At 42.0% G+C, this 54888-nt stretch carries 46 protein-coding genes and 1 tRNA gene; 22 read left to right on the top strand and 25 right to left on the bottom strand.

Annotation, left to right across the window (positions count from 1 at the left end; genetic code table 11):
- From K245_RS0110150 to K245_RS0110125, 4 genes are all read right to left on the bottom strand, one after another.
- On the bottom strand, positions 1 to 205 hold a 205-nt coding region (locus K245_RS0110150; RefSeq protein WP_027359204.1), incomplete at its 3' end, for a helix-turn-helix domain-containing protein.
- Between the two features lie 501 nt (positions 206 to 706).
- The gene (locus tag K245_RS0110140; RefSeq protein WP_156906765.1) at positions 707 to 1432 is read right to left on the bottom strand and encodes a substrate-binding periplasmic protein; all 726 of its coding nucleotides are present in this window, start codon (positions 1430 to 1432) and stop codon (positions 707 to 709) included.
- Positions 1433 to 1530: 98 nt separating this feature from the next.
- Complete coding sequence (locus K245_RS0110130) at positions 1531 to 2262, bottom strand: substrate-binding periplasmic protein (RefSeq protein ID WP_027359202.1); 732 nt, start codon at positions 2260 to 2262, stop codon at positions 1531 to 1533.
- Between the two features lie 291 nt (positions 2263 to 2553).
- Positions 2554 to 3225 (bottom strand): type 2 periplasmic-binding domain-containing protein, encoded by a 672-nt coding sequence (locus K245_RS0110125; RefSeq protein ID WP_027359201.1) that lies wholly within the window; start codon positions 3223 to 3225, stop codon positions 2554 to 2556.
- A 483-nt stretch (positions 3226 to 3708) separates the two neighbouring features.
- Between K245_RS0110125 and K245_RS0110120 the strand changes: the two genes are divergently transcribed.
- The gene (locus K245_RS0110120) at positions 3709 to 3996 is read left to right on the top strand and encodes a DUF503 domain-containing protein (RefSeq protein WP_027359200.1); all 288 of its coding nucleotides are present in this window, start codon (positions 3709 to 3711) and stop codon (positions 3994 to 3996) included.
- Between the two features lie 81 nt (positions 3997 to 4077).
- Here K245_RS0110120 and metK read toward each other — a convergent pair whose 3' ends face one another.
- The 7 genes from metK to K245_RS23880 all read right to left on the bottom strand — a co-directional run bounded on the left by metK (position 4078) and on the right by K245_RS23880 (position 12423).
- Positions 4078 to 5241, bottom strand: coding sequence for a methionine adenosyltransferase (metK, locus tag K245_RS0110115; protein ID WP_027359199.1), 1164 nt, complete (start codon positions 5239 to 5241; stop codon positions 4078 to 4080).
- 47 nt (positions 5242 to 5288) lie between these two features.
- Positions 5289 to 6140: a pantoate--beta-alanine ligase gene (panC, locus tag K245_RS0110110; RefSeq protein WP_456297551.1), complete on the bottom strand. Its 852-nt coding sequence runs from the start codon at positions 6138 to 6140 to the stop codon at positions 5289 to 5291.
- Between the two features lie 280 nt (positions 6141 to 6420).
- Positions 6421 to 7311, bottom strand: coding sequence for a M48 family metalloprotease (locus K245_RS26555; protein WP_051284023.1), 891 nt, complete (start codon positions 7309 to 7311; stop codon positions 6421 to 6423).
- Complete coding sequence (locus K245_RS0110100) at positions 7308 to 7802, bottom strand: SH3 domain-containing protein (RefSeq protein ID WP_027359197.1); 495 nt, start codon at positions 7800 to 7802, stop codon at positions 7308 to 7310. Before K245_RS0110100 ends, K245_RS26555 begins: the two co-directional genes overlap by 4 nt.
- Positions 7803 to 7918: 116 nt before the next feature.
- On the bottom strand, positions 7919 to 10147 hold the full coding sequence (locus tag K245_RS0110095; RefSeq protein WP_051284022.1) for a sensor histidine kinase: 2229 nt from the start codon (positions 10145 to 10147) through the stop codon (positions 7919 to 7921).
- A gap of 444 nt (positions 10148 to 10591) precedes the next feature.
- Positions 10592 to 11272 carry an acyltransferase gene (locus tag K245_RS28485; protein WP_156906764.1) on the bottom strand — a complete coding sequence of 227 codons (681 nt, stop codon included), beginning with the start codon at positions 11270 to 11272 and terminating at the stop codon, positions 10592 to 10594.
- A gap of 110 nt (positions 11273 to 11382) precedes the next feature.
- The gene (locus tag K245_RS23880) at positions 11383 to 12423 is read right to left on the bottom strand and encodes a prenyltransferase/squalene oxidase repeat-containing protein (RefSeq protein ID WP_035276939.1); all 1041 of its coding nucleotides are present in this window, start codon (positions 12421 to 12423) and stop codon (positions 11383 to 11385) included.
- A 329-nt stretch (positions 12424 to 12752) separates the two neighbouring features.
- On the opposite strand from K245_RS23880, the gene K245_RS0110075 reads away from it, so the two are divergent.
- The 4 genes from K245_RS0110075 (at position 12753) to K245_RS0110060 (ending at position 16170) form a co-directional block, all read left to right on the top strand.
- On the top strand, positions 12753 to 14135 hold the full coding sequence (locus tag K245_RS0110075; RefSeq protein ID WP_332248661.1) for a sigma-54-dependent transcriptional regulator: 1383 nt from the start codon (positions 12753 to 12755) through the stop codon (positions 14133 to 14135).
- On the top strand, positions 14136 to 14702 hold the full coding sequence (gene rsmD, locus K245_RS0110070) for a 16S rRNA (guanine(966)-N(2))-methyltransferase RsmD (RefSeq protein WP_027359192.1): 567 nt from the start codon (positions 14136 to 14138) through the stop codon (positions 14700 to 14702).
- A 66-nt stretch (positions 14703 to 14768) separates the two neighbouring features.
- Positions 14769 to 15266 carry a pantetheine-phosphate adenylyltransferase gene (gene coaD / locus K245_RS0110065; RefSeq protein WP_027359191.1) on the top strand — a complete coding sequence of 166 codons (498 nt, stop codon included), beginning with the start codon at positions 14769 to 14771 and terminating at the stop codon, positions 15264 to 15266.
- A 1-nt stretch (position 15267) separates the two neighbouring features.
- A complete protein-coding gene (locus tag K245_RS0110060; protein ID WP_027359190.1) occupies positions 15268 to 16170 on the top strand; it encodes a selenium metabolism-associated LysR family transcriptional regulator in 903 nt (300 codons plus the stop codon).
- A 50-nt stretch (positions 16171 to 16220) separates the two neighbouring features.
- Here the strand turns inward: K245_RS0110060 and K245_RS0110055 are convergent, their stop codons facing one another.
- Positions 16221 to 16877 carry a protein-L-isoaspartate(D-aspartate) O-methyltransferase gene (locus K245_RS0110055; RefSeq protein WP_027359189.1) on the bottom strand — a complete coding sequence of 219 codons (657 nt, stop codon included), beginning with the start codon at positions 16875 to 16877 and terminating at the stop codon, positions 16221 to 16223.
- A gap of 125 nt (positions 16878 to 17002) precedes the next feature.
- Here K245_RS0110055 and K245_RS27710 point away from each other — a divergent pair, with 125 nt between their 5' ends.
- On the top strand, positions 17003 to 17194 hold the full coding sequence (locus K245_RS27710) for a hypothetical protein (protein WP_156906763.1): 192 nt from the start codon (positions 17003 to 17005) through the stop codon (positions 17192 to 17194).
- A 96-nt stretch (positions 17195 to 17290) separates the two neighbouring features.
- Here the strand turns inward: K245_RS27710 and K245_RS0110045 are convergent, their stop codons facing one another.
- Positions 17291 to 17854 carry a 5-formyltetrahydrofolate cyclo-ligase gene (locus K245_RS0110045; protein ID WP_035276936.1) on the bottom strand — a complete coding sequence of 188 codons (564 nt, stop codon included), beginning with the start codon at positions 17852 to 17854 and terminating at the stop codon, positions 17291 to 17293.
- A gap of 208 nt (positions 17855 to 18062) precedes the next feature.
- On the opposite strand from K245_RS0110045, the gene serS reads away from it, so the two are divergent.
- The 5 genes from serS to K245_RS0110020 all read left to right on the top strand — a co-directional run bounded on the left by serS (position 18063) and on the right by K245_RS0110020 (position 24064).
- Positions 18063 to 19340: a serine--tRNA ligase gene (gene serS / locus K245_RS0110040; protein ID WP_027359187.1), complete on the top strand. Its 1278-nt coding sequence runs from the start codon at positions 18063 to 18065 to the stop codon at positions 19338 to 19340.
- Positions 19333 to 20850 (top strand): threonine synthase, encoded by a 1518-nt coding sequence (gene thrC / locus K245_RS0110035; RefSeq protein ID WP_035276934.1) that lies wholly within the window; start codon positions 19333 to 19335, stop codon positions 20848 to 20850. Before serS ends, thrC begins: the two co-directional genes overlap by 8 nt.
- A 5-nt stretch (positions 20851 to 20855) precedes the next feature.
- A complete protein-coding gene (locus K245_RS0110030) occupies positions 20856 to 22628 on the top strand; it encodes a LysM peptidoglycan-binding domain-containing protein (RefSeq protein ID WP_027359185.1) in 1773 nt (590 codons plus the stop codon).
- 31 nt (positions 22629 to 22659) lie between these two features.
- A complete protein-coding gene (locus K245_RS0110025; protein WP_051284021.1) occupies positions 22660 to 23403 on the top strand; it encodes a tetratricopeptide repeat protein in 744 nt (247 codons plus the stop codon).
- A 382-nt stretch (positions 23404 to 23785) separates the two neighbouring features.
- Positions 23786 to 24064, top strand: coding sequence for a hypothetical protein (locus K245_RS0110020; protein ID WP_027359183.1), 279 nt, complete (start codon positions 23786 to 23788; stop codon positions 24062 to 24064).
- A gap of 50 nt (positions 24065 to 24114) precedes the next feature.
- On the opposite strand, the gene K245_RS0110015 is transcribed toward K245_RS0110020, so the two are convergent.
- Positions 24115 to 25758 carry a glutamate synthase-related protein gene (locus K245_RS0110015; RefSeq protein ID WP_027359182.1) on the bottom strand — a complete coding sequence of 548 codons (1644 nt, stop codon included), beginning with the start codon at positions 25756 to 25758 and terminating at the stop codon, positions 24115 to 24117.
- A 571-nt stretch (positions 25759 to 26329) separates the two neighbouring features.
- Between K245_RS0110015 and K245_RS0110010 the strand changes: the two genes are divergently transcribed.
- The 5 genes from K245_RS0110010 to K245_RS0109990 all read left to right on the top strand — a co-directional run bounded on the left by K245_RS0110010 (position 26330) and on the right by K245_RS0109990 (position 30449).
- Positions 26330 to 26635, top strand: coding sequence for a YggT family protein (locus tag K245_RS0110010; RefSeq protein ID WP_027359181.1), 306 nt, complete (start codon positions 26330 to 26332; stop codon positions 26633 to 26635).
- 119 nt (positions 26636 to 26754) lie between these two features.
- Positions 26755 to 27273 carry a DivIVA domain-containing protein gene (locus K245_RS0110005; protein ID WP_027359180.1) on the top strand — a complete coding sequence of 173 codons (519 nt, stop codon included), beginning with the start codon at positions 26755 to 26757 and terminating at the stop codon, positions 27271 to 27273.
- 174 nt (positions 27274 to 27447) lie between these two features.
- Positions 27448 to 28533 carry a type IV pilus twitching motility protein PilT gene (locus tag K245_RS0110000; protein ID WP_027359179.1) on the top strand — a complete coding sequence of 362 codons (1086 nt, stop codon included), beginning with the start codon at positions 27448 to 27450 and terminating at the stop codon, positions 28531 to 28533.
- Between the two features lie 33 nt (positions 28534 to 28566).
- Entirely contained in the window at positions 28567 to 29730 is a 1164-nt protein-coding gene (locus K245_RS0109995; protein ID WP_027359178.1) for a type IV pilus twitching motility protein PilT, read from the top strand.
- A 14-nt stretch (positions 29731 to 29744) separates the two neighbouring features.
- The gene (locus K245_RS0109990) at positions 29745 to 30449 is read left to right on the top strand and encodes a zinc-ribbon domain-containing protein (protein ID WP_027359177.1); all 705 of its coding nucleotides are present in this window, start codon (positions 29745 to 29747) and stop codon (positions 30447 to 30449) included.
- A 338-nt stretch (positions 30450 to 30787) separates the two neighbouring features.
- Here K245_RS0109990 and K245_RS0109980 read toward each other — a convergent pair whose 3' ends face one another.
- The 4 genes from K245_RS0109980 to K245_RS23875 form a co-directional block, all read right to left on the bottom strand.
- Positions 30788 to 32536 carry a thiamine pyrophosphate-binding protein gene (locus K245_RS0109980; protein ID WP_198013869.1) on the bottom strand — a complete coding sequence of 583 codons (1749 nt, stop codon included), beginning with the start codon at positions 32534 to 32536 and terminating at the stop codon, positions 30788 to 30790.
- 12 nt (positions 32537 to 32548) lie between these two features.
- The gene (locus K245_RS0109975) at positions 32549 to 34162 is read right to left on the bottom strand and encodes an FAD-dependent oxidoreductase (RefSeq protein WP_198013868.1); all 1614 of its coding nucleotides are present in this window, start codon (positions 34160 to 34162) and stop codon (positions 32549 to 32551) included.
- 137 nt (positions 34163 to 34299) lie between these two features.
- Positions 34300 to 34872, bottom strand: a complete 573-nt coding sequence (locus K245_RS0109965; RefSeq protein ID WP_027359173.1) for a class I SAM-dependent methyltransferase — start codon at positions 34870 to 34872, stop codon at positions 34300 to 34302.
- Positions 34865 to 35737: a ribonuclease H-like domain-containing protein gene (locus K245_RS23875; protein ID WP_051284020.1), complete on the bottom strand. Its 873-nt coding sequence runs from the start codon at positions 35735 to 35737 to the stop codon at positions 34865 to 34867. Before K245_RS23875 ends, K245_RS0109965 begins: the two co-directional genes overlap by 8 nt.
- Positions 35738 to 36399: 662 nt before the next feature.
- Between K245_RS23875 and K245_RS27705 the strand changes: the two genes are divergently transcribed.
- Entirely contained in the window at positions 36400 to 36543 is a 144-nt protein-coding gene (locus K245_RS27705; protein WP_156906762.1) for a hypothetical protein, read from the top strand.
- Positions 36544 to 36639: 96 nt separating this feature from the next.
- Here the strand turns inward: K245_RS27705 and K245_RS0109950 are convergent.
- Positions 36640 to 36715: transfer RNA gene (locus K245_RS0109950), tRNA-Val, on the bottom strand.
- A 206-nt stretch (positions 36716 to 36921) separates the two neighbouring features.
- Here K245_RS0109950 and K245_RS0109940 point away from each other — a divergent pair.
- A complete protein-coding gene (locus K245_RS0109940) occupies positions 36922 to 37632 on the top strand; it encodes a YkgJ family cysteine cluster protein (protein ID WP_027359172.1) in 711 nt (236 codons plus the stop codon).
- A gap of 349 nt (positions 37633 to 37981) precedes the next feature.
- A complete protein-coding gene (locus tag K245_RS23870; protein WP_051284019.1) occupies positions 37982 to 38623 on the top strand; it encodes a lytic transglycosylase domain-containing protein in 642 nt (213 codons plus the stop codon).
- Positions 38624 to 38954: 331 nt separating this feature from the next.
- On the opposite strand, the gene galU is transcribed toward K245_RS23870, so the two are convergent.
- On the bottom strand, positions 38955 to 39833 hold the full coding sequence (gene galU, locus K245_RS0109930) for a UTP--glucose-1-phosphate uridylyltransferase GalU (RefSeq protein WP_027359171.1): 879 nt from the start codon (positions 39831 to 39833) through the stop codon (positions 38955 to 38957).
- A 209-nt stretch (positions 39834 to 40042) separates the two neighbouring features.
- The gene (locus K245_RS0109925; RefSeq protein ID WP_027359170.1) at positions 40043 to 41107 is read right to left on the bottom strand and encodes a branched-chain amino acid aminotransferase; all 1065 of its coding nucleotides are present in this window, start codon (positions 41105 to 41107) and stop codon (positions 40043 to 40045) included.
- A 263-nt stretch (positions 41108 to 41370) separates the two neighbouring features.
- On the opposite strand from K245_RS0109925, the gene K245_RS0109915 reads away from it, so the two are divergent.
- From K245_RS0109915 to K245_RS0109900, 3 genes are all read left to right on the top strand, one after another.
- Entirely contained in the window at positions 41371 to 42174 is an 804-nt protein-coding gene (locus tag K245_RS0109915; protein WP_027359169.1) for a YkgJ family cysteine cluster protein, read from the top strand.
- A 308-nt stretch (positions 42175 to 42482) separates the two neighbouring features.
- A complete protein-coding gene (locus K245_RS0109910) occupies positions 42483 to 44240 on the top strand; it encodes a hypothetical protein (protein ID WP_027359168.1) in 1758 nt (585 codons plus the stop codon).
- A 423-nt stretch (positions 44241 to 44663) separates the two neighbouring features.
- Complete coding sequence (locus K245_RS0109900) at positions 44664 to 45299, top strand: hypothetical protein (RefSeq protein ID WP_027359166.1); 636 nt, start codon at positions 44664 to 44666, stop codon at positions 45297 to 45299.
- Between the two features lie 102 nt (positions 45300 to 45401).
- On the opposite strand, the gene bamA is transcribed toward K245_RS0109900, so the two are convergent.
- From bamA to K245_RS23865, 4 genes are all read right to left on the bottom strand, one after another.
- Positions 45402 to 48188 carry an outer membrane protein assembly factor BamA gene (gene bamA / locus K245_RS0109895; RefSeq protein ID WP_027359165.1) on the bottom strand — a complete coding sequence of 929 codons (2787 nt, stop codon included), beginning with the start codon at positions 48186 to 48188 and terminating at the stop codon, positions 45402 to 45404.
- 96 nt (positions 48189 to 48284) lie between these two features.
- A complete protein-coding gene (locus tag K245_RS0109890; protein ID WP_027359164.1) occupies positions 48285 to 52553 on the bottom strand; it encodes a translocation/assembly module TamB domain-containing protein in 4269 nt (1422 codons plus the stop codon).
- Positions 52531 to 54471, bottom strand: a complete 1941-nt coding sequence (locus K245_RS0109885; protein WP_027359163.1) for a RecQ family ATP-dependent DNA helicase — start codon at positions 54469 to 54471, stop codon at positions 52531 to 52533. The genes K245_RS0109890 and K245_RS0109885 overlap by 23 nt, the downstream gene beginning before the upstream one ends.
- A 161-nt stretch (positions 54472 to 54632) precedes the next feature.
- A partial coding sequence (locus tag K245_RS23865; RefSeq protein ID WP_035276931.1) for a transposase occupies positions 54633 to 54888 on the bottom strand: 256 nt, incomplete at its 5' end.

Here is a 54888-nt window from a genome sequence, read left to right as displayed (position 1 = left end):
CCAATCCTGTTTCATCATTCCTTTTTCCACGATCAAACAGTTCTGAGGCATTCTGTTCAAGCTCTTTCTTCCAGGCTGATATCTGATTGGAATGCACACCAAACTGATCGGATAATTCCGAGAGGGTTTTGTCTCCCTTCAAAGCCGCTAACGCCACTTTAGCCTTGAATGCTGGTCCGTGATTTCTTCTGATTCCTTTTGCCATTCTTCTGCTCCTTTTTTTTGATGTTCTAATAAAGCAGATTTTCACTTAAATGGCTGTCCAATTTTTCCAGACCAGCTCTAAATACAGGAATAAAACTGAACCTGAATACATTAATTTTAAAGCCTGTATAATATTTTATAATAGCTTACACTTGACAATAAAAATCCGCGCCTTAATTTCTCCTTAAAGACAGCGACCGCAATGCAGCAATGAATAAAAGCTTTAAAAGCAATAAACCATAAAATTTAAAGCCCATTATTTGTGCGGCGCGAAGGGTTTAATTTTATCAGGAGGTGTATTATGTTTTTTGGTCTATTCAGAACTAAAAAAACGGATATGGAACGCCTTTTTGAAAACGCGGAAGCAGAAATTGAAATATAGGTCCGCTTAAAGGCTCACGGAAAATTAATTAATCAAAACACAATGTGCGGGATGACATTCATCCCGCACATTTTTTATTAAAAAGCAGAATTTATCACATAGCCGGAGTAATATGCCTATTCACAGTTTGCCCTCTTTTTTGAGCTCTTCATAGGCGTTCATGAGTCTGTCCATGATCTGCTGGGCATCCGGAAGTGTCTTTGCAATATGGATATAGAGAGGAAGTTCTGTTATCGGTGCATGGGACAGGTCTGAAAGCTTAAGCTTGGAAAGAGCTTCGCCGGCAGGTTCAATATAATCCAGAACAAACCCTGCCCTTTCCATCTTTAACATCATAAATGCTGACTCGTGGGTTTTTGCCGGCTCCAGAACAATATTATTGGCAGGATCTTCAAGAAATTTTATTACCCCGCCATAATTATAACCGAATATGGTTATTACGGATTTTCCTTTAAGTTCATTAAGACTCTTTGGCAGCGGAATAGATTTGTTCATAGAAAAAACATGGAGATTTATCTCAGCCATTTTTTTTGGGCTTACAATAGTCTTTCCTTCATACTCGCTAACACCAAGTGTTCCAAGCCATATATGTGTTATCCCTTTGCCTACATTGGAATAAAGACGTTTTGGAGGATATCCGGCAAGCGTGTACTCAATCCCTGCCCTGTCAAATATTTTGACAAGCATATCGACAAGCAGTCCGCCTTTTACTTCTTCATTTTTGCCAAGAATATAATAAGGAGGAAAATCAAGCATCCCGATTTCCAAAGGTTCAGATATGGCAGACTGTTCCATGCAGGCGACAAAAAAAAATATTAATAAAAAACATCTTTTTTTTAAAGCCATGAATTCCCTCCGTTCCCAGGCAGGAGAAACCCTTATGTTTTGTGATCATCAGGGCCCGGATGCCATGATTTAAAAAACAGACATCCAGGATTTTCGAATTATTTTATTTTGCCTTCTGCCTTTAGCTCATCGTAGGCTTTCATGAGTTTATCCATGATTGCCTGGGCGTCCGGTACCTTGTTGCTTATGTGTATATAAATCCCAAGGTTTTTAATGGAGTTTTTCTTGATATCAGGAATGTTAAGCTTTGCAAGAGTCTCTGTTGCAGGTTCCCTGTAATCAAGAACAAACGGAGCCCTGCCAGCCTGGAGCATCTTGAAGGCTGACTCATGTGTCTTGGCAGGTTCGGCTTTAATGTTGTTCTGTGGATCATTCAAAAATTTTAGTGTTCCGCCATAATTATAGCCAAAGATTGTTATTACTGACTTTCCTTTAAGATCATCGACTGTTTTTGGCAGCAGATCAGCAGAACCAAGTGTGTAAACCTCGAGATTTATCTCTGAGGTCTGCTTTGGACTTACTATTGTCTTTCCCTCATATTCCGCGACTCCGAGCGTACCCATCCAGACCTGGGTCGTGCCGTCTCCGACATTGGTGTAAAGTCTTTTTGCTGGATATCCCTTTAAAGTATACTCAACCCCTGCCCTTTCAAAAACCATTTTCAGCATATCGACATAATAACCGCCTGTGATGGTTGTGTCATTCTCCACATTATAATACGGAGGAAAATTGAGGGCGCCTATTTCAAGGGGCGCTGAATATGAATAGGTTGCCAGACAAAAAACAGATAAAACCATTGACACAAGTATTCCGGAAAGCTTTTTTTTCATAAATATCTCCTTTTTTGGGGGGATGGCGACAAACAAGAAAAGTTAAAAAGACAATAACGCAATAGACTTATGAGTTACACAACCTAATATGCTTACAACTTATTTAAACATTTTTTAGTGTTAACCAATATATCATAAGTTTACGGTAAAGGTCATTATTATTGACAAGGTCGCAAAAAATCCGATTTATGTCATTCTGGCGCAGGCCGGAATGACGACGCCTTCATTATTATTACTTCAAGCTGCTTGAGCTGGAAAATGGATGAGCTGCTGCAAGTTGCGTTGTCATTTCTAAAAATGCCCTTCAACCTTAAGCGCTTCATATGCCTTCATGAGCTGTTCCATGAGTTTTTCAGGATCAGGGGCTTTTTTAGAGACATATATTTTGACATCAACCGTGCTTAAAATATGGGATTTGAGATTTTTTATCTTCATATCGGAAATCGTCTTTTCAGCAGGTGTCTGATAATCCACGACAAACCTTTCAAGACCTGAAGAAAGTCTTTTAAAAGCTGTTTCATGGGATCTTACACGATCAAGAATGATACTGCGTGAAGGCTCGGACATTTTTTTCAGAAGGCCTCCATAATTATAACCGTCAATCACAAGCACCCTTTTTCCTGAAAGCCCGTCAATTGAAGAGGGCGGTGAAACTGATGACGGAGTGTAAACAAGGATATTTGCCTCGGCAATTTTTCTTGGACTTGAAATGGCTCCGTTAACCGGAGTCCCCATCCATATCTGGATATCTCCATTTTCAATACCTGAAAAAAGCTCGGCAACCGGATAAGCCTGGATAGAGTATTTCAGGCCGGCACGTTCCATCATTCTTTCCAGAATATCAGTATAGACACCGCCTTTCACCTCTCCACCCTCCACAATATAATATGGGGAAAAAGAAATTACTCCGGCCTTAACAACTTCGGAAAAAACCGGTCCTGCCCAGAACAGAGTCAGAATCATTAAAAACACCACTAATGCAGAAACGCTGATAATGCCTGATAAAGTTAATCGCATACCTAATCTCTAAATAATTAATATTTTTTTAAAATAACGGAGCTTCAAAAATTGACAAGGTCGCAAAAAGTCCAATCTTCGTTTTTCCGCCGCAGGCCTGAATCAAGAAGTATCTGAAAATACAAAGATGCCGGATCAAGTCCGGCATAACGATTAAGCCATTTTTTGACTTTTTGCGAGATCATTAATAATTAAATTCAAATTATAGACTGAAGGCAGACACATGCAACTTATATCAACAAAAAAATGTGTTACCAGATGTTTTCAGCCATGGTACTTAAGACAAAAAGCGCATTTATAGCACTGATATTCATATAAAAACACGAACAGAAGAGTTTGAAACACTTATAAATATAATTTACAGATGATATCCACCACAGTATAAACAAACACATCTGCTAACTGAAATAAAACTGGGAGTCCCATAAAATGGTGGTAGGCATAGGCTCAATGACATTCCGGCTCCACGGCGTATTCTCCCTTAAAGAAAAACGCGGTATAGTCAAGTCCATGATTGCGAGGATTCAGAACAATTTCAACGTATCCGTCGCTGAAGTCGGCTCAAATGACAACTGGGAAAAAGCTGAAATAGGCTTCTCAATGACCGGAAATGACGGTCGGGTCATAAATTCCAAGATGGATAAGGTTTTCAATTTTGCCGAGGAAATGGGCCTTGCGGAGATGACAGACTCCGGAATGGAAATAATCAATTTATAGTTTCTGGCTTCAACCCTTGCCAAATAAAAGGGGAAGCCAGACTTCAAGCTTCCCCCCTTAAATTATCCGAATAATCAGGGATTAAACGCCAACAACATCCCTGAGTTTTTTGGCAAGATCAGTTTTTTCCCAGCTGAATTCAGGCTCGGTTCTTCCGAAATGCCCGTACGCAGAAGTCTGCCTGTAGATAGGTCTTAAAAGATCAAGCTGCTTTATTGTTCCCGCCGGCTTGAGCTCAAAAACCTTTCTTACGGCCTGGGCTATTACATCATTTGGAACAATGCCCGTTCCCATTGTGTTCACAAGAACAGACACAGGCTCTGCAACACCGATTGCATATGCAATCTGGACTTCACAGCGTTTTGCAAGGCCAGAAGCAACTATATTCTTTGCGACATATCTGCCCATGTAGGAAGCGCTTCTGTCAACCTTGGACGGATCTTTCCCTGAGAAACATCCGCCGCCGTGACTACCCTGTCCGCCGTAGGTGTCAACGATGATCTTGCGGCCCGTGAGTCCGCAGTCGCCCATAGGTCCACCGACTACAAATTTTCCTGTCGGATTGATGAAATATTTTGTTTTGTCATCAAGCATATGGAGTGGAAGAACCTTTCTGATTACTTCTTCCATTACAGCTTCCTTGACCATGGCATGGGTCGCTTCAGGCGTATGCTGGGTAGATACGACGATTGTATCTATTCTTTTTGGAATATCATCTTCATATTCAATGGTGACCTGGGCTTTTCCGTCTGGCCTGAAAATTGAGGCTCTGCCTGATTTGCGGGCATCGGCAAGGCCTTTTGTCAGCTTGTGGGCCATCATAACTGGCATTGGCATGAGTTCAGGAGTTTCGTCAGCAGCATAACCAAACATAAGCCCCTGGTCACCTGCACCCTGCTCCTTGTTTTCACCCTCATCAACTCCCTGGGCAATATCAGGAGACTGCTGATCAATGCTGGTTATTACAGAACATGTCTGCCAGTCGAATCCCATTTCAGAGGAATTGTAGCCAATATCCTTAATGGTCTGTCTTACTATCGAAGGCATATCAACATAGCAGCTTGTGGTGATCTCACCCGCAATAAAGGCAAGGCCGGTTGTCACAAGTGTCTCACAAGCAACCCTGCATTTTGTATCCTGGGCCATTATGGCATCCAGAATAGAATCGGAAATCGCGTCGGCCACCTTGTCAGGGTGACCCTCAGTTACGGATTCCGAAGTGAAAAGAAATTTTTCCTTGCTCATCGGTTTTTCCCTTGATGATTATTGATTAATGCCACTGGCAGAGTGAATTAATTATTACTGCCAGAAGGCGCCAGTATCGTGTTGTCAATCAGCCTTGTGCTTCCGATTATAACCGCCAGGGCAAAAAGGCATGGTTTATCAAGGATACTGACATCTTCGAAAGTATCCGGATCCACCACGGCAAGATAATCTATTTTTGCCCCAGGCTGGGTTTTTATAATTTTTTCAGCTTCGGATATTATCTCCGAAGTATTTTTAATTCCCGCTGCAACCAAGTCACGGGCCTTGCACATTGCCTGATAAAGACAAAGCGATGATTTTCTCTGATCTGCGGTCAGATATGAATTGCGTGAACTCATTGCAAGCCCGTCAGACTCCCTTAGAATCGGTGCCCCAATGATCTCTATATCAAAATCAAGATCAAGCACCATTCTTTTAATAACAGCGAGCTGCTGAAAATCCTTCTGGCCGAAAAAGGCAAAATGGGGTTTGACCATATTAAACAGCTTGGTTACAACTGTTGCAACGCCCCTGAAATGACCGGGCCTTGAAAGTCCGCAGAGATGATCAGGGAGTGTTTCCAGGTTAACATATGTTTGATAGCCTTTTGGATATATGTCGCCTGGTTTTGGAGTAAAAACAGCATCAACTCCTTCTTTTTCTGCTATTGCAAAATCACCCTCAAGATTTCTCGGATATGCGTCAAGATCCTCATTAGGCCCGAACTGGGAAGGGTTTACAAAAATACTGAGTACAAGTACATCGGCTTTTTTCCTTCCAAGTCCAAGAAGGGACGCATGGCCTGCATGGAGAAATCCCATCGTAGGGACAAAAGCAATCGTCTTTCCCTCGGCCCTGACAGAATTGCTGAAAGCCTGCATTTCTTTTGGAGTATTGATTATTCTGATGACACACCTCCATATGAAAAATTTCTGAGATTTAAAGGGAACTTAGTAGAACAACATAAAATAAAAGTCAACCTGACCATTTTTGATAACATCTCAAAAAGCCCGATTACCGTCATTCCTGCGAAGGCCGAAATCCAGAAGTCCCTAAAAAAACAAAGATGCCGAATCAAATCCGGCACGACGCCGAAGCCCTTTTCTGACTTCTTGCGAAACCATCATTTTTAAATCTTGGCAAACAAGTTTACCTTGAATGTTCCTAGCATATTGCTGTTTATCTGCCAAAAGCATCCTCAAAACGTTTTTTTCTTGAATCAAAGGCCTGGGCAGCAACTCTGCCATCTGTGGCATTTTCAGGCTTGTCTTCCTGTGCCAGCATTTCGAGCCTCTTCATTCTTCCGGCAGCTCCGGGATGTGTTTTGAAAAAGCCCTGGTGGTCGGACTTCTCCCTTTCTCCATACGCTGCAAGAACTCTTTTAATGGCGCCTGAATCATAGCCTGAAGCACCAAGTATTCTTACTGCCATTCCATCTGCGGCAAACTCCTGATCCTTGCTATAGCCATTAACGACTATGGTACTGACAATATCATTGACCGAGTTTTCAAACACTCCGACTATCTTGCCAAAGCCTTCGGAACCATATGTCCTGGCTGCGGCAGATCCCAAGATGGCCGCAAGCTGTGTCCATCTTGAAGTTTGGACTGAATTCATTCCATCTTTATTATTTACGTGGGAAACTTCATGGGCAAGAACCGCTGCCAGTTCATCTTCTGTTTTAAGCATATCCAGAAGGCCTTTTGTGATGAAAATTATTCCTCCGGGACAGGCAAAGGCATTAATCTCTTTTGAGTCAAGAATTGCAAAATGGTAGCCGCCATAGGTTTCAGGATTATCCGAATGCATGGCCACGGAATTTCCCACAAGATCCACGTATTCCGTATGCTTTGGATTTGTGTATAATTTGTATGATTTCAAAATATTAACGCCAACGCTTCTGCCCAGATAATATTCCTCGCGTTCATCCAGAACCTCGGTGGCTTTTATGGCCCCTTCAGTAACGGCTATTGCTGGAACTGCATATTTTGTGGTCACTTTTACCGCTTCCATACAAGAAGAAAACAGCATAAAAAAAAGCATGGTGGATATAAGGGTTATTTTTTTCATTTCGGATACTTTAACCCCCCTTCTTTCATAAATTTGCTAATTTTTTGAAGTGGCGTTTCCTTATTAACTATTTCATCTATCTGAGCGTAATTCAGGGAAGGATCATTTTCGCCCATTTTTTTTTCAACATCAGGGGTAAAACCCTTACCAGCCAATGCTACTTCATGATTTTCCTTTTCAGCATCCGGATCTATGTCAGCGCCAAGCATCACAGGCGTGTACACCATCTTCCTGCTTTCCGAGACAGCGCTCTGATGAATCCAGCCTTCTGTGTCCTTATACCGTACATTAAGCCATTCATTTTTCTTTCCAATTACCTGGAGCGTCTCGTCATAAAAAACCTTGGCCTTAATCTGGGAATAGAATCGATCCGACTCCCTGATATAATTCTCTTTTGTTTTGACCCTGGCTATTTTTTCGGCCTCACCAAAGCATGTTACGGCAAAGATTAAAAAAACCGAAATAAGCACAAACAATTTGTTAATATTCATACTCGTTTTCCTCGGTAAGGCAGTGAAGTGGTTATTGTAAATAATCATAAAGGTTCAGAATCATATAATATTCCAGAAAGATTGCCATTTAGTCACAAAAAAATCAAACAGAGAAATCAAACCGGAAATTCCATAATAAACCTCGCCCCATTGTGAAAACCAGTCTGCGCCCTTATGACGCCTTTATGATCCGAAACTATGGAATTGACGATTGTAAGGCCAAGACCTGTGCCTCTTCTTTTCGTCGAATAATAAGGTTCAAAAACCCTGGTTTTCTCGGAGTCAGGTATTCCGGGCCCTGTATCTTCTATGTCGAGTCTTGCTGTTCTGGTCACAGGATCATAGGAATGTATTATATATATGGTTCCTGTGCCATTCATCGCTGAAATTGCATTTTCAAAAAGGTTTATCAACGCCTGCTTTATCTGCTGCTGATCAAGATTAATGGCAGGAATACCTTCACTTATTTCAAGAATGAAATTTATATTGCTGTAATTCTGATGATACAGAGCAACCGTGTCTGTTATTATGTCCGAAAGTATACAGGGCCGGAGTACAGCTGCCGGGAACCTTGCGTATGTTGAAAACTCGTTTACAAGATTCCTTATCAGATCGACGTGGGTGATGATTGTCCTGGTGCACTCATCAAAAACGCTTTCATTAAGCATCTCAGGGTATTTTCGTCTCAATCTCTGGGCTGAAAGACTTAAGGGGGTCAATGGATTTTTTACCTCGTGGGCAATCCGTTTTGCCACCTCTCTCCACGCAGCCATTCTCTGGGCTTTTTCAAGCTCCGTAATATCATCAAGAACTGTTACGATACCAAGATGATTGCCTGATTCATCCGCAAGCGCGCTGCAATGGGCGATAAAAATTCTGGGAGTCCCGCCTACCATGACATTCATCTGGAACTCAACACCCTTGGCAGGAGATTTTATAGCCTGATTGATCTTTTCCTCAAATTCGGGGTTATCCGGAAAAAGAATTCTGTACTCCCTTCTCAAAATTTCAGAGCTTGCTATTCCAAGCATTCTTTCGGCCGAAGTATTTACAGTGGCGACAAACCCGACCGGATCTATTGAAATGACTCCTGCGGAAACATTTTTAAGAACTATCTCCATATACCTGCGACGCTCTTCAATTTCCGCGTTCTGCTGATGAAGCATTCTGCTGCTTAGGGAAAGCTGCTCCCTGGCAAGGCCTATTTCCCTTGTCATTCTGTTAAAGGAATCCACAAGGCCACCGATTTCATCATCTGACACAGGCTCTATCTGGAAATTAAAATCACCTTCTGCCACCCTTTTGGTTCCTTCAGCAAGCTCCATGATGGGTGTAGTGATTGTTTTTGCGAGGTAGAATGCGAACCAGATTGCACAGAAAACCACAAGAAGGGCAACAATGGTCATGATAAGATAATAGATATTTTCAGCCGGCTCTTTAAGCAGAATTGTTCGTCTGTATTCCTCCATTCCCTGATTAACCTGGGAAAGACTCCTTGAAAGCGCGATTGGAAGACGGGTTGATACAGCTATATAACCGGACAGCTGTTTTTTGTCATTTTTGCCGTACACAGCGCCTGTTGTTCTTACAATTTCATACTTGCCTATTTCCTCACGGATTGACCAGATATCAAATTTTTCCGAGTTTTTAAGAAGCGCTCTTGCTGGTATTGAATCTATCTGAATATTCTGGGTCATTATCCCTTTTGTGACGGCAAACCGGTTCTCAGATGCATCATAGACCTCCAGCGCATCAAGTCCGTATTCTTCGAGCATTTTTGAAATAAAGACAGCTATCGTTCCATCTTTTCTGAGATCTTCGTCTGCTCCGGGCCGTTCCTTGCATTCTTTAATTATTTTATCAAGGACGTAGGCGTTTTCCTTTTCAATATAATTGTAAAATTCCTGGCCTGACTTGAATGAATTTTCAAGAACAAGTTCTATGGGGATATTGAACCAGAAAGCTATGCTCTTTGATATGAAGTTTATGGAAAAGAAAAAAAGCACAATGGAGGGCAGGAGAGTAAGTGTAATAAAGGCAATGACCAGCCTGGTTCTCAGCTTTGCGCCGGCTATTTTTCTTTTTCTGTCATAATAAAGCTTTAAAAGATTTCGGAAAACGAGAAAAAACAGAAGAAGAAGAAGAAGAAGATTGACATTGATCAAAATGAACATAAGGATCGTGTTGGAAATGGGAAAAGCTGACCCGAAATCCACCACGCGGCTTTCCACATAAGTAAGAAGACCTACCAAGGAAAGTATCACAACGATCAGAATCAGTTCTCTTTTGCGCTTTTTTTCCTCCTCTGCCTTTAATTCATTTCCTATCTTGTTTTCAAATTCCATTGGATATTGATCGAGCCCTCTTATTTTGGGGTAGACAGATATGCATTGAGGCAGATATCAAACCGGGTGCCTTGTTGTATGAATTTGCCCTAAAAAAAAGCCGATTCGTAAGGTGCTCAAACTCTAAGGCTTTCGCACCGGCTGCGTGTGCCTTCGGCGAGTCGCTTTTTGAAAAAAGCTCCGCAAAAACTTTATGGCTATGTGGTTTAAATCATAACAACGTCTCAAAAAGTCCGATTCTTGTCATTCCGGCGCAGGCCGGAATCCAGAAGCATCTGAAAATACAAAGATGCCGAATCAAGTCCGGCATGACGCAGCCGCCCTTTTTTGACTTTTTGCGAATCCATCAACTCATAAATGACGCAACCATCGTTTTCTGTTTATTATCGGCATCTAAAAAGAACACAGCCAGAATAAATGCCTGACAGTCCAAATACTTAGGAATCAGTCTTTTGTACCTGGTTTTACAATGGATCTTATCCAGTCCAGCACTGAATTATTTTTAAGGGCGTCTCTATCCATAGAATCGAAATCAGCGCTTAGTTTTCTAGGATCTGCGAGCCAGTGAGCCCTCGTCCTCATCTCCCTTGTGGTATCAAGCTGTTTTACCACCCTAGCCGGATTTCCGACAGCAATGGAATCAGGAGGAATATCCGAAACAACAACTGAACCGGCGCCAATTATGCTGTTTCTGCCGATGGTAACACCCTTGCAGACAATACAGCTGTCTCCGACCCATACATTTTCCTCAAGGGTGACAGGCGAAGTGGTTCCTATGGGAGTACCTCTGTCATAAATCTCATGCCAGTCAGCGTCTGTTACATAAACTCCGCTGGCAAGCATGACGCTGTCGTGGACATTTATTTCGGCCGCTGCGGAAATCCTCACACCTGGGCATATGAGACAATAATTACCGATTGTTATGCCTTTAGCATCAGGATTGTCAGACCAGACTGAAAGCCTGACCTTTTTATCCTGGGCAGCTATGAAGGTATTGAAGCTTCCTGCACGAATGGAAGGCCCGAAAAGCTCTATATGCCACGGTTTTATAACTGTCTGGCCAATGCCGTATGAGTCGAATTGAGGACTAAGAAATCTTTTTGCATAAAACTTCTGAAATTTCATATATGCCCTTTTGAGATAATAAGGGCGATGCTCTCTTCTCAATATATTAACCTTATTCTATAAAGATTCTTTACTTGATTCTGCAAAAAGCCGATGAGTGTGGCCTAACATTACCAGCACAGATTTCTGGAACGCCAGAAATCATGGGTAAAGAAGTTGGAGGCCGGGGTCAGTCCGTAAAGGGCGTCAGCAGCCATAAGAACCACGGCATTTGTCCAGGTCAGCTTATCCTCTGGCCAGATGACCATGTCAGGAAAAGTAAAACCGCACCAGTAACTGCCGTCATCATAAGTTCTGCCGTGTATCCAGTTAAAAACTATTTCAGCCTGATTTACATTTCCCATGGCGTGAAGGGCAAGAACGAACTCAGCGCTTTCGGCTATTGTTACCCAGGGCTGGTCAGACACACATCTTATTCCCATGCCTTCCACGACAAATTTCTTCCAGTATTTGTGAAGTCTTTTCTGGGCTTCTTCGCCAGTTACGGCTCCTGCAAGGATGGGATAGAACCAGTCCATGGAAAATCTTGATTTGGTGACGTTGTACGAGTGCCTGCGGTTTTTTAAGGAATCCCCAAGAAGATTGAGTCTTGGCATCCATTCATCACAGTCATGCCCAAGGATACCGGCCATTGTTATCGCGCATTTTGTGCTCATGAATACTGAACTGGAACCTGTCAGGAGAGCCATTGGATCTGTCTTGCCTTCGGGACTCTGGGCCCAGTGGATCTCTCCGTCAGGAGCCTGCATCCTCATGGCAAAGTCAATCCCCGCCTTTACAGCAGGCCAGAGCCTTGCAAGATAATCCTTGTCGCCTGTTATTGTATAATGATGAAGCGCTCCAACAGCCAGATAGGTTGACATATTGGTATCCATGGTTCTGTCTTCCGGAATTCCATTTATATACGAGGCATACCAGCTTCCATTGGGCAACTGTTCATTCAGCAGCCATTCAAAGCCTTTTCTGGCCTCTTTAACAAGGCCGCCAATGGTCAAACCCATTATTGATTCGACCATATCCCAGGGATCTGTTTTCTCTCCTACGCTCCAGGGAATCTCTCCATTCTCTTTTTGGGTGCACGCAATGGATGATGCGACGGTATCAACATCAATGATCAGCCCCTGGGGTTTTTTGGAGGTTTTAAAAGTCATTTGTATCCCTTTCGTAAAAATAAGGCTCCAGGTTCAATTATTTCTGAACTAAAACAGTTTCTGCAAAACCAGGAATTTGCAAAAGGTGTAAATATCAGAGCTTATTGAGGTTTTCAAGAATTTATGATTTCACTTTGAATCTTCTCGCATCACTGTGTAAAAAAATATATATAATCTGCCAAGTTTTAATTTCTAATAAATACTAATTCCATTTTGCATTCAAGATGATACCAAGGCGGCAAGGAGGAAGTCCCGGAGGCGTACGTTGTTTGTACGTCGAGGAACTGACGACGCAGCCAACCCGATAATTCTATTGGGTAGGGGTTTGAATGAAAAATGGAATAAGGAGCAAAATGTTTCCAAGCATACTTATAGTTGACGACGAGGCCTATATAAGGAAAACCCTCAAGGATATTCTGACAGACGAAGGCTTTGAGGTGACAACCGCAGCAAACGGATATGAAGCCCTGAAATCCCTGGAAAAGAACCATCCTGATCTGGCATTGCTCGATATATGGATGCCGGGAATAGACGGAATCGAAACGCTCAAGGAAATAAAAAGAATAGCTCCTGAGCTGCCAGTTGTAATGATTACAGGTCACGGGACTGTAGACACAGCTGTCAGTGCCACAAAATTCGGTGCCTATGACTTCATCGAAAAGCCCCTGTCCATAGACAAGGTTATTATAACCATTAATAATGCCCTCAATTTCAGGCGAATTGAGGAAGAAAACAAATATCTCAAAAGAAAAAACCTTGAAAAAAATTCGATTAGCGGGAAAAGTTCGGCTGTCAATGAACTCAGAATGAATGCCGCCAAGGTCGCGCCCACGGACAGCTCCATCCTCATAAAAGGTGAAAACGGCACAGGCAAGGAGCTCATAGCAAGAACCATTCACCAGATAAGCAAAAGGGCTGACTATCCGCTTGTGACCGTCAATTGCGCCGCCATACCAGAAGAAATGATAGAAACAGAGCTTTTTGGCTATGAAAAAGGCGCTTTCCCTGGAGCCAAGAACAGATACAAGGGAAAACTTGAAATGGCCACTCATGGAACTCTTTTCCTCGATGAAATCGGAGACATGAGCCTTAAAACCCAGGGAAAAATACTGAGGGTTCTTGAAGAGAAAAAATTCCAGCGCATTGGCGGCAACAGAGAGATTGAGGCTGATTTCAGAATAATAGCCTCGACAAACAAAAACATGGAGACAGAAATATCATCCGGCAATTTCAGAGAGGATCTTTATTACAGACTTAATGTTGTTCCGGTCGAAGTTCCTCCGCTGAGGGACAGAAAAGAGGACATTCCGGTTCTTGCCGAAATTTTTCTTTATAAGGCATCAGAGGCATGCAACAAGCCGCAGATACAGTTCACTGACAAGGCGCTCGGACTGCTTGCCGAATACAACTGGCCGGGAAACGTTAGGGAACTCAAAAATCTGGTCGAACGACTCACAATCATGTCATCAAAAAATCTTATAGACATTGATGACATTCCTGTGCCTTATAACGGACAGAAATCATCTGAACTTGCTCCGGCAGAAAACATGAATTCCATCGACAGCGAACTCCTTGAAGATGCCCTCATCAGGTTTGAGACGGATTTTGCTACCCGGCGGATTCAGGCATGTGCAGGAGATACAAAAAAAGCTGCTGCATCCCTTGGCATCACAGAAGAACGTCTCAGCGAACTTTTAGAGAATAAAAAATAAATGAATCTCAGAATCATCAGCGGAAGCCTGAAAGGGAAAAAAATAGCGTCTCTTCCGGGTCTCTCGACACGCCCAACATCTGACAAAGTGAGGGAGGCCATATTCAGCATCATTGGTCATGAAATAAAGGGGGCTTCCTTTCTGGAGCTTTTTGCAGGTACAGGAGCAATAGCCATTGAAGCATTGAGTAGAGGTGCAGATAGTGCCGTTCTTATTGAAAACGGATTATCAGCAGCAGAAACAATACGCAAAAATTTAGAACATTGCGGCATAGCTGATAAGGCAAAGCTAATAAGATGGGATATTGAAAAGAATTTAAACTGCATCAAAGACATGGATAATAAATTTGATATGGTTTTCCTTGACCCTCCATATGAAAAAAATCTTGTAAAAACGACTCTCAAGCACCTTGGCATTTGCGGATCAATTGCGTCAGAAGCATGCGTAATAGTACAGCATTCAAAAGATGAACCTATTGATCTTAAAGGGATAGAAGAATTCTACTCCATGGAAAAAGACAGACGGTACGGCAAGAATATTGTCTCTATCCTGAGATATATGGTATGAACATGAAAACCAAAACAGTCGGCCTTGTCTGGCTTCCTTAAATTACAATTTCAAAAAGCAGACTATATGGAAAGAATCGCAATTTATCCTGGCTCATTTGATCCTCTCACAAACGGTCATATAGACATAATTGAAAGATCCCTGTGTATTTTTGACAGGGTAATAGTCGCTGTCCTAAAAAACCCCAACAAAAAGGGACTTTTCTCTGTAGAGGAAAGAAAAGAGCTGATAAGGCTGAGCCTTCCTGACATGCCCAATGTGGAAGTCGATTCTTTCGGAGGTCTTCTTGTTGACTATGCAGTCCAGAAAAACGCCTGCGCGGTGATAAGGGGGCTAAGGGCCGTGTCTGATTTCGAGGTTGAGTTCCAGATGGCCATGATGAACAGAAGACTGAATAAAGATGTGCAAGCCATTTTTCTCATGACCGGTCTGAGATGGATTTTTACAAGCTCATCTGTAATAAAAGAGGCTGCGCTTTTTGGAGGTGATGTCTCATCCATGGTCACCCCGGTCGTCAATGAAAGACTCCTGATAAAAATAGCATCCATGCAGGCAGGACAATAAAATGGATCTTTGGCAACTTAATATTTTTCTCAAGGTAATCGAACTCAAAAGCTTTTCAAAAGCGGGTAAGGCGGTTCATCTTTCCCAACCGACAATAAGCAGCCATATCAAGGATCTTGAAGACTATCTTGGCTGCAAACTGATCGACAGGATGGGAAAGGAGGCCGCGCCGACAAAATCAGGAGAGCTTCTTTACTCATACGCTAAAAAGCTTATCAATCTTAAAGATGAAACCGAAGCTGCGATGGCTGAATTTCAGGGAGCAATAAAGGGAAACCTGAAAATAGGCGGCAGCACAATTCCGGGAGGTTATATTCTCCCAAGGATCGTTGGAGGATTCATCAAAAAATATCCCGGAGCAAAAATATCCCTGAACATTTCTTCAACCGATGAGATTATTTCCCACATACTTTCCGGAGACTTCGAGCTTGCTGTTGTCGGTGCACAGACATTGGACAGGAAAATATGGCAGGAAAAAATAATCGAAGACGAACTATGCCTTATAACCCCGCCTGACCACCCATGGGCTGCCAAAGGCAAAGGGCCTGTTTACGCAAAAGAACTGAGCAGCGAGCCTTTTATAATGAGGGAGACCGGCTCAGGAACCATGAAATCATTTTTGTCCCATATGGAAGAAAAAGGCGTTTCCAGGGAAAACCTGAATATCACTGCTGAAATGGGAAGCACCGAGGCTGTTAAAGAAGCTGTTAAAAGCGGACTCGGAGTAAGCATTATTTCAAGACTTGCCGCAGCTTCAGAAATCAAGGCAGGGTCTCTTTCAGCAATTGATATCGAAGGAATCAGGCTTTCAAGGAGTTTTTATCTAACTGGTCACAGCGAGAGAACCCAGTCGCCAATTTGCCGGGCATTTAAAGATTTTGTTCAGGAGTGGTTTAGAAAATAAATCCGGGGTTAGATTTTTTGTTCTTTAAATCAAAAATCTCAAATCCATTTTCATTCTTTCCAGCCATGCTCGCCTATAAGCTTTACAAATCGGCATGACCCAAGGCTTTCTCTTTTTACGCCGGTTTCTGTCCTTGTGACTTTGATCAATTCCTGGGTATATTTATCCCCAACAGGAATAATAAGCTTTCCTCCCACAGCAAGTTGCTTTACCAAAGGCTCAGGAACTTCAGGGCCGCCAGCTGTCACAACGATGGCGTCATATGGTGATTCTTCCTTCCATCCGCTGGTTCCGTCAGAATATCTTGTTACGATATTATAATACTGAAGCTGGTCAAAAAGCTTTCTTGTTCTTGCATAAAGGGAATAAATCCGCTCAACAGTATAAACCCTGAAAGCTATTCTTGATAAAATGGCAGCCTGATAACCTGATCCGGTTCCAATTTCAAGAACCCTGTCATCCGGCCCTATTCCTATGGCCTGGGTCATTTCAGCGACTATGAGAGGCTGGGAGATTGTCTGCTGCTCACCTATGGGAAGCGGGTAATCACCATATGCCTGATCCATCAATGCCTCACTTACAAAAAGATGGCGTGGAACACTTCTCATCGCATCAAGAACGAGAGGGTCACTTATGCCTCTCATTTCAAGCTGCCTGAATACCATTTCCTCCCTGAGGCGCTTATATTTTGCTTCGCGGTTCTGCATAAAATCCTAATAGACTGCTATTGACAGACATCTGTTCGCAAAATCATATTCTGCTGTGATATTGTCCGGGGTTCAACAGCTAATAGCAGTATTCCCATGAATTTGGAATCCCTGAGATAAAAAACATGAAGAAAACCGCCTTATCCATGGATTTAGTGGCCATGAAAAGACGGTTTAGGGATTATGTTTCTTTTGACAAGGTCGGAAAAAGTCCGATTCTCGTCATTCCGGCACAGGCAGGAATCCAGAAGTACCTGAAAATACAAAGATGCCGGATCAATTCCGGCATGACGCTAAAGCCATTTTTTGACTTTTAGCGAGCCCATCTCTTTTAAATACCGGATAATAAGACATCTTGAAGGAATATCCAGACCATCCTGAATATTTACACGAGTCTTGATAAGTAAAATCTACTATATTTTGTAAATGATCCTCTTGTCAGTCACAATTATGTCAACATATTTACTCTTCGAATCCATGCTGATCTGGGGAACAATCTGTTCTTCAAGGGCAATGGCTATTTTTCTTGTTGTGATTGGCAATCTTGCAATAAGCTTGTCATAATAGCCTGTGTCTAGTGAAATCCTGCCACCCTTTTCGTCGAATGCCGCTCCGGGTATGATTGCAATGTCAATATTCCTCACTGGTATTGACTTACAAAGGGCAGGATCAGGCTCAAATCTTCCGTCAGAACCTTTTTTCAGCTCTGTTGAAAGATCATCCACCTTAAAAAATTCAATCTTGATTTTTTCAGATTCAAAATTGGGCAGTGCGATTATCTTTTTTCTTGAAAAGCTTCTGTTGATTATTGCTGTTGTGTCGACCTCCAATCCCACAGGCATGTAGAAAAGGATTATTTTTGACTCCACAAAATTAGCGAAATCAAACAGCCGATCTTCTAATTTCTTCCTTTTTTGAGCGAGTTCTTCTTCTGAAAAAGCGCTGAGCCTTTTTTCCACAGTTTCGATAACAGACATTTTCCTTTTCTCCAGTGCTTGGGTATCCAGAATACTTCTCAAATCATTCTCTTGGGTGATGCTTTGCCTGTCTGAGCCTTTTATTTATTGACTGCCCATAAGGCGCGTGCTAATTTTTCCAAGTTTTTATCACACTTTATCTTCATCTGCCTGATTATAATAAGATTTATAATAATAAAAAAACAGGTAATAAAATATAGGTATTAATATGCTTGAAATCAAGTTTGTAAGACAAAATTTATCTGTGGTGCGTGAGGCCATGCAGAAACGCAATACAGACGTGGATCTTGACTCTTTTGCCCAAAGCGAAGATCTGCGCAAGGGATCTCTCACAGAGATAGAAACTTTAAGATACCGCCGTAATACTGTTTCTGAAGAAATTGCACGGATTAAAAAAAGCGGCGGAAATGCTGAAAGCCTTGTGATTGAAATGCGAGACGTATCAACCAGAATCAAAGAGCTCGAAGGCATCATAAATGAAAACGAAGAAAAAATCAAAAATATCCTTTATACCATCCCCAATATCCCCCACGAATCAGTACCAGTGGGACGGGACGAGAACGACAATATAGAAATCAAAAAGATCGGAGCCCTTCCTGTATTTGATTTTGAGCCAAAAGCTCACTGGGATATCGGCGAAGCATTGAAGATTTTCGATTTTGAGCGTGCCGCAAAAATAAGCGGAGCCAGATTCCCCCTTTATTTCGGACTTGGAGCAAGGCTTGAAAGAGCTCTAATAAGCTTCATGGTGGATCTCCATGTCTCAAGAAGTGGGTATACGGAAGTTCTTCCTCCCTTCATGGTGAACAGAAAAAGCATGACTTCGACAGGTCAGCTGCCAAAATTCGAACAGGATCTGTTTAAAATTGAAGGGACTGATTATTTTCTGATTCCAACCGCCGAAGTTCCTGTAACGAATATCCATCAAGGGGAAATAATAGAGGAAAAAGATCTTCCAAAGTATTATGTTGCACAGACTCCGTGCTTCAGATCAGAAGCAGGATCATACGGAAAAGATACGAGGGGCCTTATACGTCAGCATCAGTTCGACAAGGTTGAGCTTGTTAAGCTCGTGCCTCCCGAAACTTCATACGAAGAACTTGAAAAGCTTCTTCTGGATGCTGAAGAAGTTCTTAAAAGACTTGAACTCCCATACAGGGTAATAACACTCTGCACCGGAGACATGGGCTTCTCATCAGCTAAAACCTATGACATAGAAGTATGGATGCCTTCCCAGGACAAATACAGGGAAATTTCTTCATGCAGCAATTTTGAAGACTTCCAGGCAAGACGCGGAGACATCAGGTTCAAGCGGACAGGAAAGAAAGGCACAGAATATGTTCATACCCTGAACGGTTCAGGCCTCGCTGTTGGCAGAACAGTAGCCGCAATACTTGAAAATTATCAGGAAAAGGACGGATCAGTCAGAATTCCTGAAGCTCTTCAGCCTTACATGGGCGGTATTAAAAGGATAGCAAATGAATAGCATAAATATGGACATATTCCCTGACGATATTAAAGAATATCTTATCCCAAAGACCGAAGGCAGAATGAAATACAGATGCCTTTCATGCGAGGCTGAATACGGAATAGAAAAGCTTCTTTATATCTGCCCTGAATGCAAAAGCGTTCTTCTTCTGCATGATGAAAATCAGGAAAGAATTAAAAAAATCCCTGGAAAGACCTGGCGCAAGATTCTTGACTATCGCAAAATGCTGAAAATACCTGCTTTAAAGGGGATTTACAGATATCATGAATTCATAGGCCCGGTAATTCCTCTTGATTCGATTCTGTACCTTGGCGAAGGCCACACTCCCATAGTTGAGGCAAACAGCATTCTAAGCCAGAAGGCAGGAATGAGCTTCTTTTTTAAAAATGACGGACAGAACCCGAGTGCGTCGTTCAAAGACAGAGGGATGGCAAGCGCCCTGAGCTACATCAACTATCTTGTGAAAAACGGGCTTGTGTCAGATGTACTTGCAATATGCGCCTCAACAGGCGACACATCTGCCGCTGCGGCCCTTTATGCATCATATCTCGAGCCGAATGTGAAATCAGCGGTTCTTCTTCCCCATAAAAAAGTGACTCCACAGCAGCTTTCCCAGCCGCTTGGCAGTGGGGCAAGGGTTTTTGAAATTCCAGGTGTTTTCGATGACTGCATGAAAATAGTTGAAAGACTGTCAGAAAACTATTCCGTAGCGCTTCTTAATTCCAAAAACGCATGGAGAATCCTTGGCCAGGAATCATATTCATATGAAATAGCCCAGGATTTTGACTTTGACATGAAGGACAAGGTTGTTGTGGTTCCGATCGGAAATGCCGGAAACATAACCGCAGTAATGAATGGCTTCCTTAAGTTTTACGATGCAGGAATAATCGATACTCTTCCGAAGCTCATAGGTGTTCAGTCAGAGCACGCTGACCCGGTTTACAGATATTATCTTGAGCCTGATCCAAAGAAGCGGGTCTTCGAGGCGGTCAATGTAAGGCCAAGCGCAGCCCAGGCCGCAATGATCGGAAATCCGGTATCAATGCCAAGGGTTATAAAACTTGTTGAAAAATACAACGAAATTTCTGGCAAACAAAACGTATTCTTTGAGCAGGTGACAGAGCAGCAGATCATGGACTGGCAGCTTACTGCAAACAGACATGGGCATATTGTCTGCACCCACGGAGGAGAAACCCTCGCAGGACTCGTGAACGCCATAAAGGCCGGAAAAGTAAGCAAAACAGAGACAGCAATCTTAGACTCAACGGCCCATGCGTTGAAATTCTCGGGATTCCAGGATATGTATTTTTCAAATACTTTCCCGGCGGAATACGATATAACTCCAAAAAAAGAGCTGGCCAACATGCCTGTTTATATTCATCCCCAGGATCTGGCAGAAATACCAATGCCTGGAAATCCCCTGACAGGATCCGCCATGGAGAATTATATCAAGAGAATAACCACTGAAATAGCAACGCAACTTAACCTCAAATCAGTTTCAGGCTGATCTGAATGACAAAAAAAGAAGCTTTTCTTTTAGCAGCAATGATATTTTCATGTGTCGCTCCGGTTTCACAGGCCGGGGCGTCCATTCTCTATAAAAAATATCTTGTTGCAAATTACGGCGGGGTTGAAATCCTTTGCGAGCCTTATACTGTAAGAAAGGACGACAGCGTAATAAAACTTCTTCGTGAAAAAGGGGAGATCTCGGCAAATGATTTCCCCGAGTTTTTCCGCATTTTTCAGAGTATAAACCCAAGGATATCAGACATAAACCTGATCCGCCAGAATGATGAAATATACATACCACTTAAGAAACTTACTCCAAATTCTTTGCCAGGACAATCAACCGGCGTTGTCAGCATACCCCTTGTGTCTCTGACCAGTTTCGGCGAAATGCTCGAAGCTCACACAGAAGAACATACAATAAAGGAAGGAGATAACGTATCAGGTATTATTGATAAATATTTCCAGCCATCAAGTCCTGAAGAGGAAAAACGAGGATTAGATCTTTTCAAAAAACTCAACCCTGAAATTACAAGCCTCGATCAGATCAGTGCTGGCGAGAAAATTGTCGTTCCCAAAGCCAGCATTAAAACTCAGCCCTGGTTCAAATCCATGTATGAGACCAAGGGCAGTCCCCATCCTGAAAAAAAAACCGTACAAAAAATTGAAGAACAGCCGCTGCTCAAAAAAAGTCCGAGCCCGTTGCAATCAGCGGAGCCTCCTCCAATGGAAAAATTTGCATCCCTCGTCGGAGGAAAAATATACAAGACAGGCCAGTATTTTATTCCAAAGCCTGATGGCGGTGTGCACAAAATAGACCTGAGCAAAGACCCGATGATTGATGTTGAAGGCGGTGGGAAGGTCCTGTTTTGCGAGAACTATGAATCAATCACAGATTCAGACAAAGCAGCAATAAAAAAAGCCATGCCAGACACATCCATAATTGATGCCGACAAAACAGGCACAGTCGAAGGCATAATTGATTCCATGGCCTCCGCATCCGTGCTCAGAAAGCCGGGCGCTCCGGTAATTCTGAATTCAGACAATGCCCTGATAGAAATAATGCCGGAATGGCTTTTTGTTCCAGGAAGAACAAGTTCTGAAAAAAAAGTGTTTCTGACTCCACTTGCAGATGACAGCAAAAAATCCCATGCTTTTTTCATCGACTATCTGAAACATGTAAAAGGTGTTCTGCTTAAGGAAATGGGTGGCGGAAAGAAAGATACCAAAGAACCACAAAAAGACTATTTTGTTGATGAAACCGAAACTGTCACCTTCAGCGTCCAGAGCCAGCTTTATGCAAATCTCTCCATAGCTCTTGGGTACAGTTATTCAGAAAACGCCCAGCATTCAATAGCCATGGAAGATGGCCAAAATACTGATATTACGGCTGATACAATTTACTCCCCGGATGGGCAGATATTTGTTCTGGCTGACAGCGAACTGTCCCAAGACAATGTAAAAGCACTTAAAGAATCAGGCATAAGGGTACTGGAATTCCCGGAACAGAATTCAGAGGAAACAGACTTTTCGGAAAGTACCATATCGCATTTCCTGGAGATGCTTGGCTGCAAAACCCAGATTAATCCGACCCTGAAGATTCTGACCACGAGGTCAGGAGATCCTTATGTGACGATAAAGCCTGCTGGCGTACACGCCAGAACGCCGAGAAACACCGAATACATAATAACAAAAGGCAAATTTGCAAGCCCTGTCACTGCTGCCCTTCAGCAGACAGGAATAAAAACCGTAATACTTTCTTTCAATTCTTTTTATTGACCCCATGTTAACGAAGCAAGGAGATACATGCATGAAAAAATATATGATCCCGTTCATCGTCGGCGCAATGTTAACAACAGGATGTTTCTCTAAATCGGCAAACGAAGAAAAACAGGCCGAAGCCACAAGGCGTCTTGGCGAAGCATACATCCACCAGGGAGAATTCACCCTGGCGATCCAGAAACTTAGCGAAGCTGAAAAAATAAATCCTGATGACCATATCACCCAGGATAATCTTGGAATAGCCTACATGGGCAGAAAAGAATATGACAAATCCATCCAGCATTTCAAAAGAGCTATTGAGCTTAAACCAGACTATGCGCCTGCAATAAACAACCTTGGAACAGTATATATGGACGCAGGCAAATGGGATGATGCCATAGCATGTTTTGAAAAACTGAATGACAACCTTATTTATGCGACCCCACACTACCCAATGGCAAACCTTGGCTGGGTCTATTACAATAAAAAAATGTATGAAAAATCGAAAGCCTGCTATTTAAAAGCTCTTACCTATTCCCCAAACTTCGTGAAAGCCATGAGAGGCCTTGCTTTGACATATACAGCCATGGGCAAAAACGATCTGGCGATAGAAACCCTGAACAAGGCCCTGAAAATATCTCCCAATGTTGCGGAACTGCATTACGATATTGGAGAAGCTTATTATAAATCAGGACAGAATGAACAGGCCATGGCCTCGTTCCAGAAAGCTGTTGAACTGGGCAAAAACAGGCCCGTAGTCGAGATGGCCAAGAAAAAGCTGGAGCTAATGTAGTTCGCGGAATGTTGTTCGTCGGGTTGACAAGCTCTTTGAGCATTATAAAAATAAAATATTGCTCTATCTTATTTTCAGCGACGATTGCCTTCGGCGAGCCGCTTTTTGAAAAAAGCTCCGCAAAATCTTTACGGTTATTTGATTTAACGAATAAATGGTGCAACCATTCTTTGTTACGCTATTTGTTTCGTTCCCCAAAACATTACTGACAATAAATGAAGTCGCAAAAAGTCCAATTTCCGTCATTCCGGCGCAGGACGGAATCCAGAAGTATCTGAAATAACTGGATGCCGGATCAAGTCCGACATGACGCCGAATACCTTTTTTGACTTTTTGCGAGTCCATCAATGTTGACCGGAAATCCAAAATTCGGAACAGAAAAATGAAATGGCTAAAGGACTACATTGAACAGCCTTTGCTCCTTGCCATCACCTTCATACTATCGTTGCCCATATTTTGGAACTTTGGGAAATGGCTCTTCGGCGACTTTAAAGGGCTGGAAAATGACATCAAAAATACCATGTCACCTGATTGGTTTGCCTTGATTACAGGACGTTACTCGGAAGGTGAATGGTCAAAGCTGAAGATAATGATATTTGTTTTGACCTGGATCATTTTTATGCTTTCACTTTACAATTCAGCTTCAATGCTCTTTGCTTAACAATTATGAATCCGGCTCTTCCGGGCGAGAGCCGGATTCTTGCTTAAGGACTATCCGTTAAGAATCTTTTTAGCACTTTCATCATTTACGCATGTAACAAAAGGTATTGCAGTTTCAAGCTCAGTTTCACGGTTGCATGAAACAATATCGCCCCTTGTGATCTGGTTAAGTGCAAACTTACGAGCACCAGCCATGAGCTGCTGGAGACCGCAGGAAAGCTTGTCAGCCATTGTCCAGAAAGCAAGCGCGCCATAAGGAATATTTTTCATTTCTTCCTTGCCAACTTTCTTTTCTACATCAAAATAAGAAGCAAAAATTTCCTGGGCTGTTGAACCTATGTCAGAAACGGTTTTTGGAAGCGCGTCCCAGTTTCCGTTAACATCAGCTTTTCTTTCAGGTCTGAGAACGCCTTCGATGTTTGATCCAAGGAATCCAGGAATCATGAGGCCGCGTCCCATGCAGATAAGTTTTGTGAAAGGAGCGCCAAGTGCAAGGGCCTTGAATATATTGTCTTCAAGAGCGAAACCGCCGGCAAAGGACATATCAACAACCCTCTGGCCTTTTGCCGCAATAATTGAAGCATATTCATAAGCCTTTGCGTGGAGAAGAAGGGAAGGAACGCCCCAGCTCTGCATCATATTCCATGGGCTCATGCCAGTACCACCACCTGCGCCGTCGATGGTGAGAAGATCCATCTTCGCGTCTGAAGCGAATTTGATGGCCATTGCAAGTTCTTCCATCCCATAAGCACCGGTCTTAAGAGAGATTCTCTTGAAACCAAGGCTGCGGAGGTAATCAACTGACTTCATGAAATCTTCTCTGACAGCGTCAACTTTTGAAAGGTTGGTTCCGCCAAGACGGCTGTGACGCGCAAAGGACTTGATTGCGCCTTTCTTGAAAGCTTCCTGAACTTCCGGAAGCTCTGGATTAGGGTCAACAACATAGCCGCGCTTCTTGAGGAAACTTGCATATTCAAGGCTGGTTACCTGAATTTCACCGCCTATGTCTTTTGCGCCCTGACCCCATTTGAGTTCAATAATTGCCTTATCACCATATTTCTGGGCAACGTACTCGGCAACGCCATTTCTGGTATCTTCAACGTTGAGCTGTACAATGATCGCGCCGTAGCCATCATGATAACGAAGGTAGGTATCAATACGGCGATCAAGTTCAGGGGCCTTGCTGATTCTTCCGTTATTGATTTCAGAAGCCTTGTCAACGCCGACAACGTTTTCACCGATTACTATTGGCACGCCAACGAGTGCGCAGCCTATTGCAAATGAATCCCAGTATTTTGCGGCAATAAAGGTTGAGCCAAGAGCTCCGGTCATTATTGGAGCACGGAATTTGGTCTTTACATCCCAGCCAAACTCGCCTTCAAGGTTTACGTTTGGAAAGATACAGTCATCAGGATCTGTTGTAAGGCCTGGTTTGAGTCCGTTTGCACCGTAAGCATATCCCTGGATACGTAGAGAATTGTAAGAAACACCAACATGGGTGGTGTTGTTTGCGCCAGCTGTAACTGTTCCGAAATCTCTTGGATAAAGGAGTTTTCTGCCCACCATTGAAGAAAGCCAGGTTTCGCATTTACCCATGCAATCTGCGCGGCAGAGTGTGCAAAGACCTGATTCAGCCGCATTGCCACGGTTGGTTGTTCCAAGAACGTCATTTGATTTGGAAAAACGCATATCCATATTAACCTCTCCTTAATTTGCCTCAATAATTTGTTTGATTTGAACTGACAAAATAAAAAAAGGCGTCCACAGGCAGTAATGCACTGCCAGAAGACACCTTTGTCATCTCGGATAATTGCCCCACGCCATTGTGAGGGCAAAGAATTTAAACTTATAAAAACATGCAATGAATTAGTTTTAATTAATTAAAATGTCAAGATTATAATTTATACAAATAATAGCATAAAAAAATAAGTTTAAATAACCAGTTGCTAATTAAATTTAAAAAACAAAGCCCCTCAATATCAAAGGGGCGGGTGGCCATAAGTTGTTAATATATTCAATTCAGCCATTGTTTATATGGCTATGCATTACAGATGGAGTCGCAAAAAATCCGATACTGACAGGACAAATAAAACAGACACCTACATGCAGAGTCCTGAACTACAAACCACTCCTTTTGCCAATATTTACAGATTATTATTCGCTACATGGATTAAAGTGCTTGACTTGGGGCTATATTATTTATTTAATTGCCAAATTGAGTCAGTGGATTCTTTGAAAAAAAATCAAATATAAATAAAGGTTACAAATGTTTCTTTTAGGGAATTTTCTTTTCGCGGCAGCCAAACTTCTTAATTATGCTTTGCAGATATACATGTGGATTATTATCGCAAGGGCTGTCCTGTCCTGGGTAAGTCCTGATCCCTATAATCCTGTCGTGCGCTTCATATACAACATCACAGAGCCTGTTATGGGCAGGATAAGAAAATATCTTCCTGTTACTTTCGGAGGCATAGATCTTTCTCCGATCATAATTTTCATGCTCATAATGTTTCTTCAGGAGTTTGTGGTAAACTCTCTTTTTATGATGGCCCAAAGACTGATAATGAGATAATTGAAGGCCCGATGCCTGATACTGTAGGATGGTCTTGCTGAGGCACGGATATTTTTTCGGCACAGTGCGTTCTTGATACAATTAACTAAGTTATTACACGTTTTTGAGAGGCATTATTAATGACAATCACAGCGAGGGATATCCAGCTCAAACAGTTTAAGGTCAAGTTCCGCGGATTTGATGTACAGGAAGTGGATTTCTTTTTGGATCAGCTTGCGGAGGGCTTCACAAATCTTGAAATAGATAACAGGCGCATGGCGGAAAGCCTTAAAAACGCAAAGATTGAGATTGAAGAGCTCAAAGCAAGGGAAGAAAAACTTAAAAGAGCTTATCAGGAACTCAAAAAAAATCTGGTATCCCTTAAAGATGAAGCCCAGAGTCCTTCTAACCAGAACACCTCCCGGATGATAATAACAGAAGCCCAGCGAGAGTCCGAAAGAATTCTGGCCGAAGCCCGCACAAGGGTTGAGCGCCTGAATGATGATATTCAGGATCTCATGAAGCAGAAGGAAATGATTGATGATCATATAAGGAAAGCCATAGAACTGGGTAAGGCTATCCTTAAGAATAATGACTGTCCTACGAATTATTCGGAAGATAATGACCTAAAAGTAAAGCATCTGAGACAGATTCCATGAGTTGTCTGTATTGGTTTTTATTTTTTTATTTAAAATATACCTCAAGATAATATTTGTTTATGTACACATTTTAAGTTATATTTTTTTCTCAATTGTCTTTCTTCGTTCCAGTAGCCATTCCTTAAAACTGATAGCCTTGTATGATACAGCACCGTACTGATAGGGAGTATTTAAATGGCCAAAATTGATGCTTTTTTCAAATTGATGCATGATCAGGGCGCTTCGGATTTGCATCTTGTTGCAGGGCTTCCGCCAGCGCTCAGAATCAATGGAGAAATGGAAAGGATTAAATACAAGGTCCTGGACAATAATGAACTGAGAAGCATGCTTTATGAAATAGCGCCTGAAGACAAAATAAAAGTCTTTGAGGAAACCGGAGATGTCGATTTCGGTTATGAAATCCAGGGACTTGCAAGATACAGAGCCAATTTTTTTCAGCAGAAAAATGGGGTCGGAGCGGTTTTTCGCCAGATTCCAAGCGTGATCATGTCCTCTGAGCAGCTTGGCCTTCCTCCTGTTATTTCAAAACTTGCTTCTCTGCCGAGAGGTCTGATTCTTGTGACAGGCCCCACCGGCAGCGGTAAGTCCACAACCCTTGCCGCCATAATTGACGTGGCAAACAGGGCAAGAAAAGATCATATTATCACAATCGAAGATCCAATCGAGTTTGTGCATAAAAGTCAGAGCTGTATAGTTAACCATCGTGAAGTCGGCCTTCATACAAAAAATTTCAGTTCTGCGCTCAGGGGCGCTCTTCGTGAAGACCCTGACATAATCCTTGTTGGTGAAATGAGAGACCTCGAAACTATTTCACTTGCAATTGAGGCTGCTTCAACAGGGCATCTCGTATTTGGAACTCTCCATACATCAAGCGCCGCGAAAACAGTGGACAGAGTAATTGAGGTATTTCCGGCAAACCAGCAGGCCCAGATACGCTCAACTCTTTCCGACGGTCTAAGAGCCATAGTCGCCCAGGTTCTTTTCAAGCGAATTGACCAAAAAGGCCGTGTCGCTGCTCTTGAAATACTTATAGCAACACCTGCTGTGCGAAACCTGATTCGAGAAGCAAAGACCCATCAGGTTCCGGGCATGATTCAAACCGGGAAAAAATACGGTATGCAGCTACTGGATGACGCTATCCTGGATCTTTACACCTCTGGGAAAATAAGCGCGGAAGATGCTTATTCCAAATCAAACGACAAATCCAGATTCAGGGCATTTCTTAAGAATCCTCCGGCTGATTTCACCGAGGCTTCTTAATATCAGGCAAATCACACAATTACAGGAGGCGCCTTGAAAAAGCAGGAAATAGATTTCATACTGTCAAGAATGCTTGATTCCCATGACAATGTTTCCGACCTCAATCTAACCGTAGGGAAGCCATTACAGGTGGAGAGTTCTGGCGAACTCTGCACCGTGGAAATGACTCCGGACATCAAGGAGCTGACGCCTTTTCAGAATGAGGTTTTTGCCATGAATCTTCTGAAGGGCGACAGGCGCCTAAGCGATATGCTTGTTAATGACGGCTCCTGCGACTTGTCCTATACCCTGCCCGGAAAGGCAAGATTCAGGGTTAACGTTTTTTCCCAGTCAGGGAATACGTCCATAGTTCTCAGGCGTCTGGAATCCAAGATCCCGACAGTTAAGGATCTTAATCTTCCCCAGGTATTCTATAAAATAGCCCAGGAGAGAAATGGCATTGTTATCGTTACAGGAGCAACCGGTTCTGGTAAGTCAACTTCTCTGGCTGCAATCCTCGATGATATCAATGAAAACAAATCTCTTCACATAATAACCCTTGAAGATCCAGTAGAATACCAGCATACGCATAAAAAATCCACATTCAACCAGAGAGAGCTTGGTACAGATTTCAGCACATATGCAAATGGTCTGAGGGCGGCACTACGCCAAGCGCCCAAAGTCATACTCGTTGGTGAAATGAGGGACAGGGAAACTGTAGAAATCGGACTCAGGGCAGCAGAAACAGGCCACCTTGTTATGGCGACCCTGCATACTATTGATGCTGGACAGACAATAAACAGAATAATCGGTCTGTTTGATTCTGCCGAAGAAGCCCAGGTAAGAATACGTCTGGCAGATACTGTAAAATGGATTGTCTGCCAAAGGCTTCTTCCGAAAGTTGGAGGAGGAAGAATCGCGGCGTTTGAAATCCTTGGCACAGGCCTCAGAACCAAGGACGCAATCCTGCACGGAGAGTCAGAAGGTAAGACCTTTTATGAGATCATTGAAGCTGGCGAAGCTTTTGGCATGTCCACATTCGACAGCTATATAATCAGGCTTTATGAAAAAGGTCTCATTACCAAAGAAACAGCCTTGGCATACTCTTCACATAGAGGTGTTGTCGGAAGAGGTATCGACTCTGTTAAGAGCGCAAGAGGCGAGGCCACTTCGGATATTGCCAATCTTGAACTTGATAGAACCTACGGAAAATACTGATTCAGGGAGGAACAATGGATATCATATGCGAGTCCTGTCAGAGCAAATTCAATATTCCAGATGAAAAAATCCCTGAGGATCGATCTGCATCCCTTACATGCCCCAAATGTAAAAACAAGATAGTGGTACCGCCAAAGGCAAAACCGTCTTCAGAGCCTTCTGGCATCAGTGGTTTTGATTTTATTGAAGATGATGAGCCTCCGGCAAAGTCCGAAGCTCCTGCCCAGGAATACCAGCCATCCGAGCCTGACTCATCAATGGAAAAGCCTTTTGACTTCATTGAGGAAGAAGGGCGTACTGCTCTGATATGTGAAACGTCACCGGAGGTTATCTCTCAGATTAAGACGGTTCTTGATTATATGGAATACCACGTTACGGAAGCACACAATACGAGAGATGCATTGAAACAGATGCGTTATCATGATTATGATCTTATAATAGTGAATGAAAACTTTGACACAGCTAATCCAGACACAAATGGCGTGCTTATGTATATCGCAAGAATGCCAATAAATATAAGACGTCATATTTTTGTTGCCTTGTTATCAAAAAGATTCAAGACGCTTGATTATATGATGTCATTTGTAAAAAGCGTTAATCTGATCATAAATGAAAGAAATATCCCTGAGTTTGAAACTGTTCTTCAGCGAGGAATGGCAGATACGGATATTTTATACAAAACCTTCAAAGATTCACTGAAGAGAGCTGGTAGGCTTTGATTCATTTTTTCCATATTTAAACAGCTTGGCAACTTTGTGCCAGCTGTCTATACTCATCAATGTCACAGCTTGAACATTTGAAATGAGTCAGGCCGTTTGAATGGCAAGCCTGTTGTTGCATCATTACTGGAAAACCCTTTTGAAAAAGGGTTTTCCAGACCTTTCCCAAAACTTTTATGGTTTTTTTATTACGAGTTGAGAACATATGTTTTTAAAGCAAAAGAATCCATAACCGAAAAGTTTTTGCCAAGCTTTTTTCAAAAAGCGGCCTTTGATCTTTCATTTATCAGAAGAATTCAAATTATGACGATGTGAAGTATAAATATGGGTAATTTTGCTTATCCGATTATTTTCCTTAGCACAGCCCTTCCGATAAACCTGAACTTGTCACCAAGCGGGAATCTTTTTAATACTGTCGAGACAACACCTTGGGTGAATCTTGTTTTTCTTGAATAGTCGATTTTGACATCCACAATCACAGGCTGTCCCATCAATGCGAGGCCGAAAGCCTTGTCCATGCATATTTCAATTTCTTCGTTTTTCTTCATTTCAACAAAGGCTGCGCCGGTTGCCATTGCTACTCCCTGAAGTTTTACGTCTCCAAGAATGCTGCATGTTTTTCTGTTGTACGGGATTTGTTGGCCCTGAGCTATCTGGGCAAGTTCTCCGTCATGAAAAACAAAATAGACTATGCCTGCGTTCAGAGTTGAAGCAGTGAGGATTTCCATGCAAGTCATGAGAAATGCGCCATCTCCCACAATTCCAGCCACCTGTTTTTCAGGATTCACGAGCTTGGCGCCTATGGCGGCAGGGACGCAGTAGCCCATGCAGTTGAAATCGCTGGGAGATATGAAATGCTTGGATTTAAGCACCGGAAAGAGTTCTGCTGCAAGAAAAGTGTGGTTGCCGTCGTCAACGACCATTATATCATCATCCCTAAGCCTTGTTCTCAACTTCTCGAAAAACAAAGCCGGATTGACTTTATCTGTCTTCAGTTTTTTCCATGAGTCAAGATATTCGGCTTTATCTCCGGCTATTTTTTTTCTGATTGAATCATTTTTCTTTTGAGTCTTTAATTCTGAAGAAACCATATATTGAAGAATCTGGTCAATAACCAAACCCGCATCTCCCTCAATAGCTACTCTGGCAGGGTAATTCTTGTTGAACACATTCGGATTGATATCAATATGAATTAAATTTTCCGGCACTTTTACTCCAAAACTGCCGGTTGGAATCTCAGCGAATCTTGTTCCGACCGCCAACAGGCAATCGCAATCAATAAAGGCATTTTCTGCGCATGGAACAGCACTCGGTCCAAACCCCATTCCAGTATGAAGCGGGTGAGATGCCGGAAAAACACTGAGTCCCTGAAGCGTCGTTGAAACAGGGCTTTCAAGCAATTCTGCCATTTTTATGCAGGAGTCTGTAGCATCCCTGCATCCCCATCCAATGAACATTCCTGGATTCTTGGCTGCCGCGAGAATCTCAGCAGCAGCTTTTATTTTTTCCATATCAACATTATGCTTAGGCTCATCAAAGACAAAAGCGGGTAAATTGTTTATTTCTGCCTTAAAGAGCTGGATCTCCACAGGAATTTCAATAAAAACAGGGCCGGGTTCACCTGATATTGCAGTTCTGTATGCCTCATAAATTGTCGGAACAATTTCTTCATGTTTTTCAATGAGCCATGTTTTTTTTGTTGCTGCTTCAAGAAGCCTATGCTGATCCCATTGATGAAGCTGGTAGGATTTACCTGTATCTCGCCTTACTCCGCCACTTATGATGAGCATCGGGATGCCGTCAAGAAAGGCTTCGCCTATTCCGCTCATGGCATGGGTTACTCCCGCAGAAGGTACAATGACGAGAGTTCCGATCGATGATGAAGTGCGGCTGACAGCATCAGCCATAAAAGATGCCCCTCCCTCATGCGTGACAAGTACGGGTTGAATTTTATCAGACGAGTTCAGTTCATCATAAATTTCAGTGTTTTGAAGACCAGGAATCCCGAATGTGCGAGTAACTCCAATCTGCTCAAGTGCGTATACAGTGAGCCATGCACCTGTTTTTTTCATATTGACTGCGCCCATGATTCCTCCGTATCAACCTTTTATTATGGATCTTGCCCCAAGTCTGCCGGTGAGTATGCAGGCTCCGAGAAAAGTGCCTTCCAGAGATCCGAGTCCATGAATCCCGCCGCCCCCGAATCCGGCAGTCTCGCCTATTGCATACAGCCTTGGGATTATACCTCCATCCTTCCTGAGAACTCTGCAGTCAAGATCTGTCTGGACTCCGCCGAGGCTTTTTCTGCTAAGAATGAATTCACGGATCGCTATCAGGGGCAATGCTTTTTGGTCATTAATTTTCTGAAATTTGCATATCCTGAGACGGTCTCCACGGTATTTTCTGAAATCAGCTATTCGTCTAAGCTGGTCATCATTGAAAAATGCGGGGCCTCGGTCAATTCTGTCGTCATAAGCTTTGATTTCTTCTGTAAGTGTTTTCTCATCGATATCATACGGGTTCTTTTTTTCATTCATTTTGCGTACAAGGTCAGGTACTGATCCTGCTACGACTATATCCTCAGAGCCCTTAATGAGTTTTCTGACTAGTTCCCTGTTGCCGAAAAGAACTTCCATCACAAGCTTCAGTTTGCGCTTTTCCCTGAATGACGTCATATAGTCGCATCCTGATACTGCCAGCTCCTTTATTGCAATTTTCCAGTTCATGATCTGCCAGGAGTACTTTCCGGGCTGTTTGCATATTTCCTCAACAGCATATCTTGTATCTGTGTAGCCCATGATTGGAGGTGAGCCTATCCTTTGTCCAAGGCCATTAACCCACAAAGCGCTTCGTGGTGGAACAAGGCTCAGTCCGTGGGTTTTATCTTTATGCCCTGGATAATGTATGCCTGCAGCATAGTTCCACTGCTTGTCGAGGTGGGTAATATTGCCGCCTATATTCTCTATTGCATTGTGAACAAGCCCGTCAGCATACTGGTGAGATCCGTTAAGAAGATTCTCAGGGGCATCCCCCCATTCCTTAAACCAGTTATTTTTTACCATGCTTAGGTCTCCGCCGCAGATACCGCCTGACGCGGCAATTACAGAAGAGGCTTTTATGGAAAAATCTTCGCCATGCTTTTCAGTGACACCTAAGCAGCCAACAGCTTTTTCGTTTGTATATTCGATGTCTGTGACTCTGTGATTATATAAGATTGTCAGATTTTTTCTTTTGGGGTGAGTTTCAAGATTATTAAGTATGCATTTGATGATTTCGTAGCCTGTGCCCCAGGCTATATGCCATCTTGGGACAGAATTTCCAGGCCTGAAAAGGCCTCGTTCCGGCCAGTTGACAACAGGAAGAAATTGGACATTTTTCCCGACAAGCCAATCATATATCATCTCACCTGATGTTGAGACGTAGGCTTCAGCCCATTTTTTAGGCCAGATGTCATTTTCTGCAAATTTTGCGGTGGATAGCCAATCAGAAAAAGCCAGCTCAGGGCTGTCTTTTATTTTGGCTTTTTTCTGAAGCGGCGTATCAACCATCATTACTCCACCGAATGATTCTTTGGCAAGTCCTCCAAGTTTGTCATGTGTGTCTCTCTCAATGATCATGACTTTTTTATTATTATCCAGAAGTTCGTAGGCAGCAGCAAGCCCTGCAAGGCCTCCGCCAATAATGGCTACATCGGTTTCGTATTTTTTTGCCAAAATGACCTCCCAAAAGACATTCGATAATATGATGGCAGCCTTTTATCTGCCTGAAGATCTCGGTGGGCAACAGTTATTGAAGCCGTTTGATCTGGGCATGAAAAAGCTGGCTTTATGAACTTAAAAATGGCGGGGAGCTATTTTCCCAGAATATAATTCAGCCAGATTTCGTCTGTGCCCCTGGCTGAAGGTGTCAGGGATTGAAAAATAATTTTTAAACATAGCATATTGAACAATGTTCGCAAGTCATGATCCTGCCAAAGGTAAAATTTTCTTCCAATAGCGTCAGTCCTTTCACCCTGGCCAAATTTCAATGAAAGATATATAATTCCTGATACTTTAAGGGCATATTTTACATTCGCAAGAATTGACGGCAGAAGATCATGGGGCTGATGAACTAAGCAGGCCGATAGAATTAATGCATCCACGCTGTATTTGGAAAAATCGTGGATCAGAAAATCACCCTCAATTACTTCGCACCCGGACTTTTTTCTTGCAAGCTCAGCCATGCCCGATGATTTTTCAAGGCCAAAAGGTTGGTGGCCTTTTGATCTGAACCACTGCATGTCTCTTCCTGATCCGCATCCAATGTCAAAAATAATCGCTTTTTTAGGAAGAAATTTCAGAACTGGTTCAAGAAAAGGTGATGGGTCGATATGGGCTGTCTTTTCAAAGTATTCTATGAAATGCAGATCATAGTAGTCAGGCATGGTGGCTTGACGCCCTGTTATTAAAAGATAGGGTTGTCAGGTTCTCGATTATATTTCTGTCAGCTCTGTATGGCATCTGAGGGAATGCCGTATAATCAAGCCTGTATATATCCTTGAAAGGAGTGTTTTTAATCCTGTCTTCAAAGATTTTGTGAATTATATGATACAGACCAAGGACATCTTCTATATTATAAGCAAGCAGAGTGTGAAGATGCCTGAGGCTCTTGCCTCTTTCAAAAGCGTTCCAGAGGAATGGAGCCATTGACCCTTCTATTCCTTCTGATTCATTCCTATGAAAGCCAAGTATTCTTTCGCATTTTTTGAGGCCTCCTTTTATTCCCATACCTGAAAGAACATAACGCAAGTCTATATGTGTATTTGTAAACTTCATTCTAAAGTGGTTTTCCATAAAGGGAATATCAAATGTTTTTCCACTATATGTTACTATCAGGCAATACTTTTTGATGAACTCAGGGAAGTCCCACAAATTATGGCCTCTTATGAAGCACTGGATTTCCTTGCCATCATAAAGTGCGATGGTGCTGATGTACTGTTCCCCTGAATTTGAAAAAGATGTCTCAATATCTATGAACGCGGCCGGATACTTTTCTGTGAGAATGGCGTCAAAATAAATACGCCAGTGCTCCTTTGAAGGCAGCCTTTTAGCAAAATATGAAAAATCTTTGGTTTGAAGGGCTTTTTTCGATTCTTCAATCTGGTCTTTAATAAAATAAAATTTTCCGGATAGAACCGATTTATGATCTATTTTGTCGATATCATCCCATTCATATATTCCCCTTGACCAAAGATCTGCCTCGGTCTTTGGACCTATGCCATGAATGTGCTGAAAGGTGTTGATTAGCATATGATTTTTACAGTCTGATTCATAATGAAGCCTTTTCCATGTTTTTTAAAATACAGATATTGTTTCCAATTAGGTTTAAAAAATAATTTAAAGAGCGCGTGCCCATGAGCAATTTGCATCAAATTCTATTTGGCTTCGGGAGAATCCCGATTCAGTTCATTTTGATCAATGAGGAGCCGTCCGAAACCTTCCAAGACATATAGTGCCCATAATATAAATAATACCAATATTTAGTTATACTCTTTAGAAACGCTATTCAAATAAATTCTTATTAATCAGGAATACGGAAATAAAGTCCGATTAATAGGAATAGATTGTACAGAGTGTAGGCAGAATCCTGGGGGATTTCCCCATAAAAATGAAATAGTCATCTTATGGACAAGATTACATCAAAAATGAGATAAGAAGCCATGTTAAATGAAGCTTCTAACGAGCGCAACCCCTCCGCTCCTTAAAGCTGATTCTTTCGTCCCCCGATCCCACCTTCGCGAAAGAGTCAGCTTTTTTCTTTGCTGCGCCGCAATGCAGAAATTCCATTCGAAACAAATCCCAAATATTTTTTTAATATTAAACTCATGGTCTTGACACTATTTATTTTATGTAATAGCTCCTTCTGATGTTTTGGGCAAATGATAGCTTCATTCAAAAAAGGGGGAGAGGCCATGCATTTCAGGAAGTCATCAGTAGAAACAGATATTCAAAGCAGTGAGAGATCATGTGACAAGCATTTCTGGGAATGGTTTGATGATTTAGAAAAAGCGCTTGGCAGCTCGAAAAGAAAAGTGAAAGTTAAATCTGGTAGCTGATATTTGTTTTAGCTTTATCATTTTTAAAGGGCTGACGGAATTGCCGGGATTTAGAACACAAAAAAGGGATTGCTAAGCAATCCCTTATTTTTTTTATGGTAGGCGCGTCCGGACTCGAACCGGAGACTTCTACCGTGTCGGGGTAGCGCTCTACCAACTGAGCTACGCGCCTTTAAGTGTCACGAAATTAATATCGGTGAGGATTTATGTCAAGTAAAAAGCATGTTCAGCCATAAAAATTAAGGACATGTTTATTTTGCTTTTATTTCAAACAACTGTTTTTTTTGAGCAAATGCCAACATTAGCAAGTAGTTTATTTGCCCCTATTTATATGGGAATGTTTTTGGTGCTTTATGAAAAACAAGTGGGAATGAGGTTATGATAAATACCAGGCTATCTATTCTTGATAAAATATTCGCTCTTTATGAAGGCATTATACAGGATTACCCCTTATCCTGCAAAAAAGGCTGCCATTCATGCTGTACAAGAAATGTCACAGTCACGAGCCTTGAGTCTTTTCTTGTTTCTGAATTCATTCTTGCTGGAAACGGACATTTTTTTACGGATTCATTAAAAAAGTCACTTGTCTTGCCAAGGTTTATCCCTAAAACGACCTCCAATGGTTTTGCTTCGATAATTATATCAGGTGGTGAAGAGCCGGAAGAATTTATTGACGCCTCATGGAAGCCATGCCCATTTCTTGCTTCCTCAGGCGAGTGCGGAATTTATGATGTCAGACCCTTTCATTGCAGATGCATGCATTCCGAACAGGTTTGCGAGGACGGCGGCTATTCGGTATTGCCGCCTTTTATTGTGACGCTTAATAATGTATTCCTTCAATATATTGAACATCTAGATAAAAATGGGTTCGTTGCCAATCTCACGGACGCGATTGTCTGGATGTCTGACTCTGCTAACATGGAATCCTATGCCCATGGCTCAGACCTGAATTCTCTGCCGACTGATTTTGTCAGATGCATGGCCATGCCCTTTCTTATGGTACCGCCGGAACATCAGGAGCAGATAAGGCATGTGCTTAAGGCGGTTGCTGAAATAGGGACTTCAGCAGCAAATAATATGGGAAGATAAAATCAAATAATATTCCCACGAAAAAGCAATTTAGAAGCTCTGCTGCGTTAATTTGTTTCCGATGCAGATCTTTTTGTGAAAAAAATGTACGGCCTTATATTTTAAAGCCTCACGTATGTTTAGGCCATGCTTTCAGAATCGCAACAGGGAATTGAATAGGTATCCACGAAGATCATTTTGGGCTTAAAAATTGCCAAATTTCAAAAATGTCTTTATTATGGCTTCATGTACCCTGCTTCTTGATCAACGCAGCAAAAAAAGCGGATAAAGAGCACGCCGGAATTTTAAATGCTTTGTAAACAAAAGGCATTATGGTTTTTACTGCGCTATCCCACGGGAGGAGGCTTTTATGGCTTATACGAGAAGCCTGCTTGTTATATCTATGACCGTTATTTTTCTTATTCCTGCCAGTGCTTTTTCCGATGAGGAGAAAGATGCCATATATCAGGGAATAGGTCGCGGTGGCTGCAAATATTATTTCACCGATGCTCCTGTAAGAAGTGAAAAACATGACGCGCAATACAAGATTTTTCTTTATGTGCCCAAGGCATTTCTGTCTTCAAGGTCATATAAAACATCCTGCCTGACAATCCCTGAAAAAAGTCGCTATGATGACGCCATAAAGCTTGCTGCTGCCAGATATAATATTTCAGAGGCTCTGATAAAGGCGGTGATAGCGGTCGAGTCAAATTTCAATCCATCTGCCGTATCCCCCAAGGGGGCCATGGGGCTAATGCAGCTCATGCCAGGAACAGCCAGTGATTATGGGGTTTTGGATGCTTTTGATCCTGTTTCCAACATAATGGGAGGAACTCGTTTTTTGAGCGATCTTATGGACCGCTTCAAGGAGGATCTTGAACTTGTAATTGCGGCTTATAATGCAGGCCCAGGAGCGGTGGAGCGCTTCAACAATTCCATTCCGCCCTACCCTGAGACCCAGAATTATGTTGAACTGGTCATAAAATTTTACAACAAGCTCAGAGCCGGATAAATATTGATGGTCCCGCAAAAAGTCAAAAAAAAGGGGGCGGCGTCATGCAGGACTTGATCCGGCATCTTTGTATTCTCAGTTACTTCTGGGCTCCGGCCTTCGCAGGAATGAAGGAAACGGACTTTTTGTGACTTTGTCAATATTATTCCAATTTAAAATCAAAGTGATTTGAATGGCCTCAATTGGGTCGCTTTTTGAAAAGAAGCCGCCACATTTTATATAGATAAAAACACCGGAGCTTACGGGTGACACTCTGTTCTTATAATCTATCCATAAAACTTTTAGAGAGCTTCTTGGCAACGGCTCTTATGTTGTCAGCATCTTTAAAGTCTTAAACTCCGTTTTCTTTTGAAATTTCTCGAAGATATGGAATAAGCTCTTTTTTGATTTCTTCATTTTCTAACGCAAAAGCGATGTTGGCTTTGAGAAAACCAGCCTTGCTGCCACAATCGAATCTTTTTCCACTGAATTTGTAACCATAGATTGGTTGATCATCCAGCAGACTTGCCATCGCATCTGTTAGCTGAATTTCACCGCCTGCGCCCTTCTGCTGCTTTTCCAGCAATTCGAAGATCCTCGGAGTAAGAATATATCTGCCGATGATAGCAAGGTTAGAAGGAGCGTTTTCCGGTTTTGGCTTTTCAATCATTCCTTTGATTTCAACCATATTATCGCCGCTATCAATTCCATCAATTATCCCGTACTTGTCGGTTTCGGATTTGCTGACTTCCTCTATGGCTACGACAGATGCTCTGAGACGCTCAAATTTTGAAATCATCTGGCCAAGCACTGATTTTCCAGACATGATCAGGTCATCTGCAAGAAGAACGGCAAATGGCTCATCACCTATGATGTCCCTTGCACACCATATAGCATGCCCAAGGCCCAGAGGTTGATTCTGGCGAGTATAAACTATGGTACCTGATTCCGGGATTATTTCCTGAACCTGTCTTAAAAGGTCATTTTTTTCTTTGCTTATTAGCGTTTGCTCAAGCCTGAAAGAATGGTCAAAATGGTCTTCAAGGGCACTCTTGCCACGGCCTGTAACAAATATGATCTGCTCAATGCCTGCTGAAAGAGCTTCTTCAACAGCATACTGAATAAGCGGCTTGTCAACCACCGGAAGCATTTCTTTGGGCATGGCCTTGGTGGCTGGCAGGAATCTCGTGCCTAATCCTGCAACTGGGAATATGGCTTTTTTAATTTTCATTAATTGCATCCAAAACTAATACTGAAAAAAGACAGAAATTTGGCTGTGACCGAATCTGAAACATAAAATAAATGAGGTTTATATGATATATATCAGATCACATACTTCATAACGTTGATGGGTGCAATAAATAAAATTATTTAACATTATAAAAAGAGGCCGCGAAAACGGCCTCTTTTATGATTGCATCAAGCTGAAGTATATTAAAGCTATATTATTTCTACCCAGCCAAAAGGATCTTCAAGCTTTCCGTACTGGATGCCTGTAATGGTATCAAATGCCTTTTTTGCAACTGGCCCAACTTCACCATTATTGATGGTTATTATTTTATCTCCGTATTTAATATTGCCTACTGGAGAAATAACAGCTGCCGTGCCTGTTCCGAATGACTCTTTTAAAATGCCTTTTGCATCCGCTTCCATGATCTCATCAATGGAAATTTTTCTTTCCGAAACCTTCATACCCCATTTTTCAGAGGCTATCTTGATCACAGACTCCCTTGTTATCCCTGCGAGTATACTCCCCGTAAGAGCCGGAGTTACAAGTTCGTCGCCAATTACAAAAAATATGTTCATTGAGCCGACTTCTTCGATATATTTTCTTTCAACACCATCAAGCCAGAGAACCTGGGTATATCCGTTTTTATGTGCTTCTTCACTGGCATAAAGGCTTGCGGCATAGTTAGCAGCTGTTTTTGCTTCTCCGAGACCGCCTATGACCGCCCTTACGTAATCCTTGGAAATCCAGATTTTTACAGGGTTGAAGCCTTCCTTGTAATAGGCTCCGACCGGGCTGAGAATAATAAAAAATCTGTAAGTACTCGAAGCTCTCACCCCAACATATGGATCTGTTGCAACAATCGCAGGCCTTATATAAAGGGATGTTCCCGGAGCAGAAGGCACCCAGCTTTTATCAAGCCTTACAAGTTCCTTGAGAGCCTCTATGACTGTAGCCGGATCAATTTCAGGAATGCACATGCGCCGTGCTGATCTGTTTAGCCTTGCAAAATTATCTTTTGGTCTGAAAAGACGTACTTCACCACTTTCGCCTATGAATGCCTTGAGTCCTTCAAATATTGATTGGCCGTAATGAAGTACCATGGTCGCAGGATCCATGATCATGGGGCCATATGGCTCAATACGTTGATTATGCCAGCCTTTTTCAGGATCGTAGTCCATATTGAACATATGATCCGTAAATATTGTGCCAAAGCCAAGATTTGATTCATCCGGCTTTTGTTTCAGACTGTTTGCCTTTTTTACTGTCAGGTTCATTCAAACTCTCCCGGATCCATCTTTTTCGTGTATGTTTTTAATTATTTATGAATTTTAAAAAGTATACATTATGGACTTTTTTTTTTGAAATCAAGGTCAAAAACCCTGAAATTTCGCTTCTCATCCGCAGCCTGCCATAAAGAACTGTATTGATTGATTTTTTGACTAATCAGGTTGACTAAAGCGTTCTTGTTGGCTATTGAGATTCAGAATATAAATTCATGAAGGCTTCAGAAGTATTGGGGCTAATCCGAGGAGCTGTTATGACAGATAAGAGTGTAAAAAAGAAAGCAGAAATAATACCTGTGCAAATGACCGAGGAAAGCACTTTCAAATTCAGGTGCCATAAGGATGTGTCCTGTTTTACGAGGTGCTGTCGCGGGATAGATATAATGCTTACCCCCTATGACGTAATAAGAATGAAAAAGTGCCTGGGCATGACATCAGATGATTTTTTGCCGATGTATACGGAACTCAGGCTTCTTGAAAAAACAGATCTGCCAATGCCGGTCATGAGGCTACTCGATGATGAAAAAAAATCTTGTCCTTTTGTAAGGGATTCAGGTTGCCTGATTTACGAAGACAGACCAACAGCTTGCAGATACTATCCGCTTGGAGTGGCTTCACTTGCCCAGAAACCGCAAGAAGACGAATCGGGTTTTTATTTTCTTCTCCAGGAAGACATATGCAAAGGCCACGAAGAGTCGACGGAATGGACAGTTAAAAAATGGAGAGAAGATCAGGGCGTTGATCTTCACGATTCAATAAATGCCGGCTGGACAGATATCGTTGTAAGAAAAAAATCCTTCCCCCAGGATCATAAGCTTTCTGAAGCGAGCAAGCAGATGTATTTCATGGCCTGCTATAATCTGGACAGTTTCCGTACTTTTGTATTTGAAAGCACATTTCTCAAAAGATATAATCCATTTGACCCTAAACTTCTTGAGAGAATAAAGGTTGATGACATCGCTCTACTTGATTTTTCAACAAAATGGGTTACTTCTACTTTTTTCAAGAGAGAGAATCCGGATCCGATGTTCCGGCCATTAGCACCCCAGGCAGGATAATAGAATTTTCCGATTAATCGAAAATAAACCCGGCGCTATTATTGCGCCGGGTTTTTGTGTTTTTATTGTAAAACACTGTACCCTTCCATAAAAAATGATTTGGTTTTTTTCTTTTATTGGCTATATTATGGCCATTTTAAATCCCCAGCCAAATAACTGCCCCTACTTCATTATGGCAGATAAAAGGAGCTGAAACGCCGGTGCAGCATATCCAGGCATTCTCCATGTTGATTGTTTGGCTGCATAGAGGGATCTTCCTTCAAATTGGACCGCATTTATTTTCTCAAATTTGTCGCTAAGGTGAAAAGATGGGCAATACTTCAGTTTTTCTATCAGGTAGTATGATATTGTGTCTCTGTTTTACGGCATTTGCATCTTCAGGGTGTCGCGATGAAGACTCCACGGAAAAATACAGATGGCCGAGCAAGTATTCTGTGGCCGGAACAGCAGAAGCAAAAATTGACAAAGATACGCGCACAAATGCGGAATCATATTCCATAGCCTCCGCGAATATGGCCAAGACTTTTTCGGAAGCCGCCGATGAATCATATAAGGGAATGTCCGGCCTTAGCAATGATTACGCAAAAGATATAAATACCGTGGAGATATTTACCCAGGAGGCCATGGATTCATATACCGACAGCATATCAAAAGCACTCGATAAATATGCGTCTGCCATCCTTTATGGTTATGACGCCGCGTACTTCAAAACCAACGGAATTATCGGCAAGAGGGCATCATCGTTTTTTCTTAAAAGGGATCTGAGCCCGACTGTTAATCTACCTGACAATAGTCCTGGACAGGGGAGCATATCGTCAGATTTTATTAATAACTTTGGATATCTGGGTTTTTTGGCTTACAGGGATTTTGATATTCTCATAAGGGCTCTCGAAGAAAGAATAAAGAACGGGATATTCATAATCAATAACAGTGTTGAAGGAAGCGAAGAGCATAAAAAAATCAATGAAGCGCTTGGAATAACATCTGATTCTTCAAAAAACGAGACTCTTTCAGCCTATGACGCGCTTAATGTTAAAGGCAAGCTGACCAAACTCAAAAAGTTTGAAGCCATAAACAGAGAGTATTCTGAAGGCTCCGCTCTTGAGCAGTCAAAAAACACAATAGTGCAGTCATGCAATGAAATGGTCAATTCTTTCAAGACCTCAGCTCCAGGAAATCTTTACGACTCTAAAGATGTAGATTCGGATAAGATAAAGCTCGGATTTCTTTTGAAGGCTGTTGGCCAAGATCCTGACGCTCTTTCTTCAAGCTATATGGGTATGAGTGCAAATGAGATATCCTCGTCAACAGGTACCATTGCCACATATGTCGGTTGTATAGTTTCTAACAGGACTGCTTCAAGTCTTCATATAGCAAAACCATTGTCAGATATAACTGATGAAGATGCAAAGACACTGCTTTCCAATATGGCTTCATCAATATATACAGATATCAAGGATGCCAGCAGCATTAGAAATGCATTTTATGCTTATACTTTGAAAGAAGCCAATGAACTATATGCTGATGGGATATCATCCACAGACTCTGATGATTCTGTATGGATAAACATACCTGAAAGAAATTACGCGAGATTTCTCAATAAACCAGGCAACAACAAAAGCTTCGGTGCACCTGATTTTGGCGTGTCAGAAAGCCTTATTTTAATGAATGGTTATATTCCTGAAATTTATTATAATCTTGATCTCATACCAACAGGTTTCAGTATAGGTATTGAATATGTCAATGTGAATGATTTAACCCAGAGGCTCGTGGATATACCTTCTGAAAAGAATATTGCCATTTCCACACTTATTCATCCTGCAAACATTGATGCAAAGCCAGAGCAGAACAGGAATTTCATGGTCTTTGCCAATCCCCTGGTATCAGGGATCAAAATATCCTACAAAGCGGCAGGCGGTGATAGCTGGGAGCAGACAGGCGAACCTGTGACAAACTCATCAGGGTATCTTGAGTTCTTCATGCCCGCAAGCCCGGATGATACCGAAGATACTTTAAATATAAAGTATGGAAAAATAATAGAGAAGAACTTCAAATTCAAGCTATAGCACTTAGCTCTCCACGGTCGAAAGGCCGGGGGGTTAAATCCAAAAAATAAGATTTGAAGGTTGGGGCTTTTTTAAGCCCCAGTCTTTTTTTAAAATAATTCATATGCACTGCTTGCTCTCTCTTGGTTAAATACTGCTCTTCAGATATTTTTGACAATGTCGCTGAAAGTCCGATTATCGTCATTCCGGCGCAGGTCTGAATCCAGAAGTATTTGAAAATACAAAAATGACTGATCAAGCCAGGCATGACGCCGTTGCCTTTTTTTAGTTTTTGCGACTCCATCATTTTTACCACCAATCTCTTTTTTTTGTTTTCAGGCAGATAATCAAAGGTTATTAATGATCCGGTTACAAAATCAAAAGAAATCCTAAAGAAGTTTTCCGACTTTTTCTATTGAAATAATTCATGATCAGGAGCCGAATATGTATCTTTTCAGCATCTCAGAATCAGGCGAGAACAATCCGCTTGTCATGACCAGAATCTTCAGGAAGATGCATAATCTCAGAATGTCTTACACCCTGGAATCCGTAAAACTTCTTGACCCATCAACTGATGCTGCATCTCTTGCTTCAGTTTTATCCTCCAAATATAACGACCGATCCTTTGTTATTATAAACCCAAGATTCAGTCAGGATGGAAGACCAACTGTAAAGGTTGAAATGAGGCCAAGGCTTTTCATAAATTCGGCTGAAAAAGGCGCGGCAGTCGTTGACATACTGAGACGCTCCCTTGTACCTGTCGAGTCTGTAATGGCAGAAGAAAGAGAGGGCTGGGAAAAAGACGAGGGAAGGGGATTCGGCGGAGATCACAGAATATCTTTAAATGATCTCATGGCTTTCCTGTCCAAAATGACTGCTGACAAAAGAATCTTTCTTTCAGAAAATTTCAATATGCCTGAAATTAAAGAGGTCATATCTAAAGAAATCATATCTGGCATCTCGATTCCGGAAAACGGAGAAATCAGGGGATGCGTCCTATCAGCGGCCATAGCCGTATGGATAGGAGAGCACCAGAAACAGCTCAAGACCCATTCTGCCGGGGGAAGAACAAGGATTTAGCAAGAAGCCCTCTCTTAAACGCTGCTTTTCAGTTTGGGGTTCTTTTAGCTTTCAAAAGGCTTTTTTTTAAAAATTGGCCGATCTCCGAATTCTTTTATATGGCTAAAAGACATACCCCACAGAAAAATGGATTTGCCCGGCGTCCTCGTCTTCTTTTCTGTCCAGTTTGTGTCCGTACATCAGTGAAAAAGGGCCGATGGGTGTTATATAGCCAATGCCTGCACCTATTGATGATTTGAAGCTGTCGTCGCCCTCTTTGCCCATAAAAAATCCTATGGAACCGGTATCCACAAAAGTTACAATCTCGAATTTCATACCGAGCTCTATTCTTGCTTCAAGGGTGCCTGATACGCTGCTTCTGCCTCCAAGAGCGTCTCCATTTGAGTCGGTACTCAGAAGATTTTCATTATAACCCCTTACAGATGTTGTTCCACCAAGATAAAAAAGCTGATCTGAAGGCATGTCTGATTCCGCGTCTATATATCCGAAGCGTCCTGCAAGGGCCAGTGTGAGCTTTTCAAAAGGGCTGTGATAAAAACTGATGTCGAATTTGTATTTGCGGAAGGTATCGTAATCGTTTTCTATTGATTTTGAAAAGTTCGCAGAAAGGCTTGCTTCCATACCTTTTCTTGGCCTTATGAAGGAATCTCTTATGTCATAATGCACAGCAGGTGTAATAGCCACAAGCTTTCTGGATTCTCCCATTTCAGCCTTGGAAGCGGCCGCTGATTCATTGTCGATGCTATACTGCTCCCTCTGCTCAAATCTCATGGCTGTTGACGTATAAATGGAGTCAGTCCATTTTTTTTCAAACTCAGTAAGTGAGCCAAATGCTCTTGTGCCGAAATCCTGGTTGAATTCTTCGGACTGTTCAGTATAAATTTTTGTTTTTGCGGAAAACCTGAGACCTGTGAATCTTGGATCAGCAATTCCGGTTTCAGCCTTGTATGTTGTCTGGCTTGCTTCCCCGGAAATCCATAATTCTTTGTTTTTACCGAAGAGGTTGCGGTCGCCGGTTTTTGCGCTGGAATACATGCCTTTCTGGGAATCATAACCAACACCAGCCTGGAAATAATAGGGCTTTTTTTCTTCAATTTCTGCCAGAAGATTTACTGTATCACTTTTCTCAGCAAGCCCTAAGGACGTGAACTGGACGGAATTGAAAATATCCATGTTTCTGATATTCTTCTGGGCTTCAAGGGCCTTTGTCAGGGAGAAAGGCTCTCCCGCTTTCATATTGAGCTCTTTTTTAAGAAGACTTTCACTGGTTCTGACATTGCCGTAAAAATATGCATTCCCCATTTTTACAAAAGGACCCTGCTCAACATTGAAGACAACATCCACAGTTTTGCCATCTGCGTTGAAATCTGCCGATGCTTTTACTGAGACATGGGGGTAGCCTTTTTCTGAAATCATTGCAGAGATCTTTTTTTCATCTCCTTCAAGCTCTGATTTGCTGAATGGGCCGCCCTTTTTTGTGTTGATTGCATCAAAAGCCTCTTTTTCAGATATTAAATCAAGCCCTTTGAATTTGATTGTTCCTGTATGGATTCTTGAATTTTCATCAATGATCATTTTGACATTTGCGCTGCTTTTATCTTCAGATATTTCAGCCTCAGCTTCAGTCTTTGCATTAATGAATCCCTGATTTTTGTAATATGAGACTACTGCTTCGGCATCTCCGTCAAGAATGTCCTGATCAAAAGGCTCCTTAAAAAAGATTCCTGACTCCTTTGTGAGCATGTTCTTTTCGATTTCTTTTTCGGGAACAGACTGATTTCCCTCAACACTCACTTTGGAAACAAGGGTGCGCGCACCTTCATCCATGACAAACACCAGTTTTTTGATTTTACCGTCTTCTAAAAGTTCTTCTTCAGTTGTGACAGAAATGCTCTGGAAACCATCTTCCATGTAACGTTTTTTTATGTTTTTTATACTTTTTCTGACTCCGAGATTGTGCTTGTTGCCGTCTTTTTCAATAACAACATCCTTATTAAGCGTTAAGTCCCAGTAATGCTCATTCCCTTTGAAATCTATCTTGTATTTAGGGCCTTCATTTATTTTTATAACCACGTCGACGGTATTGGTTTCTTCATTTTTTTTTATGTCATAAGTTACGGCAACGTCAGCAAATCCATTTCTTCTGTAAAAATCGACCAGGGACTGGATTTCTTTTTTAAGTGTTGCTTCGCTGAATCTTGAAATTACGTCGGGCAAAAAACTACTTCTTGACGTTTCGAGTGAAAGCCCCAGCCTGAAATCCGAAAACGAATCATTGCCTTTGAATTTTATATCTCCGATGTACCAGAAATTATCCTTTTTGATCATGACATCTATAATAATGTTGCCATCTGATGGATCAGTATTTCTCACAAGAGTGACCACGGGTTTGATGAATCCGTCTTTTTCAATCATTTTGGCTATAAGCTCTGGCTGTCTTTCAAATTTTTTGGGCTTAAAAGCTTCACCAGTGAATATGGTCATGGAGTTTAAAATGTCTTTCTCAAAAAAAGGATAAATTACTCCTTTTATTCTTATGTCTTTGATAATCCTTGCTGGTTTTAGCTTGAATATTATTAATGGATTCTGCTGCCCATCTGCTGAATCCGCAGTGATGCGTTCAAACAAACCGGTTTTTTTGATTGCCTGGATGCTGGATTCTAATTTTTCTTCTGAAAAGGCTTCTCCCTTTTTCAGGGAAATGATGTCATTGGCAAGATTATGGAGTTTTTCAGTATTAATGCCGCTAACAGGTTCAACCTGTATCTGGATGTCTTTTATTGTGTTCTCTTCAGCAAAAGCACCGTCGCAGGAGATCATTAAAGAAATAATTAAAAATACTGAGATGGCGGTGTTGCGAAGCAAGCTGATGTATAGACCTGATGGCATAAATATTATCCGAACCAGAGTATCTTGATGTTTACGTTTAAATGAACCGAATGCCTGTTGGCCGTGCATGATTCTTCAATAAGCCCACGCGATGAATTACCTGAATTCAAGCCTGTACTGAAGTTCCCCGCCATATATCCCGTTGCTGTCCCTGAATCCGTTAAGAATGATGTTTTCGAGCAGCTTGTATTCTGCCATTGCTTTCTGGCTTACTTCCCCTTCTTTTGAGTCAACAGCGTATTTTACGGCAAGCCTTCTCGACAGATTTTTGCCTATGGTTACTCTTGTCGTATCTTCTTGCTGTCCGGTCTTGTCTCCGGCTTCGAGGATATCAAGGCCTGCAACTGACTTGATTTCTTTTGAAAATGTTGAAGCGAGCATTTCCCCTAGCATTTCTGATGCTGGCCTTTGGGCTGCCTGTCCTCCTGAGACATCTTTTGAAACATTACCAAGTATTACGAGGGAAAGAATTTCATTGTCATCCAGAGGAGGATCGGATGAGAGATCGAAATTAAGTTTTTCAGGCGTTCCGGATATTTTTAGCGATACAGTCCATTGTTTGATTTTTGATGAGCTTTCTATGTCAAATTCAGGCTCAATCGAGTATGGATTAATGAAATCAATGACTCCTTTTTTGACCTCATACTCGTTTTTTCTGTAATAGATTATTCCTGAATCAACTTTGCACCTGCCAGAAATAACCGGCGCGGAAAGTTTTCCTGAAAGTTTCAGATCAGGCGATAGTTCCAGCTTCGCAAGATTATTGTCCACAAGCAAAGGATCTCTTTTTTTCAGGTCTATATTCAGCTTCATGTTTTTAAGAAATGGATTTTCAATGCTCTCCCATGCAGGAGGTTTTTTTCTGGTCGGCCTTGAAGGAAGGCTTATGAGGCTAAGATCCACATCCTTATAGTATGTTCCTTCCACAATGGTTGCCTCACCTGAAAGGATGGGAGCATCACTGCTGCCTTTGAGTGATAGATTTATATTGCTTAATATTTCCAAGGTATCAGGCACTATGACAGGCAGATTCCTAGCACTTAGCCTGATTCCCATTGCAGAGGCTTTAAGACCTTCAAGATCCATCCCTCCTGAAATAGTGAAAGCGCCGTCATCAAGCAGGCCTTTTATATTTCCAAGGGTCATTTTCTCAGGCGTGATCGTAATTTTACCATTTAGATCATGAAGTTTCTGAAAAGAATCCGGCAGGGTAAAGGCAATATTATTCAGGCTTATGTCACCTTTTATTACTGGCTTTTCTGCAGATCCTCTTATTTGAGCCTCGGTCTTAATAATTCCCTCAATATCAGGAAGAATATCCTGGATTAGGGGAGCCGCATCATCTAAGTCAAGAGAGCTTTTAACGTCAAAATTAAGGCCGGATTTTATATCCCATCTGCCTGATACGTTTAAGCCTCCATTCTTGATGATTCTGAATTCAGACGGAGAAATGCTTAAGATGTTTTTCTCAAATCCTGCATTCAGTCCGGAGCAGCTCAGTATACTGGTTTTTCTGTAATCTATGCCCAGATTTCTTATTCCTGCCTTTGCTGTTATCTGATCGGGTTTATTCATATTGCCCCTGGCAGACAAAAGGATATCTGTCTTTCCTTCAAATTCTTCTGTCCCTGCTGCCTTGAAAAAAGGAGACAGATTTATGTTTTTCAGGTCAAGGTCAGCCCCGAAATTTTTATCCTTCAGATTTGCCCAGGCATTTAACATGGAGGAATCAGGCGAAGACTCGACTTTGAATGTTTTGTCTTCAAGCCTGAGATTCAGGGAAAAATCTTTAAAAGATTGTCCCCTCGCCCCAAGCCCTGAAAATGATACTCTGCCTCCAAACTCAGGTTTTGAAACGCTGCCTTTTGCCTGGGCAGATGCCGACATAACTCCAGTGAGCCCAGGCAGTGAAAAGCCTTCCCTGAAATTTTCAAGCGAGATTGCCTTTGTATCAAGATCAAGTAATAGTTCTCCGTTTTCCTTGATCCAGCCGGTTAATTTCAGATTTTCTTTTTCCACTGGATTGACATCAAGGCTTTCGATGTCTATAGTTTTATCTTTTATTCCAGCCTTTAGGGCAGCGGAGCTGATTTTGATTTTACCAAATTTGAATTTATTCCCCTTTAACTCAAAAGCTCCGGAAGGATTTCCCAGGGTTCCTTTAATGCTTCCTGATGCTGAAATTTTGCCTTCAATATCACTAATAAAGTCTTCGACATTCAGATCCGCTTTTTTGATTTCAGCATCGATTGTCGGGTCTTTTCTGGTTTCAAATCCTTTGCCCGTGAAAAGACCAATGCTCGCACCCATGCTTAATAATGATGATCTGTTTGCTATGCTAAGGTCATTTATTTTGAGAATGCCTTTTGAGAATTCTGATTCCAAGGACGCATTCCCGACATTAACACCATAGGCAGATATTTTTTCCCCTTCTGATTTAAGGACGGCTGATGAATTAGCTGCATTGCCCTTGGCCTCCAGTTCTGCTTTAAATATTCCTGAAAAAGGCAGGGTTTCTGTCCAGAAGAGGGCCGGATCAAAATTCTTGAGCGAAGCCCTCAGATTAACAGGTGTGTCTGGGTCGATATTATTTAAATCGTTTGAAATTTTTGCACTTCCAGAAGCAAGAAGATTTGCAGGTCCGTTCTTAAGATTCAGATCGTTAATTTTCAGATTGCCTGAATCATCCAGGGACGCTTCCATTTTAATGGAGCCGAGATTCAATTTATCAATTTTCAGATTGTTTGCATCTGCTTTAGCTGTGAAAATGGGTTTGGCGAGCGTTCCTGAAAGATCTGCGTCAAGTTTGAGTGAGCCTTTGGCAGTAATGTCTCCGGTGATGGCTGCTAACTTTTCAAGATCCGGCAAGTCAATGGCTGTTGATATGGAAAAAGAATCAGAAGGCAGAGAATACCATCCACTGGTTTTAATCTTTGATCCGGCCCCCTCAAGATTCATTCTTCCAAAATCAATCAGGCCGTTTTTGGCTTTGATCTTCGCATTAAGATTCAGGGATTCTGCTCTTTTTCCCTTGTCATTCTTTTCCCATTCGAGATTTCTGCCTGTTATGTCGATTGATGTGTTTGCAACTATTTTTGACGTTGATATTCCCTTTAAATCAGCTGAGATGCTTCCTGAAAGAACTCCTCCCCTAAAAGCATCCCCAGAATCAGCAAGGTTTTTAAGGTTCAGGTTCCTGAGTTTTGCATCAATTCCATACGCCATTTTTTCAATATCGGCTTTGTCTGTGAAAAACGAGAAAGGAAAAGCTGCCGCAAGATCTGTATAAGCACTAGTTTCAAGGCTTCCTGTTCCGTCTGAAGCCTTGAGTCGTATTACAGCTTGCCTGTTTTTGATGTAGGATTCGGCTTCTGCTCCAGATACGGCGGTATTGCCGAAGCTGCTGCTGTTGCAAGTAATTCTTGCGTATCCTTCAGGATTGCCGATGCTGCCATATGCCTTTACAGCCCCTGCCGCCATTCCTGACATCGGAAAGCTCAAACCGCATGCTTTTTTTATGCCTTCAAGTGCAACGCAGGTATCAAGGGTTAGGTCAAATATCGGTTCTGTGAACAGATTAGAAATGCCGCCGCTAAGTGATAGTTTGCCGAACTGTGTAACAGTGTCGAGATTAAGAGATGTGATGTTGCCTTTGTTTAAAGAGGCTTCAAGTACAGCTGGAGAAAATCCGGTTTTAAAGCCCGGGACATCAAGCACCGCAGAAGGAATCTCGAGTCTTATGGAGCCGGAATTCGCGGCAAGATTATATTTTGCCCTGGCTTTTAATCCGGCGACTGTGGTTTTTATAATGCTGTCAGCATATACGACGAGGCCTTCGTTTATTTCTGCATTATTGATAACAATATTTAAAGGCAGCCCACCTCCTTCTGACGGTTCGGAAGGGGCTGAAGGTTTGAAAGCGGCCATCAGATTTAGGTTGCCTTCAATGGTTTCAAAAAGCATGATTTCAGGGCCTGAAATCCTGACTTCGGAAATATAGATTTGCCCTTTTGCAAGTCCTGACCATTCAATATCAGCGTCAATTCCTCTTATCCTTGCGATGGGAGAAGCCCCTGGGCCATCAAGTCTGATGTCCTTAAGCGTAATTTTTCCTTCTGCTATGGATAAATGGATTGCTTCCGCGGAAAAACGGCCATAAAGACCCGCGTTTATTGAGTTTATTATGAAATTTCGACCGCTTTCGGAATTGATGAAAAAAACTGCGGCGTTGACTGCAACGGTCAGCAGAACGACCAGAAGCGCAAGACCAGAAATTAATGATCTGGCCCAGTTTCTGGCCAAAAATCTGGTAAAGCTATTAGATATTGATCTGAATTTATTGCTACTCGCTTTTTCTTGAGGCATTTTCACCCGCTGCTACCCAGTCCATGACCTCTTTAAAAGGATACTTTTCAAGTTTCCCGAAATTTTCGAGTTTTTTGGCTCCGATCTTTGTCATATATGGAGTTGAAATGGAACAAAGGAATTTCGCGGCATTAAAAACGGTAAAGCCGTCTCCTGCTTTTTCAGCAAATGCGCCATAAAGCTCTTTTCTGTTCATTTTTTCAAGGGGTTCGAGGCTTTCTGTTCGTTCTATTGACGCTTTACCTGTCCTGCAGAAAGAGCAGTGTTCGCATTTTTCCACAGGGATTGCTTCTCCAAAATATCCTGCAAGCTCTCTGCTTATGCATGAGCCCTTTTCAAAGAAATCCACCATATTGTGGATTCTGCCTATTTCCGTATTTTCTTTTGAAATAAAGAGTCCGTGAAGCTTTAAAGAGAGTGCTTCAGGATCAAAATTTCTTGATACTATCTCGTAAACATCCACACTTTGCCTTGTCTGGAGCTCAATCCAGCCTTTTTCCACAAAATAATCGAGGGCTGTGACTATTCGTTGCCTGTCAGTGCTTGGGTAATCAGACATTATCCCCTGTATATCAACCTGAGCCCATATTTTCTTCATATGGCAGTTTTTAAATATCACGGACACAAAAGCCCTTCTTTCAGCATTGAACTGCCCGATTATGTCTGCCGCTGGAATCAGGTATTTGAAGGCGTATTCGTCGAATCTGGTGTAAACAGGCCGGACTATTCCCTCCAGTTCAAGATATACCATAAGTGTCTTGAATGGCAGAGGTCTCATGTCAAGAAATGATGAGAGGGAGAATGGTTTTACTTCGAGCATCTGATCAGGATGTTCTTTTATTATATCCGCGAGACTGAATATTGATGCCTTGAGAGGAGTATCTCCATAAATGAAGTTTTCCAGGACGCTTATATTGTCCCTGTTTGCGATGACCTCACAGAAGGATAACTGGCCGTCTCTGCCCGCTCTTCCGATTTCCTGACTGTAGTTTTCAAGCGATTTGGGAAGATCGAAATGGATGATCCGTCTTATGTCCTTTTTATCAATTCCCATCCCAAAGGCTATGGTAGCCGCAATGCAGGTTGCTGAGCCTGAAATGAACTCATTCTGGATTCTCTCCCTGTCATCATTTGTCATTCCTGCATGGTATGGCGATGTTCTTATTCCGTTCATGGTCAGAAATTCGGCGACTGATTCGGCTGTTTTCTGTAGAGTCACATAAATTATGGTTGGAGCGTCCGGGACTTTCAGAAGCCTTTTAAGGAGATATTCTTTTTTTGATGCTTCATTTACAGGGCTTACCTGAAGAAAAAGATTGTTCCTGTAAAAGCCTGTGCAGATTACGTTGTTTTTTTGAATTTCAAATTTCCCGCACATGTCTTCAACCACTTTTTCAGTCGCCGTGGCAGTTAGAAGAAGCACCTGGTCTATACCGAATTCTTTTCTGTATAAAGGAAGTTTCAGATAGTCTGGTCTGAAATTGTGTCCCCATTCCGATATGCAATGAGCTTCGTCAATCACAAGTAGAGAAATTTTCATTTTCTGAAGATGATTGCGGAATCTTTCGTTTCTGAATCTTTCAACCGAAATCATTAGAATCTTAAGATCGTTTCCTTTGGCCCGTTCAAGAATTGATGCGTATTCAGAGCTGGTAAGGGTGGAGTCAAGGCGTTCAGCCTGAATTCCACGACTTTTGAGAAAATCGATCTGATCCTTCATTAGGGAGAGCAGGGGCGAAACCACTATCGTGAGACCTGGCATAAGAATGGCCGGAAGCTGATAGCATAAAGATTTTCCTGCCCCTGTAGGGAATATGGCGGCCGCTGATTCACCGTCAAGCAGTCTTGAGACAACGTCTTTCTGGCCTTTTCTGAATGATTTGAATCCAAAGTATTTCTCAAGCGTTTGTTCAGGCATAGTAAATTCCACTTGCGACGTTGAAATAATCTGTCTGGTTTATAGAGTTCAGGCTCATTAATCCGAAATTGTTTTGGACGGATATTACTCTGTAATGAATTTTCGTACAAGAAGCCAATATTTTTGGGAGCCGATGAATATGAATTTAATTTTAAATCTGATTACCACTCTGCTTCAGCCATAGAAAGCATGGTTGATGGCATGGGTGGAGTCCTAAGAGCAACATAAATCAGTCTGTGAATCATGGACGGCAGATCATATCGGCGATTGAATCTGTACTGAAATTCTGCCAGGTACCGCGGAACATGCTTGCGATTAATTGCATGATAAGTACCTTTGAGCGCATTTTTTAAGTTACCAAGTATTATATTGACCCATTTGAAGGATGGATGCTCTACAGCTGCTTTACCACCTCCA

The sequence above is a fragment of the Desulforegula conservatrix Mb1Pa genome, from assembly GCF_000426225.1.
GTDB lineage: Bacteria > Desulfobacterota > Desulfobacteria > Desulfobacterales > Desulforegulaceae > Desulforegula > Desulforegula conservatrix.
Note: the sequence above shows the minus strand (reverse complement) of the source record. Positions and strands in the feature narration are given on the sequence as shown.

Excerpts from the sequence above, each read along its gene's own strand:
- K245_RS0110055 (WP_027359189.1), bottom strand. The coding sequence starts at position 16,877 with ATGCAGAACCGCGAAGCAAAATATAAGCGCCTCAGGGAGGAAATGGTA.
- K245_RS23880 (WP_035276939.1), bottom strand. The coding sequence starts at position 12,423 with ATGACTTTTAAAACCTCCAAAAAACCCCAGGGGCTGATCATTGATGTT.
- K245_RS0110140 (WP_156906765.1), bottom strand. The coding sequence starts at position 1,432 with ATGGCTTTAAAAAAAAGATGTTTTTTATTAATATTTTTTTTTGTCGCC.
- K245_RS0110025 (WP_051284021.1), top strand. The coding sequence starts at position 22,660 with ATGAAAAAATATATGATCCCGTTCATCGTCGGCGCAATGTTAACAACA.
- K245_RS28485 (WP_156906764.1), bottom strand. The coding sequence starts at position 11,272 with ATGAAATTTCAGAAGTTTTATGCAAAAAGATTTCTTAGTCCTCAATTC.
- K245_RS0110015 (WP_027359182.1), bottom strand. The coding sequence starts at position 25,758 with ATGGATATGCGTTTTTCCAAATCAAATGACGTTCTTGGAACAACCAAC.
- K245_RS0109990 (WP_027359177.1), top strand. The coding sequence starts at position 29,745 with ATGGATATCATATGCGAGTCCTGTCAGAGCAAATTCAATATTCCAGAT.
- K245_RS0110000 (WP_027359179.1), top strand. The coding sequence starts at position 27,448 with ATGGCCAAAATTGATGCTTTTTTCAAATTGATGCATGATCAGGGCGCT.
- K245_RS26555 (WP_051284023.1), bottom strand. The coding sequence starts at position 7,311 with ATGAAAAAAATAACCCTTATATCCACCATGCTTTTTTTTATGCTGTTT.
- K245_RS0109980 (WP_198013869.1), bottom strand. The coding sequence starts at position 32,536 with ATGGGCGCAGTCAATATGAAAAAAACAGGTGCATGGCTCACTGTATAC.
- K245_RS23875 (WP_051284020.1), bottom strand. The coding sequence starts at position 35,737 with ATGCTAATCAACACCTTTCAGCACATTCATGGCATAGGTCCAAAGACC.
- K245_RS27705 (WP_156906762.1), top strand. The coding sequence starts at position 36,400 with ATGCATTTCAGGAAGTCATCAGTAGAAACAGATATTCAAAGCAGTGAG.
- K245_RS0110095 (WP_051284022.1), bottom strand. The coding sequence starts at position 10,147 with ATGGAATTTGAAAACAAGATAGGAAATGAATTAAAGGCAGAGGAGGAA.
- K245_RS0110010 (WP_027359181.1), top strand. The coding sequence starts at position 26,330 with ATGTTTCTTTTAGGGAATTTTCTTTTCGCGGCAGCCAAACTTCTTAAT.
- K245_RS0110075 (WP_332248661.1), top strand. The coding sequence starts at position 12,753 with ATGAAAAATGGAATAAGGAGCAAAATGTTTCCAAGCATACTTATAGTT.
- K245_RS0109885 (WP_027359163.1), bottom strand. The coding sequence starts at position 54,471 with ATGCCTGAACAAACGCTTGAGAAATACTTTGGATTCAAATCATTCAGA.
- K245_RS0110030 (WP_027359185.1), top strand. The coding sequence starts at position 20,856 with ATGACAAAAAAAGAAGCTTTTCTTTTAGCAGCAATGATATTTTCATGT.
- K245_RS0110120 (WP_027359200.1), top strand. The coding sequence starts at position 3,709 with ATGGTGGTAGGCATAGGCTCAATGACATTCCGGCTCCACGGCGTATTC.
- K245_RS0110045 (WP_035276936.1), bottom strand. The coding sequence starts at position 17,854 with ATGTCTGTTATCGAAACTGTGGAAAAAAGGCTCAGCGCTTTTTCAGAA.
- thrC (WP_035276934.1), top strand. The coding sequence starts at position 19,333 with ATGAATAGCATAAATATGGACATATTCCCTGACGATATTAAAGAATAT.
- K245_RS0109910 (WP_027359168.1), top strand. The coding sequence starts at position 42,483 with ATGGGCAATACTTCAGTTTTTCTATCAGGTAGTATGATATTGTGTCTC.
- K245_RS0110100 (WP_027359197.1), bottom strand. The coding sequence starts at position 7,802 with ATGAATATTAACAAATTGTTTGTGCTTATTTCGGTTTTTTTAATCTTT.
- K245_RS0109965 (WP_027359173.1), bottom strand. The coding sequence starts at position 34,872 with ATGCCTGACTACTATGATCTGCATTTCATAGAATACTTTGAAAAGACA.
- K245_RS0110125 (WP_027359201.1), bottom strand. The coding sequence starts at position 3,225 with ATGATTCTGACTCTGTTCTGGGCAGGACCGGTTTTTTCCGAAGTTGTT.
- coaD (WP_027359191.1), top strand. The coding sequence starts at position 14,769 with ATGGAAAGAATCGCAATTTATCCTGGCTCATTTGATCCTCTCACAAAC.
- K245_RS0109940 (WP_027359172.1), top strand. The coding sequence starts at position 36,922 with ATGATAAATACCAGGCTATCTATTCTTGATAAAATATTCGCTCTTTAT.
- K245_RS0109925 (WP_027359170.1), bottom strand. The coding sequence starts at position 41,107 with ATGAACCTGACAGTAAAAAAGGCAAACAGTCTGAAACAAAAGCCGGAT.
- galU (WP_027359171.1), bottom strand. The coding sequence starts at position 39,833 with ATGAAAATTAAAAAAGCCATATTCCCAGTTGCAGGATTAGGCACGAGA.
- K245_RS0110005 (WP_027359180.1), top strand. The coding sequence starts at position 26,755 with ATGACAATCACAGCGAGGGATATCCAGCTCAAACAGTTTAAGGTCAAG.
- K245_RS0109915 (WP_027359169.1), top strand. The coding sequence starts at position 41,371 with ATGACAGATAAGAGTGTAAAAAAGAAAGCAGAAATAATACCTGTGCAA.
- K245_RS0110060 (WP_027359190.1), top strand. The coding sequence starts at position 15,268 with ATGGATCTTTGGCAACTTAATATTTTTCTCAAGGTAATCGAACTCAAA.
- serS (WP_027359187.1), top strand. The coding sequence starts at position 18,063 with ATGCTTGAAATCAAGTTTGTAAGACAAAATTTATCTGTGGTGCGTGAG.
- rsmD (WP_027359192.1), top strand. The coding sequence starts at position 14,136 with ATGAATCTCAGAATCATCAGCGGAAGCCTGAAAGGGAAAAAAATAGCG.
- K245_RS27710 (WP_156906763.1), top strand. The coding sequence starts at position 17,003 with ATGAAGAAAACCGCCTTATCCATGGATTTAGTGGCCATGAAAAGACGG.
- K245_RS23870 (WP_051284019.1), top strand. The coding sequence starts at position 37,982 with ATGGCTTATACGAGAAGCCTGCTTGTTATATCTATGACCGTTATTTTT.
- K245_RS0109900 (WP_027359166.1), top strand. The coding sequence starts at position 44,664 with ATGTATCTTTTCAGCATCTCAGAATCAGGCGAGAACAATCCGCTTGTC.
- metK (WP_027359199.1), bottom strand. The coding sequence starts at position 5,241 with ATGAGCAAGGAAAAATTTCTTTTCACTTCGGAATCCGTAACTGAGGGT.
- K245_RS0110020 (WP_027359183.1), top strand. The coding sequence starts at position 23,786 with ATGAAATGGCTAAAGGACTACATTGAACAGCCTTTGCTCCTTGCCATC.
- bamA (WP_027359165.1), bottom strand. The coding sequence starts at position 48,188 with ATGCCATCAGGTCTATACATCAGCTTGCTTCGCAACACCGCCATCTCA.
- K245_RS0110130 (WP_027359202.1), bottom strand. The coding sequence starts at position 2,262 with ATGAAAAAAAAGCTTTCCGGAATACTTGTGTCAATGGTTTTATCTGTT.
- K245_RS0109890 (WP_027359164.1), bottom strand. The coding sequence starts at position 52,553 with ATGCCTCAAGAAAAAGCGAGTAGCAATAAATTCAGATCAATATCTAAT.